Source organism: Kitasatospora sp. NPDC059327 (assembly GCF_042752535.1).
GTDB lineage: Bacteria > Actinomycetota > Actinomycetes > Streptomycetales > Streptomycetaceae > Kitasatospora.
Genome location: NZ_JBHYYB010000079.1, coordinates 1,184 through 42,479, shown reverse-complemented (window position 1 = coordinate 42,479; position 41,296 = coordinate 1,184). Strand labels below are relative to the sequence as shown.

Genomic DNA, 41,296 nt, shown 5'->3' with positions numbered 1-41,296 from the left:
GGGGGGGGGGGGGGGGGGGGGGGGGGGCCCCCCCCCGCCGGCCCGCCGAAGGACGACGGTCAGTCGCCGCAGCAGCCGCCCGCCGCGGGGGCGGCCACCGGCGCCGGCGCGCCCACGGTCGGCAGGCCGAGCATCACGCCGGCCGGCTTCGCGGCCGGGGCGGCCTCGCGCTTCTCCCAGGCGTCGCCGGCCCGGGTGCGGCGCACCGCGAGGGTCGGGCCCTCGGCCAGCAGGTGGTGCGGGGCGGCGTAGGTGATCTCGACGGTCACCATGTCGCCCGGGCGCACCGGCTCGGCGGGCCGGGTGAAGTGCACCAGCCGGTTGTCAGGGGCGCGGCCGGAGAGCCGGTCGGTCCGGTCGTCCTTCTTGCCCTCGCCCTTGGCGACCAGGATCTCCAGGGTGCGTCCGACCTGCTTCTTGTTCTCCTCCCAGGAGATCTCCTCCTGGAGCGCGATCAGCCGGTCGTAGCGGGCCTGCACGACGGCCTTCGGCACCTGGTCCGCCATCTCGGCGGCCGGGGTGCCGGGGCGCTTGGAGTACTGGAAGGTGAAGGCGTTGGTGAAACGGGCCTCGCGCACGGTGTGCATGGTCTGCTCGAAGTCCTCCTCGGTCTCGCCGGGGAAGCCCACGATGATGTCGGTGGAGATGGCCGCGTCGGGCATCGCCTCGCGCACCTTCCGGATGATCCCGAGGAAGCGCTCCTGCCGGTACGAGCGCCGCATCGCCTTGAGCACGGTGTCCGAGCCGGACTGCAGCGGCATGTGCAGCTGGTGCATCACGTTCGGGGTCTCGGCCATCGCGGCGATCACGTCGTCGGTGAAGTCGCGGGGGTGCGGCGAGGTGAACCGGATCCGCTCCAGGCCCTCGATCTGCCCGGCGGCGCGCAGCAGCTTCGAGAAGGCCTCCCGGTCGCCCAGGTCGGAGCCGTAGGCGTTGACGTTCTGGCCCAGCAGGGTGACCTCGATGACGCCCTCGTCGACCAGCGCCTCGATCTCGGCGAGGACGTCACCGGGGCGGCGGTCCTCCTCCTTGCCGCGCAGCGCGGGCACGATGCAGAAGGTGCAGGTGTTGTTGCAGCCGACCGAGATGGCCACCCACGCGGCGTACGCGGACTCGCGGCGGGTGGGCAGCGTGGACGGGAAGGTCTCCAGCGACTCCAGGATCTCGACCTGGGCCTTGCGCTCGACCGCGGCCCGCTCCAGCAGCGCGGGCAGGTGCCCGATGTTGTGGGTCCCGAACACCACGTCGACCCAGGGGGCCTTCCGGACGATGGTGTCGCGGTCCTTCTGCGCCAGGCAGCCGCCGACGGCGATCTGCATGCCCTGGTGGCGGCTCTTCACCGGCGCCAGCTGCCCGAGGTTGCCGTACAACTTGTTGTCGGCGTTCTCGCGCACCGCGCAGGTGTTGAACACGACCAGGTCCGGGTCGCCGTCCTGCCCTGCCTTCACGTACCCGGCGTCCTCCAGCAGCCCGGAAAGCCGCTCGGAGTCGTGGACGTTCATCTGGCAGCCGTACGTGACGACCTTGTAGCTCTTCAATCCGCTCTCACCGCTCACCCGACCAGGGTACGGGCACCCGCGAAAGGCTTTTCCCCGCCGGGTGACCGGTCCGCGGCCGCCGCCCCTCCCGTTCGCCGCCCGCGCCTGGCACTATCCCTGCATGGCCCCCTCCCCCGCTCCCCGCACCGGCACCGCCCTCCGCGCGGCCGCCCGCAGCCCGCTGTGGCGGACGCTGCTGGTCCTGGTGCTGGTGCTGGCCGGGTTCGGCGGCTGGTGGCTCTCGGCGGGCCGCACGTCCGGCTACCCGCGCGGCGAGACCGGCTTCGCGACCGGGGTCCAGCGCGGTGTGTACGACCGGTACGGGCAGCTGCTGCAGGCCCATGTGGCCAAGGCGATGCCGGGAGTGCGCCTGCGACTGGACAACTCGCAGGGCTCGATCGACAACCTGGCCCGGGTCACCAGCGGCCAGGACGACTTCGCGATCGCCACCGCCGACGCCGTCGCCGAGTACTCCGGCCCCGGCAAGGACCGGCTGCGGGCCATCGCCCGGCTCTACGACGACTACCTCCAGCTGATCGTCCCGGCCGGCTCGCCGGTACGCCGGACCGCCGACCTCAAGGGCAAGCGGGTCGGTGTCGGGCAGGCCCTGTCCGGGGTGAACCTGGTGACCAAGCGGCTGCTCTCCTCGGCCGGCCTCGACCCGGACCGCGACATCACGCCGGTCATGCTGGGCGTCGGCGACGCGGCGGACCAGCTGCGGGCCGGCAAGCTGGACGCCTTCTTCTGGTCCGGCGGGCTGCCGACCAACGCGCTGACGGACCTGTCGGACCACATCGCGATCAGGGTCGTGCCGCTCGGCGACCTCGCCGAGGCCGTGCACAAGATCGAGGGCGGCGGCACCGACGCCTACCGGGCCGCCACCATGCCGAAGGGCACCTACCCCAACGCCGAGCCCAAGGACGCCGTCGCCACCGTGGCCGTGCCCAACCTGCTGATCACCCGGGAGGACGTGGACACCGACCTGGTCCAGGGCATGACCCGGGCGGTGATAGACAGCCGCGACCAGATCGGCTCCCAGGTGCACGCCGCCCAGCTGGTGGACCTGCGCACCGCCGTCTACACCGACCCGCTCCCGCTGCACGAGGGTGCGATGCGCTACTACCGCTCGGTGAAGCCCTGACGCCGTGAAGCCCAGAAGCCCTGAAACCCTGGACCCTGAAACCCTGGGGCCGTAGAGCCCTGAGCCGGCCGAACGGCCTCAGTGCCTCTTCCCCGCCCGCGGCACCGCCAGGGTCACCGCGAGCCCGGTCGGCCGCACGGGGGCGAAGGTGAGCGAGCCGCCGGCGGCGAGCAGCAGCGTGCGGGCGATCGAGAGCCCGAGGCCCGAGCCGTCCACGTTCTGGTGCCGCGCACTGCGCCAGAACCGGTCCCCGGCCCGGGCCAGCTCCTCCTCGGTCAGCCCGGGCCCGGCGTCCGAGACGGTCACCGCGACCTCCTCGCGCCGCACCGCGACCAGCAGCCGCACCCGGCTGCCGGCCGGGCCGAACTTCAGCGCGTTGTCGATCACCGCGTCCAGGGCGCTGCCGAAGCCGATCGGGTCGGCCATGCCCAGCGCGAGGGCCGGACCCTCCCAGCCGAGCTCGATCCCGCGCTGGCGGGCCACCTGCCGCCAGGCGTCCGCCCGGCCCAGGGTGAGCGCGGCGAGGTCGGTCGGCTCCGGTTCGGGGCGGGCGTGCTCGGCGGTGGCCAGCCCCAGCAGGTCGTCCAGCACCCGGGCCAGCCGGACGCCCTCCTCCCGGACCGCGCCGAGCTCCTCGTCGTGCCCCTCGGGCAGTTCCAGGCCCAGCAGCTCGACCCGCAGCAGCAGCGCCGCCAACGGGTTGCGCAGCTGGTGCGAGGCGTCCGCGACGAAGGCCTTCTGCTGGTCCAGGGCGAGCACGACGTGGTCGGCCATGTCGTTGAACGAACGGGCCAGGCGCTGCAGCTCGGGCGGCCCGCCGCCGGGGGCCACCCGGGCGTTCATCCGCCCGGTGGCGATGTCGTGGGTGGCCCGGTCCAGGGTCCGGACGGGGCGCAGCACCCACTCGGTGAGCCGGACGGCCAGCAGCACCGCGACGATCATCGCGGCGGCCTCGCCGGCCCCGATCACCAGCCAGCGGTGCAGGACCCGGGTGCGCATCCCACCGGTCGGGGACTCGCTGAGCACCACCGCGACCACGTCGCCGTCGCGGACCACCGGGGTCGCGACGGTCAGGGTCCGGTCGGCGGTCCACGGCCAGACCTGCGGCGGGTTGTGGCTGCGCCGTCCGTCCAGCGCCTCCTGGAAGGCCTGCTCGCCCCAGCCTCCGACGGGTACCCGCCAGTTCTCGGGGGCGGTGGCGATCGGCAGGCCGTCGCGCTGGAAGATGCCCAGCCGCACGCCGTAGAGGTCGTGGTAGCGCGCCACCTCGGCGTCCAGCGCGTGCCGGCGGCTGAGGTCGCCGGGGGCGGGCTGCGGATCGCCCTTGACGGCCGACTCCATCCCGGAGACGCCGGCGGTGGGCAGGTCCTGGGCGAACCGGGCCGCGTCGTCGAGCCGGTCGACCACCACCCGGCTCTGCTCGGCGGCCGCGACCGCCGCGGCCAGCGGCAGCCCGAGGGCGGCCAGTACGCAGAGCATCAGGGCGAGCAGAATGCCGAGCAGGCGGGTACGCACGTGCGGTCAGTGCTCCGCGCGGGCCTGGGGAGCCTCCGCGGCGGCCGGAGCGACGGCCGGGGCCGCGACCGGTGCGGCAGCGGGATCGGCGGCCGGGCACTCGGGGATCAGCCGGTAGCCGACCCCCCGGACGGCCTCGACCAGTCCGGGCAGGGCGAGCTTGGTGCGCAGCGAGCCGATGTGTACCTCCAGGGTGCGGCCGTTGCCCTCCCAGCCGCTGCGCCAGACCTCGCTGAAGATCTGCTCGCGGCGGTAGACCACACCGGGGCTCTGCGCGAGCAGCGCCAGCAGGTCGAACTCCTTGCGGGTGAGCGGGACGTCCCGGCCGTCCACGCTGACCCGGCGGCGCTCGCGGTCGATCCGGATGCCGCGGGAGTCCAGCGGCCCGCGCTGCTGCGGCACGACGTCGGGCGCGGGGGCCGCGACGGCGGCGGGCGCCGCGCCGCGCCGGGCCACGGCGTGGATCCGGGCGAGCAGCTCACCCATGTCGTAGGGCTTGGTGACGTAGTCGTCGGCGCCGAGGTTGAGGCCGTGGATCCGGGAACGGATGTCGGCGCGCGCGGTCACCATGATCACGGGCACGCCGCTGCCGGCCCGGATGCGGCTGCAGACCTCGAAGCCGTCGCGGTCGGGCAGGCCGAGGTCGAGCAGGACCACCCGGTACGGGTCGTTGCCGTCCGGCACCAGCGCGTCGAGCGCCTCGTGCCCGCTGCGGGCGTGCCGGACCTGGAAGCCGTGCCGGCCCAGGACCGCGACCAGTGCGGCGGCCACACGTTCGTCGTCCTCGACGAGCAGCAGTCGCATCGTTCCTCCTCCCCCCGACGTTCCCCGGGGTGTCGCGTGATGTTCACGGGCCCCACCGGGCAGGTCCCGGTCCTGCGCAGTATGGGCCAGCGGAGCGCCGGACGCCAGGGTCGGCCACGCCGCGGGACCTCCGGGGACGGCGCGCGGCGGTCCGGGTGCCCGCTGTCACGGTGCCCCTGATTTCCCGGTGTGAACGGCGCTTGCGCCGCGTGTGGCCGGATCGTGATCCTCAAGTTCCGCTCAGATCGGCTGACGTGACATCGCCATGGCTCCTATGGTCACCCCACCGGGGGCCGAGGCTCCGCCGGCCGAGGCCCCCGGTTCCTACCATCACTGCCGCCCAAGGGAGTTCGACTCCCCCGGGCCGACACGAGGAGCAGGCGCGATGACCGAGAGCCTGATCAAGGACTCCAGCGCCGCGACCGCTCCGCTGGTGGCACTGCGCGGAGTGAACAAGCACTTCGGCGCACTGCACGTCCTCCAGGACATCGATCTGGAGATCGCCCAGGGCGAGGTGGTGGTGCTGATCGGCCCCTCCGGCTCGGGCAAGTCCACGCTCTGCCGGACGATCAACCGGCTGGAGACCATCGACTCCGGCACCATCACCATCGACGGCCGGCCGCTGCCCGCCGAGGGCCGCGAGCTGGCCCGGCTCCGCGCCGAGGTCGGCATGGTGTTCCAGAGCTTCAACCTCTTCGCGCACAAGACCGTGCTGGAGAACGTGGTGCTCGGCCAGGTCAAGGTGCGCGGGACCGCCCGCGAGCAGGCGGTGCGGACCGCCCGGGAACTACTGGACCGGGTGGGCGTCGGCGCACAGGCGGCGAAGTTCCCGGCCCAGCTCTCCGGCGGCCAGCAGCAGCGCGTCGCGATCGCCCGGGCACTGGCGATGAACCCGAAGGTGATGCTCTTCGACGAGCCCACCTCGGCGCTCGACCCGGAGATGATCAACGAGGTGCTGGAGGTCATGCGCCAACTGGCCGCCGACGGCATGACGATGGTCGTCGTCACCCACGAGATGGGCTTCGCCCGCTCCGCCGCCAACCGCGTGCTGTTCATGGCGGACGGCCGGATCGTCGAGCAGAACACCCCCGAGGCCTTCTTCACCGCGCCGCGCAGCGACCGCGCGAAGGACTTCCTCTCGAAGATCCTGCACCACTGACCGTCCCCCTCCCCGACCTTCCCGGGCGGACCACCGGTCGGCGACGGCGACACCGCCGCCGATCCCGTCCGCCCGGCCACCTTCCTGCCGCCAGAGCCCGGTTGAACCGTGGCCCAGCCCCGAGGAGAAGCACCCTCATGAGGACTCGTCGCACCTTCGCCGTCGCGCTCTGTGCCATCGCGCTCACCGCCACCGCCTGTGGCAAGGACGGCACGCCCGGCGCCGACACCGCCGCCAGCGGCAGCACCGCCCCCAAGCTCCCCACCTACACCGTCAAGACCGACGCCAAGGTGGACTCGGCGATCTTCACCGAGGCCAAGAAGCGCGGTCAGCTGATCATCGGCGCCAAGTCCGACCAGCCGTTCCTCGGCTTCGAGGACCTCGCCAGCGGCGACCGCAGCGGCTTCGACATCGAGATTGCCAAGATGATCGCCGCGGACCTCGGCTTCACCCCGCAGCAGATCAAGTGGCAGACCCTGGTCTCCTCGCAGCGCGAGCCCGCGATCTCCAAGGGTCAGATCGACTTCTACGTCGGCACGTACAGCATCAACGACGAGCGCAAGAAGACGGTCTCCTTCGCCGGCCCGTACTTCATCGCCGGCCAGGACTTCCTGGTCAAGAAGGACAACACCTCGATCACCGGCCCGGAGTCGGTGAACGGCAAGAACGTCTGCACCGCCACCGGCTCCACCTCGATCAAGAACATCCAGCAGTACTCGCCGAAGATCACCCAGTTCGACACCTACTCGGCCTGCGTCGAGAAGCTGATGTCGGGCGAGGTCGACGCCGTCACCACCGACGACGCGATCCTCAAGGGCTACGCCTCCAAGTACGCGGGCAAGCTCACGGTGGTCGGCAAGCCGTTCACCAAGGAGAACTACGGCGTCGGGCTGAACAAGGACGACGCCGCGCTGCGCGGCGCCATCAGCGACGCCCTCAAGGCCCACCAGGACAACGGCGACTGGAAGAAGGCGTACGACGCCACCCTCGGCCTCTCCGGCGCCCCGGCCCCGCAGCCGCCGGCCCTGGAGCGGTACTGATCTCCCGACCGAACCGCTGCTGACCAATTCTGAGAGGAGGGCCGCCGGATGGGTTTCCTGTTCGAGGACGGCAACTTCGCGCTGTTCCGCGACGGCTTCCTGCAGACGATCGAGCTGAGCGCGCTCAGCGCACTGCTCGCCCTGCTGCTGGGCACCCTGCTGGCGGCCTTCCGGGTCTCCCCCATACCGGCGCTGCGCGGCTTCGGCACCGGCTGGGTCACGATCTTCCGCAACACCCCGCTGACCGTGCTGTTCTTCGCCGTGACGTTCGGGCTCCCGCCGCTCGGCGTGCACTTCAGCCACCTCACCTTCGCGGTGCTGGCGCTCGGCAGCTACACGGCGTCGTTCGTCTGCGAGGTGCTGCGCTCGGGCATCAACACCGTGCCGCTCGGTCAGGCCGAGGCCGCCCGCAGCCTCGGCCTGACCTTCGGTCAGACCCTCACCACGATCGTCCTGCCGCAGGCGGCCAGGACGGTGCTGGCACCGATGAGCAGCGTCTTCATCGCCCTGCCGAGGAACTCGGCGATCGCCGGCGCGTTCAGCGTCAGCGAGCTGTACAGCGTCCAGCAGGGGTTCTCCGAGGACGGCTACTCGATCTTCGCGATCTTCTTCTGGGTGGCGTGCGCCTATCTGGTGATCAGCGCCGCCGTCGCCCTGCTGTTCCGCTTCCTGGAAGACCGACTGGCGGTGGCCCGATGAGAGAGCGAAGCGAACGAATCATGGACAGCCGCGCGCTGGCACAGGCCACCGCCGAGCGAAGCGAGGCGGGCGCATGAACTCCCTCTTCACCCGCTCCGCCACGGCCAGCGTCCTCTACGACGCCCCCGGCCCGCGCGCCCGCGCACGCTACCGCCTGTTCGGGGTGCTGTCGCTGCTCGCGATCGCCGGACTGCTCTGGTACGCGATCGCCAGTCTGGCCTCCAACGGCCAGTTCGACGCCGAGCTGTGGGATGCCTTCCAGTACACCAACATCCAGCAGCGGATCGTCGACGGCCTGCTGGCCACCCTGGAGGCCTTCGGGCTGGCCGCGGTCTTCTCGCTGGGCCTCGGCGCGCTGCTGGCGGCCGGGCAGCTCTCCGACCACAAGCCGGTGCGCTGGGCGGCCGTCTCCTTCGTCCAGTTCTTCCGGGCGATGCCGCTGCTCATCCTGATCGTCGCCCTCTACTACGCCTTCTTCGCCAAGCAACCGATGTGGGCCCTGGTGCTGGGGCTCTCCCTCTACAACGGGTCCGTCCAGGCGGAGATCATCCGCAGCGGCGTCAACGCGGTGCCGCGCGGACAGGGTGAGGCCGCGTTCGCGCTCGGCCTGCGCAAGACCCAGGTGATGACCACCATCCTGGTGCCGCAGGCGGTCCGCTCGATGCTGCCCTCGATGATCGGCCAGCTGGTCGTCACCCTCAAGGACACCTCGCTGGGCTTCATCATCACCTACCATGAGCTGCTGTTCGTCGGTAAGGCGATCGCCAGTCAGCCGATCAACGCCGCGGGCTTCCCCTACATCCCCGTGGTGCTGGTGATCGGGCCCATCTACATCGTGATGTGCCTGCTGCTCACCGCGCTCGCCCGGTGGATCGAGGCACGCGGCCGCCGCGGCGCGAACCGGCGCACATCGGCTGCTGCTTGACGGACACGCAGGCGAACTGTTGCATTGCTCTTCGTGACACCATCCGGGACCATCCTCGCGGCATATGACGCCCCCTCGTCGGCCTGCCCGGCCCCGGAGGTCCGCGGCTCCACCCGGCCGACCGGCCACGGCCCGGAGGGCCCGGCATGGACCCGGTGATCGTGGTCGGGGCCGGACCGGTCGGTCTGGCCCTGGCCCTCGCGCTCGCCCGGCACGAGGTGCCGACCGTCGTCCTGGACGAGGGCTCCGGGCTCTGCCCCGAGGGCCCGCGCAGCGTCGTCCTCGGCGCCGACACCGCCGCCTTCCTGACCCGGATCGGCTACCCGCGGGCCGTCTCGGACGCCGCCCGGTGGGAGGCCTTCACCATCTGGCGCCGCCGCCAGGAGGTGCTGCGGATCGACCTGGCCGACGCCCCCGTCCTCCACCTGCCCCAGCACCGCCTCCAGCGCGGCCTGCGCGACGCCCTGACCGGGACCCCGCTGGTGCGGCTCGTCCCGCTGAGCCGCGTCACCGAACTCACCCAGGACCGCGACGGCGTCAGCGTCCGCACCCGCAACCCGCAGAACGGCACCGAGACCTGGTGGCGCGGCAGCCACCTGGTCGGCTGCGACGGCGCCCGCTCCGCCGTCCGGAAGCTGCTGAAGATCCGCTTCCCCGGGCGGCCGGCCGTCGACCGCAACGCCATCGCCACCGTCCGGGTCGACCTCCCCTTCACCGAGGCCCGGCTGCACCGCGAGCCGCCGTGGCGCGGCGACCGCGAGGCCTCCGCCCGCCCGCTGCCGGACGGCGTCTGGCGCCTCGACTGGCGGCTGCCCCCCGGCCGGCCGGCCCCCACCGAACCGGTCGACCCGCACGCCACCTGGCCCGGCATCGTCACCGGCGACACCCTGCTCACCCGGGTCACCTCGACCCTCACCGGCTGGTGCGGCGAACTCCCCCGGTACGAGCTGCTCGCCGCCGCCGACCACACCGCCCAGCAGCGCCTCGCCGCCCGCTTCCGCAGCGGCCGCTGCTTCCTCGCCGGCGACGCCGCCCACCTGCACGGCGCCCTCGGCATGCAGAACCTCGCCGACGGTCTGCGGGACGCCGACAACCTCGCCTGGCGGCTCGCCCTCGCCTGGCACCTGCACACCGGCGGCCCCCAGCCCGGTGGCTCGCTGCTCGACGGGTACGAGGCCGAGCGGCGCGGCGCGGTCGGCGCCCGGCTGCGCGCCGTCGACCAGGCCATGCCGCTGCTGCGCCCGCTGCGCGGGTGGCAGGCCACCCGGCGCTCCCTGCTCTCCGGTTCGTTCCGCAAGCACGCGCCGCTGCTCTCCGACGGCCAGCTCGGCACCGGCCGCTTCGGCGGGGCTCCCGCCTATCCGGCGGCCCCCAGCGGTGTCCCCGGCCGGGTCCCGGCGCAGCGCGGCCAGCGCGGCACCACCTCGCTCAGCGAACTGCTGCCCGCGACCGCGCCCGGCGTACTCGTCCCGGACCTCGCGGTCCTCACCACCGACGGCACCCCCGACCGGTTGCGCGCCCGGCTCGGCGCCGGCTTCCTGCTGGTGCTGGTCGCCCCCGGTACCGCCGTCTGGTCCGCCGAACACTGGCTCGGCGCCGGACTGATGCCCCGGCTGGCCGAGGTCGCCGCCGCGCTGCCGGTACCGGCCGAGGTCCTGGTCACCGAGGAGTACCCGGGGGCCGGGCCGCACACCGTGCTGCTGATCCGGCCGGACGGCCACCTGGTCGGCGTCACCCAGGGTGCCGCGGCCGAGGACCTCCAGGCGCTGGCCGACCGCGCCCGGGGCGGGCCGCCACCGCTGACCGGCACCGCCGAGCCCGACCCGGAACCCGGTCGTCCCGGCCCCGACCCCGGCCCTGGGGCCGACCCCGGGGCCGACGCCGGCACCGCTCGCGGCGCGGCCACCCGGCCGGCCGCCGGGAGCGCGCCCAGGCCGGTCTCCGGCACGGCCGCGCACCCGGCTGACTCGCCTAGCGGGCCACCTCGGTGACCCGGCTCTCCCGCACCACCGTGACCCGGATCTGACCCGGATAGGTCAGCTCCTCCGCCACCTGCTTGGCGACCTCGCGGGCGATCACCTGCGCCCCGAGGTCGTCCACCACCTCCGGCCGCACCATCACCCGCACCTCCCGGCCGGCCTGCATCGCGTACACCTTGGCCACCCCGTCGTGCGCCCGGGCGATCTCCTCCAGCCGCTCCAGCCGGCGGACGTAGACCTCCAACGACTCCTTGCGCGCCCCCGGCCGGCCGCCCGAACAGGCGTCGGCCGCCTGGGTCAGCACCGCCTCGACCGTCCTCGGCTCCACCTCGCCGTGGTGCGCCGCGATCGCGTGCACGACCTCGGCCGACTCGCCGTGACGGCGGGCGAAGTCCGCCCCGATCGCCGCGTGACTCCCCTCGACCTCGTGCGTCATCGCCTTGCCGATGTCGTGCAGCAGGGCCGAACGGCGCACCGGCTCCGGGTCCACCCCGAGCTCGGCGGCCATCATCCCGGCCAGATGGGCCGACTCCACCAGGTGTCCGAGCACGTTCTGCCCGTACGAGGCCCGGTAGCGCAAGGTGCCCAGGGTGCGCACCAGCTCCGGATGCATCCCGCCGACCCTGGCCGACAGCAGCGCGTCCTCACCCGCCCGGACGCAGCGCCGCTCGACCTCCGCCCGGCTGCGCTCGTGAACGTCCTCGATCCGCACCGGATGGATCCGGCCGTCCTCGACCAGGTGCTCCAGCGTGAGCCGGGCGGTCTCCCGGCGGACCGGATCGAAGCAGGACAGCTGGACCGAGGCCGGCGTGTCGTCGATGATCAGATTGACGCCGGTGACCGCCTCGAAGGTCCGGATGTTGCGGCCCTCCCGGCCGATGATCCGCCCCTTCATCTCCTCGTTCGGCAGCCGGAACACCGACACCGCCGTCTCGGCCGTCTGCTCGCTCGCCAGTCGCTGGATCGCCCCGGAGACGATCTCCCGGGCCCGCTGTTCGCCCTCCTCCCGGGCCGCCCGCTCGATCTCCCGGACGACCACGGCCGACTCCCGCCGTGCCTCGGCCTCGGCCTCCCGGACGAGTTGGGCCCGGGCCTCGGAGGCCGAGAGCCCCGCGGCCCGCTCCAGCTCCGCCGCCCGGCGCCGCACCAGCTCGTCCACCTCGACCCGGGACCGCGCCAACGCGGTCGACCGGTCGTCGAGTTCCCCCTCGCGGGCCCGGAGTCGGCGCAGCTCCTCGGTCAACCGTTCCTCACGCCGGTCGAGTTCGGCCCGCACCCGGGCGGACTGCTCCTCGGCCCGGCGCCGGGCCCGCTCGGTCTCGGCGGCGGCCCGCCGCTGTGCCCGCCGCAGTCGTCCGACCGTCAGCCAGGCCGCCGCCACCACGACCAACACCACCACCGACAGCAGGGGGACGACCGGTCCGGCGCTCAGCGCGATCCTCATCCTGCCCACTCCCCGTCCTGCGCGGCACGCGGCGCGCGGCCCGGGACCAACCGCGACCGGGCCCGGGCATGCCTGCCCGAGGCGGGCCGGGGAGTGATCGACGCGCTCCCGCACTGAGTGCGAGGCTAAGCGCAGGTTACGAAACGGTCAAGACTGGCCAGGCAGTTGGCCAACACCCACACCGGAGGGCCGTCATTCCCACCCGGAAGCGGATCCTCCGTCCACGTCCTCTCCATCCGGACCGTCGTCGGCCGCTTCCGCGTCCAAGGCCTCCCGGACCACCCGGAAGGCCAGCCCCTCGGAGTAGCCGCGCCGGGCCAGCACCCCGACCAACCGGCGCGTCCGGGCCTGCCGGTCCACCCCCCTGGTCGCCCGCAGCTTGCGCTCGACCAGGGCCCGGGCCGCCTCCGACTCGTCGTCGTGGTCCAGCTGCGCGACGGCCTGCTCGACCAGCTCGCCGGCCACTCCCTTGGTCCGCAACTCCTGGGCCAGCGCCCGCCGGGAGAGGCCGCGCACGGCGTGCCGGGATTCCACCCAGGCCAGGGCGAAGGCCGCGTCGTCGATCAGCCCGACCTCCTCCAGGCGGGTCAGCACCTCGTCGGCGACCTCGTCGGGAATCTCCCGTTTGCGCAGCGCGTCGGCCAGTTGCTTGCGGGTCTTGGCGGCCCCGGTGAGCAGGCGCAGACAGATGTCCCGCGCCCGGGCCTCCGGATCGAGCGACTCCTCGGCCTTCACCGCGCGGGCGCCCGTACGCCCTTCGCCCCCGGCGCGCTCCCGGGCGCGCGTGCGGGTCTGCCGGGCGCCCGCGCCCCGGCCGGCGCGCGGCTCGGTGCGCCGGTCGTCCGCGCCCGGGTCGGTGAAGGAGCTGGGGGCGGCCGCACCCCCGTGACCGGCCGCCCCTCCCCCGGCCCGGTCGCCGGAGGTCGCCTCTTCCACCAGCGCCGAACGCCGTCGGCGCCGCCCTGTGGGCAGCTCGGAGGCCGGCACCAGCTCGACCGCGCCGTCACCCAGGGGATCCCGGCCGCCCGCGCCGCCGGACCGACCCCGCGCCCTGCCCGGCTTCGGGCCCGGCTCGCGCACCGGATCCGGCACCGCGTCCAGGTCGGACGCCGACACCGGCTCCGCCACCGCGGCGAACCAGTCCGGCGGGCCGTAGTCCTCATCCTCGGGCTCCGGCTCCGCCACCGCGGCGAACCAGTCCGGCGGGCCGTAGTCCTCATCCTCGGGCTCCGGCTCCGCCGCCGCGAACCAGTCCGGCGGGCCGTAGTCGTCGTCATCCGGGCCCGTCGGGCCGCCGCCCACCACGCTGTTGTGCCGCATCAACGGTTCAGGCCTTGGCGGCCGCCGCCGTCTTCTTCGCCGCGGCCGCCTTGGTGGCGGTCGCGGTGATCGGCTTGACCCCGCCCTCCGGCACGGCAGCGGCAGCGGCGGCGGCCGGCGCCTCGCCCTCGGCCTGCTCCGCCGACTTCGGGCCGATGCCGAGCTTGGTCTTGATCTTCACCTCGATCTCGTCGGCGAGCTGCGGGTTGTCCCGCAGGAAGTTACGGGCGTTCTCCTTGCCCTGGCCGAGCTGGTCGCCCTCGTAGGTGTACCAGGCACCCGACTTGCGGATGAACCCGTGCTCGACGCCCATGTCGATCAGGCCGCCCTCGCGGCTGATGCCCACGCCGTAGAGGATGTCGAACTCGGCCTGCTTGAACGGCGCGGCCACCTTGTTCTTGACGACCTTCACACGGGTGCGGTTACCGACCGCCTCGGTGCCGTCCTTCAGGGTCTCGATCCGGCGGATGTCGAGTCGGACGGAGGCGTAGAACTTCAGCGCGCGGCCACCGGTCGTGGTCTCCGGCGAGCCGAACATCACGCCGATCTTCTCGCGGAGCTGGTTGATGAACACCGCGGTGGTGTTCGACTGGTTCAGCGCACCGGCGATCTTGCGCAGCGCCTGGCTCATCAGGCGGGCCTGCAGACCGACGTGCGAGTCACCCATCTCACCCTCGATCTCCGCACGCGGGACGAGCGCCGCGACGGAGTCGATGATCACCAGGTCGATCGCGCCGGAGCGGATCAGCATGTCGGTGATCTCCAGGGCCTGCTCACCCGTGTCCGGCTGGCTGACCAGCAGGGCGTCGGTGTCCACCCCGAGCTTCTTCGCGTATTCGGGGTCGAGCGCGTGCTCCGCGTCGACGAACGCGACCGTGCCGCCGGCCCGCTGGGCGTTGGCCGCCAGGTGCAGGGTCAGCGTGGTCTTTCCGGACGACTCGGGGCCGTAGATCTCGACCACGCGGCCGCGCGGGATACCGCCGACCCCGAGGGCGACGTCCAGGGCGGTGGACCCGGTGGAGATCACCTCGATCGGCTCGTTGGCCTTCTCGCCGAGGCGCATCACCGAGCCCTTGCCGAACTGCCGCTCGATCTGGGCGAGTGCGGTCTCAAGAGCCTTCTCGCGGTCCGTACCTGCCATGGCTTCCACCCTCGGGTTCTGTGCTGTGCGCTTCATCGTTCTCGACGCTAGCGCGTCCCACCGACAATCGGCCCCGACCGGGCTCGGCCTGTGGAAAACTCTTCGCCGGAGAGTACAAAGAACATCTGTTCGATTCAAGCCCCGGACGTTCGCACCACCCGACCGACGCCGTTCGACCGGCCCGGCGACGACCGTCCCGGGCTACCGCTCGCCGCCCCCGCCCCGCCCCCGGTCCCGCCCCCGGTCCGCGCCGCCGCCCTGGCCGGACCCCGCGCCGACCATCCGCCGCAGCCGGCGCGCCGCCTCCCGGCGCAGCTCCCGCCGGGCCCGCCGCTGGGCGCCCCGGTCGATCCGCGGGTCGGTGGCCACCTCGTACCGGCGCACGTAGGTGCCGACGAAGCCCTGCAGGGTGGCGGCCGCCGGGATCGCGATCAGCGCACCGACCGCACCGAGCAGCGCCGCGCCCGCGATCACCGAGCCGAAGGCCACCGCCGGGTGCACGTCCACCGTCCTCGCGGTGATCCGCGGGTGCAGCAGGTAGTTCTCGATCTGCTGGTAGACGACCACGAAGACCAGGACCCACACCGCGTCCACCGGCTCCACGGTGAGCGCGACCAGCACCGGCAGCGCGCCGGCCAGATACGTCCCGATGGTGGGCACGAACTGCGACATGACGCCGACCCAGACGGCCAGCGCCGCCGCGTACGGCAGGTCCAGCAGCGCGAACATCACCCAGTGCGCGAGCGCGGAGGCGACGGCGAGCAGCGCCCGGGAGTACAGGTAGCCGCCGGTCTTGGCCAGCGCGATCTCCCAGGCCCGCAGCACCTCGCCCTGCTTGGCGGGCGGCAGCAGCGAGCAGACGGTGCGCCGCACCCGGGGACCGTCCGCGGTGAAGTAGAAGGTGAACAGACCGACCGTGAAGGCCTGGAAGAGGCCGCCGATCAGGGTCGAGGAGACTCCCCAGACATTGTCGGCCGCCTGCTGGGCGTAGGTCTCGATCGCCCCGGAGTCCTTGAGCAGCTTCTTCTGGAGCTCGTCCAGCGAGAGGTCCTGGTGGAAGGTCCGGTTGATCCAGTTGATCAGGTTGTCGAGCAGGTGCGGCAGGTCCCCCGCGATCTTCGCCACCTGGTCGACCAGCAGGGTGCCGAGCGCGGCGAGGAATCCGGCCACCGCGACCGCCACCGCTACGAAGACCAGGAAGGTGCCGACACCCCGGCGCACCCCGCGCGCCGCCATCCGGTCGACGGCCGGCTCCAGCGCGAGCGAGAGGAAGAAGGAGACCAGCAGCATCACGAAGAGGTCGATGAGCTGGTGGAAGGCCCAGTCGGCGAGCTGGAACAGCCCGACCATGACCAGCGCCAGCACCATGGCCCGGGGCAGCCAGCGCGGCATGCCGGCCCCCCAGGGCCCCTCGGCCGAGGCCGGGGCGGCCTCGGCGGCGGGAGCCCGGTCGGATGCCTTCCGGTGTTCGGGCCGCGAGCCCGCGGCCTCGTCGGCGGCCTGCGCCGACCTGTCCGAATTCTGCGGTTCTGCGCTGCTTGTCACTCGGACAGTCTGTCCCATGCCCGACGCCCCCCTGAGCACCGGGCACGGCTTCAGCGCAGCAGCGCGGACACGCCCTGGCTCTCGCAGACCACCCGCCAGACGTCCTTGGCCTCCCAGCCCGCGTCCAGTGCCTGCCGCACCGTCCGCCCGCCCAGCTCGCTCATCACGTGATCGGTCGCGAACGACTCCGCGTACGCCTCTCCGAAGTGCGCGTGCATCCGTCGCCAGAACTCGGTCAGCCTCATGCCCTTCAGTATCCCGGACCGGCCCCGACGGGGCTCCGGGGCTCCCGGCCGCCCGCCTCCGGCGCGTACCCGGCGGCCTCCAGGGCGTACTCGACCTCCCCGGACTCGGTGCCGGGGATCGGCTCCGGGTAGTCCTCGTGGAAGGTCCGGACATAGCGGAGGCCGGCCTTCTCCATCACCCGCCGCGAGCCGGCGTTGACCGCCATCGTGTACGCCACCACGCGGCGCACACCGAGCTCGGTGAAGCCCCGGTGGATCAGTGCCCGCGCGCCCTCGGTGGCGTAGCCGTGCCCCCAGGCCGGCCGGCGCAGCCGGTAGCCGAGCTCGACCTCGCCGCCGTCCGGCCGGTCCGTCGGGCGGAACTCGAACCAGCCCAGGAAGTCACCGCCGGCCCGGTCCTCGGCGGCCCACCAGCCGAGCTCGCGGTACCGCTCGTAGTGGTCGAAGTAGAGCGGCAGCAGTTCGCGCTCGACCACCTCGCGCGGGGTGGCCCGGCCGCCGGTGAGGTAGCGCGTCACCTCGGGATCGGCGTCCAGCTCCACCAGCAGGTCCACATCGGCGGCGGTGAAACGGCGCAGGACGAGTCGCTCGGTGGTGAGGTGGACGGTCATCCTCCGATCCTGGCCGACCGCACGCCGCCCGTCACCCGGTTTTCCGCCGATCCGGCGGTGCCCGCTCAGTGCGGCAGCGTCAGCGTCCCCGCGCCGTAGTACTGGCGGTCGCCGCAGGCGTACGGGCCGGGCGGGCAGGCGGCGGCCGCGGTCGTGGCCAGCAGGGTGGCGAGCCGGTCCGAGCCCCAGTCCGGGTGGATCGCGGCGGCCACCGCGACCGCGCCGGTGACGTGCGCCGCCGCCATCGAGGTGCCGGCCAGCGCGGCGTACTGGCCGCCGGGCCAGTCGGAGACGACCGCGCCCTGCGGGCCGCCGTCCGGGTCCCCGCCGGGCGCGGCCAGCGAGACCCTTCCGCGCCCGTAGTTGGAGTACGCGGAGGGGTGGCCGTCCCGGTTGACGGCGGTCACCGTGACCACGCCGGGCAGTTCACCGGGCAGCCGGACGCACTCGGTGCCGAGGTAGCGGGTCCGGGCCGGGCCGGAGGTGCGGTCGTTGGGACTGCGGTCGTCGGTGCGGGCGGCCCCGAGGTCCTGCCCGTCGTTGCCGGCCGAGGCCACCACCACCGCGCCCTTGCGCCGGGCGTAGTCGACGGCCCGGGCGACGGCGGCGGTCAGGGCCGCCTGGTCGGCGTCCTCGGGGCAGTTGTACTTCCACGGGTCGGCGAAGTAGCTGTTGTTGACCGCCTTGGCGCCGTGGTCGGCCGCCCAGAGCATGCCGCAGACGATGTTCTCCGCGTAGTACTGCCCCAGCGGGCCGAGCAGCCGCACGGCGGCGATCCGGGCCCCCGGGGCGACCCCGCTGACGCCGTGGCCGTCCCGGGCGGCGCCGACGATCCCGGCGACGTGCGTACCGTGGCCGCTCTCGCCGACCCCGGGGTCGGGCCGCCAGGCGCCGGTCCGGGCGTCCGGGCGTCCGTCCGCGCAGGAGGCGGAACTCTTCGGATCGACGGCGGCGCGCAGGTCCGGATGGGTGTCGTCGACGCCGGAGTCGAGCACCGCGACCAGCACCCGGCGCATCGCGTCGGCGGAGGGCGTGCCGGGGGCCGCGACGGGGCCGCGGAGCAGGTCGGCCGTGGCGTCGCCGGGGGGGCCGCCGCCCGCGCCGAGCATCGCGAGGTTCCAGGCGTCGCGCTCGCCCGGGTCGGCCACGGTGGCGGTGGCGTCGTCCGCGCCGTCGCCGACCGCCCGGTCACCGCCGGCCCCCGCGCCGAAGTTCCCCGCGCCGTCCAGCGGGCGGGGCGGGCTCGGTACCGGGGTGGTCCTGGTGGCACCCACCGCGGCCACCCCGGGCCGGCCCCGGACCTTGTCCGCGAAGCCGCCGGCCGCGTAGGCCAGGACGGCGCCGATCTGCGGGTACTCCTGGACGACCGCGCCGCCGGCGGCGCGCGCCTCGGCGCCGGCGCCGGCGGCGCCGGCCGCGTCCTCCCGCTCGGCCAGCACCAGGTAGCTCAGGTACGCCCGGCCCGGCCCGGCCACGTAGGGGACGGCGCCGCCGACCACCAGCGCGGTGAGCAGCATCGCGAGCAGCGCCCGGACCGGACCGCGGGTGCGGCGCGCGGGGTCGTGCGCGGGACCGCTGCCGGCCGGGTGCGCCTGCGCCATCGCACGGTCTCCGCTCGTCGGTCCCGGTGGCCGCGGGAGGTCCGGCGATCACCGGGGGTCCGGCGGCCACGGGAGGATCTGATGTCCGGATTATCACCATATGAGCGGATTATCCTTTCTGCCTTCTCAGCGGCGCCCCGCCCGACCGGCCGGCAGCCCGGGCCCCGACCGCGTGCGCCGGCCCGGCGTCGCCCACCCGCCCGTTGTCAGTGGCACCCGGCACCATGGGGGCATGGCGCCGCAGACCCAGCCCCAGCCGCCCGCCGACCCGCTGGCCGGATTCGCCCCGGCCACCCGGGCCTGGTTCACGGGCGCCTTCCGCGCGCCCACCACCGCCCAGGCCGAGGCCTGGCACGCCATCGCGCGGGGGACGGACGTCCTGGTGGTGGCCCCCACCGGCTCCGGCAAGACGCTCGCCGCCTTCCTCTCCGCGCTGGACCACCTCAGCAGCACCCCGCCCCCCGCCGAGCCGAAGCGCCGTTGCCGGGTGCTCTACATCTCGCCGCTCAAGGCCCTCGCGGTCGACGTCGAGCGGAACCTGCGCGCCCCGCTGGCCGGCCTGCGCCAGGCCGCCGTCCGGCTCGGCCTGCCCGAGCCCGAGGTGCAGGTCGGCATCCGCTCCGGCGACACCCCCGCCGCCGACCGGCGCCGCTTCACCACCCACCCGCCGGACATCCTGATCACCACCCCCGAATCGCTCTTCCTGCTGCTCACCTCCGCCGCCCGGGAGTCGCTGCGCGGCATCGACACGGTGATCCTGGACGAGGTGCACGCCGTGGCCGGCACCAAGCGCGGCGCGCACCTCGCGCTGTCCCTGGAGCGGCTGGACGAGCTGCTGGAGCGCCCGGCCCGCCGGATCGGCCTGTCCGCCACCGTCCGGCCGGTCGAGGAGGTGGCCCGGTACCTCAGCCCGCAGCGCGGCGCCGTCGTCGTCCAGCCCGCCACCGACAAACGGTTCGACCTCACGGTGGTCGTCCCCGTCCCCGATCTGGACGACCTTCCGCCCGCTCCCGCCACCGGCGGCGCGGACACCGACCGCCCGGCCGGCGGCGCCTCGATCTGGCCGCACGTCGAGGAGCGGATCGTCGACCTCGTCCAGGCCCACCGCTCGACCATCGTCTTCGCCAACTCCCGCCGGCTCGCCGAGCGCCTCTGCAACCGGCTGAACGAGATCGCCTACGAACGCGCCGCCGGTGAGCCGCTGCCCGAGGCGCACTCACCCGCCCAGCTGATGGCCGAGTCCGGCGTCGCCAAGGGCGCCCCGCCGGTCATCGCCCGCGCCCACCACGGCTCGGTCTCCAAGGAGCAGCGCGCCCTGGTGGAGGAGGAGCTGAAGGCCGGCCGGCTGCCCGCCGTGGTCGCCACCTCCAGTCTGGAGCTCGGCATCGACATGGGCGCCGTCGAGCTGGTGGTCCAGGTCGAGTCACCGCCCTCGGTCGCCTCCGGCCTCCAGCGGGTCGGCCGGGCCGGCCACCAGGTCGGCGCCGTCTCCACCGGTGTCTTCTTCCCCAAGTACCGGGGGGACTTGGTGCAGTCCGCCGTGGTCACCGAGCGGATGCGGGCCGGCCGGATCGAGGCACTGCGCATCCCGCGCAACCCGCTGGACGTGCTCGCCCAGCAGCTCGTCGCCATGACGGCGCTGGACGACTGGCCGGTGGACGACCTGCTCGCCCTGGTCCGCCGGACCGCCCCGTTCGCGACCCTGCCGCAGTCCGCCTTCGACGCCGTCCTCGACATGCTGGCCGGCCGCTACCCCTCGGACGCCTTCGCCGAGCTCCGCCCCCGCCTGGTCTGGGACCGGGTGGCCGGCACCGTCACCGGCCGCCCCGGCGCCCAGCGGCTCGCCGTCACCTCCGGCGGCACGATCCCCGACCGGGGCCTGTTCGGCGTCTTCATCGCCGGCTCCGAGGCGGCCGACTCCAAGGCCGACTCCAAGGCCGGCCGGAAGGGCTCCGGCGGGAGACGGGTGGGAGAGCTGGACGAGGAGATGGTCTACGAGTCCCGCGTCGGCGACGTCTTCACCCTCGGCACCACCTCCTGGCGGATCGAGGAGATCACCCACGACAAGGTGCTGGTCACCCCGGCGCCCGGGGTCCCCGGCCGGCTCCCGTTCTGGAAGGGCGACACCCTCGGCCGCCCGCTCGAACTCGGCCGCGCGCTCGGCGCGTTCACCCGCGAACTCGGCGCCCTGGAGCCCGCGGCCGCCACCGCCCGGCTCCGGCAGGCCGGCCTCGACGACTGGGCCGCGGGGAACCTGCTCGACTACCTCGCGGAGCAGCGCACCGCCTGCGGCCACCTCCCCGACGACCGCACCATCGTGGTCGAGCGCTTCCGCGACGAGCTCGGCGACTGGCGGATCGTCATCCACTCCCCCTTCGGTGCCCAGGTGCACGCGCCCTGGGCCCTCGCGATCGGCGCCCGGCTGCGGGAGAAGCACGGCCTGGACCCGCAGGTCATGCACGCCGACGACGGCATCGTGCTCCGCCTGCCCGACGCCGACCTGCTCGACTTCCCCCCGGAGCGGACCACCGCACCGGACGACGCCCCGGTCGGCGCCGACGCCGCCCTGTTCGACTCCGGCGAGATCGAGCAGCTGGTCACCGACCAGGTCGGCGGCTCCGCCCTGTTCGCCTCCCGGTTCCGCGAGTGCGCCGGCCGCGCCCTGCTGCTCCCCCGGCGCAGCCCCGGCCGGCGGACCCCGCTCTGGCAGCAGCGCCAGCGCTCCGCGCAACTCCTGGAGGTCGCCGCCGAGTACGGCTCGTTCCCGATCGTCCTGGAAGCCGTCCGGGAGTGCCTCCAGGACGTCTTCGACGTCCCCGGCCTGGTCGAGCTGATGCGCGATCTGGAGTCCCGGGCCGTCCGTCTGGTCGAGGTCACCACACCCGAGCCCTCCCCGTTCGCCCGTTCGCTGCTCTTCGGCTACGTCGCCCAGTTCCTCTACGAGGGCGACTCCCCGCTCGCCGAGCGGCGGGCCGCCGCCCTCTCGCTCGACTCCCGGCTGCTCTCCGAGCTCCTCGGCCAGGCCGAGTTGCGCGAGCTGCTCGATCCGCGGGTCCTCACCGAGCTGGAGGCGGAGCTCCAGCGTCTGACCCCCGAGCGCCGGATCAAGGACGCGGAGGGTGTCGCCGACGCCCTGCGGCTGCTCGGTCCGCTCACCGAGGCCGAGCTGACCGCCCGCGGCGCCGAACCGCTCTGGGCGCTGGAGCTGGAGGCCGCCCGCCGGGTGATCGCGGTCCGGATCGCCGGTGAGCAGCACTGGGCCGCCGTCGAGGACGCCGGCCGGCTGCGCGACGCGCTGGGCACCCCGCTGCCGGTCGGTGTCCCCGAGGCCTTCACCGAGCCCGTCAAGGACCCGCTGGGCGATCTCCTCTCCCGGTACGCCCGCACCCACGGCCCGTTCACCGCCGTCGAGGCCGCCGCCCGCTTCGGCCTGGGCAGCGCGGTGGTCGCCGGCACGCTCCAGCGGCACACCGCCGCCGGCCGCCTGGTCCAGGGCGAGTTCCGGCCGCCCGACGCCCGCCACCCGGCCTCCGAGGGGCCGCGCACCGGCCCCGTCGACGCTCACCTCGCCGCCGTCGAGTGGTGCGACGCCGAGGTCCTGCGCCGGCTGCGCCGCCGCTCGCTGGCCGCCCTGCGCCAGGAGGTCGAGGCCGTCCCGCCGCGCGCGCTGGCCGCCTTCCTCCCGCAGTGGCAGCACCTGGCGGGCCACCGGCTGCGCGGCCCGGACGGCCTGCTCCGCGTGGTCGAGCAGCTGCAGGGGACGGCCCTGCCCGCCTCCGCCCTGGAGAAGCTGATCCTCCCGGCCCGGCTCGCGGACTACGCCCCGGGGCTGCTGGACGAGCTGATGGCAGCCGGCGAGATCGGCTGGGCCGGCGCCGGCGCCCTGCCCGGCAAGGACGGCTGGATCGGCCTGCACCTCGCCGAGAACGCCCATCTGCTGCGCCCGGAGCCCGTCCCGCCCGCCGTCACGCCCGTGCACACCGCGCTCCTGGAGGCACTGGCCGGCGGCTACGGGCTCTTCTTCCGCCAACTCGTCGCGCGGCTCCCCGACACCCCCGAGGCCGAGCTCGTCGAGGCCCTCTGGGACTTGGTCTGGGCCGGGTACGTCAGCAACGACACGCTCGCCCCGCTGCGCGCTCTGCTCGGCTCCGGCCGGACGGCCGGAGCCACCGCCCACCGGGCCCCCCGGGCCGCCCCGCGCGGGCGCTACGGCGGGGCGGGCCGCGCCTTCGGCCGGTCCGGCGGCGCCCTGCGCGGCGGGCCGCCGACGGTGGCCGGCCGCTGGTCGCTGCTGCCCGCCTTCGACGCCGATCCGACGGTCCGGGCCACCACCCGGGCACAGAGCCTGCTGGACCGGCACGGCCTGCTCACCCGCGGCGCGGTGGCGGCCGAACGGGTCCCGGGCGGCTTCGCCGGGGTGTACCGGGTGCTCGCCGCGATGGAGGAGCGCGGCCGGGCCCGCCGGGGGTACTTCGTGGAGGGGCTGGGCGGCGCCCAGTTCGCCATGGACGGCGCCGCGGACCGGCTGCGGTCCGTCAACGGGCGGCTGGAGCGGGCCCGGGCCGCCGAGTGGCCGGCCGGGCCGGCGGCCGAGCCGCCGCAGGTGCTGGTGCTGGCCGCCGCCGACCCGGCGAACGCCTACGGCGCGGCACTGCCCTGGCCCGACCCGCCGGGCGCCCCCGAGGCCGAGGCGGGCCGGGGAGCCGAGGCGGGCCGAGGGGCCGAAACGGGCAAGGCGTCCAAGGAGACGAGGGAGGCCAGGGAGGCCAGGGCGCACCGGCCCGGACGCAAGGCCGGCTCGCTGGTGGTCCTGGTCGACGGAGCGCTGGGCCTCTACATCGAGCGGGGCGGCAAGTCCCTGCTGGCCTGGCCCGAGGACGAGGCCACCCTCGCCGCGGCGACGGCCGCGCTGGCCTCGGCGATCCGCGCGGGGGCCCTCGGCAGCGTGACCGTCGAACGGGCCAACGGCCTGCCGGCCCTCGGCTCCGCGCTCGGGGACGCCCTGGAGGAGGCCGGCTTCCACGCCACCCCGCGGGGCCTGCGGCTGCGGCCCTGACCCGCGCCCGGCGACGACCGCCGACCGGGCCCGAGGGCCACCCACCGCCGGACACGGCGAAGGCCGCGAGCCGGGAGTCCCGTCTCGCGGCCTTCGCACCGCTTCACTCGTGTCACCCGATCGGAGGCTCCGCCTCCACCCGGGCCGTCGCCTCACCCGTTCGACGGCGAACCGGTCCGGTGGACCGCCAGTCCGCGTGCACCGGGATCAGACCGAGCCCCCACCCGCCGGCCGCGAGGAGCCCCAGCGCGACCCCGTCGGTGGGCTGTCCCCGGAGTACCAGCCAGCCGCCGAGACCACCCGCCAGGAGCGGCAGAAGCCGACGCACGGGCCGGGGCACCAGCCGCGCCGACCGTATTCGGGCCTCGGTGAACGCCGTTGCTGCTTTCCGCACGACCGGCCTCCTTCGCTCGCCCCGGGCACCAGGCGCCCGGGCGTCGAGGCCGGGTCAGGCGGCGACCACGTCCATCGCGGCGGTCTTGGGCGAGAGGTTCGCCCGGTCGGCGCCGGGGGCGGGCAGCGACACCGGTTCGAGCACCGGCCTCAGCAGTTCACCTTCGGAGAGGCTGGACATCGCCGCAAGTTCGGCGAGCGACAGTTCGTCGCTGACCTCGCGCATGACCTCGGACATCCGGACGTCGAGGGCGTCGCAGATCGCGGAGAGCAGCTCCGAGGAGGCCTCCTTCTGTCCCCGCTCGACCTCGGAGAGGTAACCGAGCGAAACCCTGGCAGCTGCCGACACCTCGCGAAGTGTGCGGCCCTGGCGCTGGCGCTGCCGACGCAGTACATCGCCCAGTAGGCGACGGAGCAGGATCATCGGTGCCTCCCTCCTCGGACTGCGGATCGAGATGTCACGCCCCCACCGTACCGCCTTGCCCGCTTCGCGTGCGGGGACCATGGTCGTGTTCACTCTGGGCTGCAAGGCTGTCCCCTCCCCTGTTTCGGTGCCGCACCAGGGCCCGCGGGCGCCTCGTCGCACCCTCCGTGCGGCACCCGGCCATCGCCACGCCACTCGTTCGCCACCTGGTTTCTGCCCAACCAGGACCACCGATCTAACACGATCCTCCAGCCACCTCATCCCCGTACGCGGGTTCGGCAGATCTCGGTTCGGTGGAGATCTGTCCGGACGAGCCCGCCCGGACACCGGGACGGAGCCGGACCGCGCCGTCGACGGGAGCGTCGCACGGCGGGTGGGCGGCGGGTCAGTGCGAGGCCGCCCCGGCCGCGAGCCGCCCGACGAGCAGCTCCAGAGCGGCGGTCACCGCCCCGTGACGGATTGTGGCACGGTCCCCCGACAGCCGCGGCGAACTGACCAGACTTCCCCCCGGACCGGCCACCGCGAGGTGTACGGTGCCCACCGGCTGCCCGTCCTGGGGCTCCGGCCCGGCCACCCCCGTGGTCGCGAGTCCGTACGTGGCCCCCAGCAGCCGCCGCACGCCCTCCGCCATCTGCCGGGCCACCAGCGGGTGAACCGGTCCGTGTACGGCCAGCAGGCCCTCGTCGACGCCGAGCACGGAGGCCTTCAGCTCGGTCGCGTACGCGGTGACCGATCCGCGGAAGGTCGCGGACGCCCCGGGGACGTCGACCAGCGCGGCGGCCAGCAGCCCGCCGGTGAGCGACTCCGCGACCGCCACCGTGCTGCCCTCCCCGCGCAGCGCGGCGTGCGCCTTCGACGCCGACTCGTGCTCCACCCCGGACCCCACCCCGTTCGCCTCCCTCACCGGCCCGCGTGCTCCGCGGCCAGCCCCTCACGGCGCAGGCGCAGCGCCTGCCCCACGTAGTCCAGCGCGGTCCCGACGGTCAGCAGCACCGCCAGCGCCATCAGCACGGCCCGGGCGGTGGCCAGCCAGCCGGTCAGCTCCAGCACGTACATGCCGACCGCGATGCCCTGGGTGAGCGTCTTCAGCTTGCCGCCCCGGCTGGCCGGGATGACCCCGTAGCGGATCACCCAGAACCGCATCAGGGTGATGCCCAGCTCGCGGGCCAGGATGACGATCGTGACCCACCACGGCAGGTCGCCCAGCACCGAGAGGCCGATCAGCGCGGCCCCCATGATCGCCTTGTCGGCGATCGGGTCGGCGATCTTCCCGAAGTCGGTGACCAGGCCCTTGCGGCGGGCCAGCTCGCCGTCGAACAGGTCGGTGATCATCGCGACCGCGAACGAGGCCCAGGCCACCGCGCGCCACTTGGGGTCGTGGCCGCCGTCCGCGAAGAGCAGCGCCACGAAGACCGGCACCAGCAGCAGCCGGAGCATCGTGAGCATGTTCGCGATGTTCCAGATCCCCGGCGCCGGCGGCGCCGCGGCCGCCGGTCTGCCCGGGTGAGCCGCGGCGGGGGCGCCGGGGCCCTTGGTCATTCCCCGGCTCCCGGGGCCTGCCGGACCCGGACCTGCTCCAGCGCCTCGGCGACCAGGTCGACACCCTCGCTGGCGACCACCCGGGCCCGGTAGAACCGGCCGACCTCCGGGTCCGTCACGCCGGTGAGCGTGGTGAGGCCGTCCGTCTCGGGCGCCTGGTGGGCGGCACGGCCCTCGACCAGGTCGCCGTCGACCGACTCGATCAGCACCTCGACCTCGGTGCCGATCCGCTGCTCGGCCCGCTGGGCGGTCATCTCCTCGGCCAGCCGGGAGAGCCGGTTCAGCCGGTCCGCCACCACGTCCTCGGGCAGCTTGCCGTCGAAGGTCGCCGCCTCGGTGCCGTCCTCGTCGGAGTAGCCGAAGACGCCGATCGCGTCCAGGCCGGCGTGCGTCACGAACCGCTCCAGCTCGGCGAAGTCCTCCTCGGTCTCGCCGGGGAAGCCGACGATGAAGTTGGAGCGGGCGCCGGCCAGCGGGGCCTTGCCGCGGATGGTCCCGAGCAGTTCGAGGAACTGGTCGGTGGAGCCGAAGCGCCGCATCCGGCGCAGCACCGCGGGCGCCGAGTGCTGGAAGGAGAGGTCGAAGTAGGGCACCACGTCGGCGGTGCCGGTCATCGCGTCGATCAGCCCCGGCCGCATCTCCGCCGGCTGCAGGTAGGAGACCCGGACCCGCTCGACGCCCTCGATCGCGGCGATCTCGGTGAGCAGCGTCTCCAGCAGCCGGATGTCACCGAGGTCCTTGCCGTAGGAGGTGTTGTTCTCGCTGACCAGCACCACCTCGCGGACGCCCTGCGCGGCCAGCCACTGGGCCTCCTGCAGCACGTCCGAGGGGCGGCGCGAGATGAACGAGCCGCGGAAGGCCGGGATGGCGCAGAAGGAGCACCGGCGGTCGCAGCCCGAGGCGAGCTTCACGGAGGCGACCGGGTTGTCGTCCAGCCGCTTGCGCAGGGTGCGCGGCCCGGAGGCCGGGGCGAGGCCCTCGGGCAGGTCCTCGGGGGCTCCGTGGCCCGGGAGGGCGACCTCGGCGGCGGCGGCCTGGCGCTCGACCGGGCTCAGCGGCAGCAGCTTGCGGCGGTCGCGCGGGAGGTGCGGGGCGTGGTGACCGCCGGAGAGGATGGTCTGCAGGCGGTCGGAGATGTCGGAGTAATCGTCGAAGCCGAGCACGCCGTCCGCCTCGGGCAGCGCGTCGGCGAGCTCCTTGCCGTAGCGCTCGGCCATACAGCCGACCGCGACGACGGCCTGGGTGCGGCCGTGCCCCTTGAGGTCGTTGGCCTCCAGCAGGGCGTCGACGGAGTCCTTCTTGGCGGCCTCGACGAAGCCACAGGTGTTGACGACGGCGACATCGGCGTCGGCGGCGTCGTCGACCAGCAACCAGCCATCGGCCTCCAGTCGCCCGGCGAGTTCCTCGGAGTCCACCTCGTTGCGGGCGCATCCGAGCGTGACAAGGGCGACAGTACGGCGTTCAGGCATAGGGCCAAGATTAACGCGCGGCCTCCGGTGCCGTTCGCCCCGGAGGCCACGCGCCTCGGATTACCAGATCTTCACCGGGGCGCACGGCCCCTGCGATCAGCCCGCCTGCGGGTCGCCGGGGGTGTACGTGACGTGCACCACCTGGCCGTTCTTCCCCGCCGGACCGAGGTCCTTGCCGTTGACGTACACGTGCACGGCCCCCGCGTTGCCGATCACCAACTTGATCTGCTTGGGGTCGGTGAAGGTCTGGTCCTGGCCTTCCTCGATGTTGTTCTGGAACAGCGACTTGCCGGTGCCGTCCAGTGCCGAGACCCAGCTGGTGTCCTTCTCGGCGACCAGCTTCACCGTGACCTTGTCGGCCGGTGCGGCCGCGATCGCCGCGGCGCTGGGCGCCGGGGCGGGCGGCTGGACACTGGGCGAGGCGGCGGGGGCGACCGAGCCGGTGCCGGAGCCGCTGGGCAGCGGCGCGCTGGCCGAGCCCGTGCTCGACCCGCCCGTCTTGCCGCTCACCAGGTTGAAGCCGATCAGGGCGACCACCGCGAAGATCGCGGCGACCATCGCGGCCGTCCAGTTCGGCCGGCCGCGGCCGGGCACCTTGATCGGTCCGCTGTCGATCAGCTGAGTGGGTCGCTTGCCGGCGGGGGCGCCGCCGTGCGCGGCGTCGTACCGCGCCACCAGTGCCTCACCGTCCACACCGACCGCACGGGCGATGGCGCGGATGTGGCCACGGGCGTAGAAATCGCCACCGCAGCGGGCGAAGTCGTCCTCCTCGATGGCATGCACGATCGGCACCCGGACCCGGGTGGCGGTACTCACCTGATCGACCGTGAGTCCGGCGTCGATCCGGGCGACGGACAGCACGCGGCCGATGCTCGGGGCATCTGCCGCGAGCTCCGCGGCGCCGGACAGCTCGGCGGACGACGGGGCGTTCTCGCGGTCGGGGGACTTGCCGATGGTCACGGGGCACGCCTTTCGAGCGGATGGCCACCTGCTGGAGAACAGTCTAGGGGCGGGGGTGGATCGTTTCTCAAGCGGAACAGGACCGAATGCGCACGCCCGCCCGAGTGGGGTTCCGATCGCCCGCTGAACGGCCGTCAGGGCGGGGCCGCCGTCGCCGGAGGCTGTTCCTTCCGCCCTGTGACGCGGTGCGCGCCCGATCGGTTCCGTACACCGCGCCTACCCTCCTCCGAACGAGTGAACACCCGGGGAGGGCGTGCTTCGTCAGGTGCGGCCGGTCAGCCGCGGATGCCGACGATGACCCCGTCCAGCTCGTCCGGCTTCACCAGCACGTCGCGGGCCTTGGAGCCCTCGCTCGGGCCGACGATGCCGCGCGACTCCATCAGGTCCATCAGCCGGCCCGCCTTGGCGAAACCGACCCGAAGCTTGCGCTGGAGCATGGAGGTGGAGCCGAACTGGGTGGAGACGACCAGCTCGGCGGCCTGGATCAACAGGTCCAGATCGTCGCCGATCTCCTCGTCGATCTCCTTCTTCGGCCCGCCGCCGACCGTCACGTCGTCCCGGTAGACCGCCGTCAGCTGGTCCTTGCAGTGCTGGACGATCGCGGCGATCTCCGCCTCGGTGACGAACGCGCCCTGCATCCGGACCGGCTTGCTGGCGCCCATCGGGAGGAAGAGCGCGTCGCCCTTGCCGATCAGCTTCTCGGCACCCGGCTGGTCCAGGATGACCCGGGAGTCGGCCATCGCCGAGGTGGCGAACGCCAGCCGGGACGGCACGTTGGCCTTGATCAGTCCGGTCACCACGTCCACCGAGGGCCGCTGGGTGGCCAGCACCAGGTGGATGCCGGCCGCCCGGGCCAGCTGGGTGATCCGGACCACCGAGTCCTCGACGTCGCGCGGGGCGACCATCATCAGGTCGGCCAGCTCGTCGACGATCACCAGCAGGTACGGGTACGGGGTCAGCTCGCGCTCGCTGCCGAGCGGCGCGGTCACCTTGCCGGCCTTCACGGCCGCGTTGAAGTCGTCCACGTGGCGGAAGCCGAAGGCGGCGAGGTCGTCGTAGCGCAGGTCCATCTCGCGCACCACCCACTGGAGGGCCTCGGCGGCCTTCTTGGGGTTGGTGATGATCGGCGTGATCAGGTGCGGGATGCCCTCGTACGCCGTCAGCTCGACCCGCTTGGGGTCCACCAGCACCATCCGCACCTCGTCCGGGGTGGCCCGGGCCAGCACCGAGGTGATCAGGCAGTTGATGCAGGACGACTTGCCCGCGCCGGTCGCGCCGGCCACCAGGATGTGCGGCATCTTGGCGAGGTTGGCCATCACGGTGTGGCCCTCGACGTCCTTGCCCATGCCGACCACCATCGGATGGGTGTCCTCGGCGGCCGTGCGCGAGCGCAGCAGGTCCCCGAGGTTGACCATCTCGCGGTCCCGGTTGGGGATCTCGATGCCGACCGCCGACTTCCCCGGGATCGGGCTGATGATCCGCACGTCCGGGCTGGCCACCGCGTACGCGATGTTCTTGCCGAGCGCGGTGATCCGCTCCACCTTGACGGCCGGGCCCAGCTCGACCTCGTACCGGGTGACCGTCGGCCCCCGGGTGAAGCCGGTGACCTTGGCATCCACCTTGAACTCGGCGAAGGTGCCCGTGAGCTGGGCCACCACCTCGTCGTTGAGGGCGCTGCGGGCCTTCGCGGGGCCGCCGCGCTCCAGCAGGTCGAGCGGGGGGAGCGAGTAGGTGATGTCGCCGGAGAGCTGGAGCTGCTCCATCCGCACCGGCGCCGGACCGTGCTCCTCGGGGGCGGCCGGCCCGCCGCCGCTGCGGGCCGGCGGGACGGCGGCCTCCTCCGGCACGGCGGTGCGGTCCTGCACCTGGTGCATCATGTCCGCGACCGCCGAGGAGGCGGGCACGCCGTAGACCAGCGCGCCGTCCAGGTCGGCGGCGGCACCGGCGGCGAGGTCCCGGGTGGCGTACGGGTCCTCCGGCTCGGTGCCGAACGGGTCCTTGGTGAGCATGTCGGGCACGCCGGAGGACAGCTCGGGGTCGTCCAGTTGCTTGCGCCGGCGGCGGCGCCGGCGGGCCGCGACCTCGTCCGACGGGGAGTCGCCGTCGGCCTCCACGGTGAACGGCAGGGCCGCGGGGTCCGCGTCCTCCGGCGGCTCGGTGGAGAACTCGCGCTCCGGCGCACGCCCCTCGGCGAACGCGTCCTGCGGGCCGGGCTCGACCACGCCGAGCCGCACCCCGGCGGCGCGCAGCCGCTCGGGGATCCGGTTGACCGGGGTCGCGGTGGTCACCAGCAGGCCGAAGAAGGCCAGCAGCAGGAGCAGCGGCACCGCGAGCGGCGGTCCGGCCGCGGCCATCATCGGGGTGGAGACGGCCCAGCCGACGATGCCGCCGGCCGCCCTTATCCGGGTCGCGCCGCTGCCCATCATGGGCGCGCCGCACCCGATGTGGACCAGTCCGAGCACACCGACCACCAGCGCGCTCAGACCGATCATGATCCGCCCGTTGGCCTCCGGCAGCTCCGGGTGGCGCATCAACCGGATCGCGACCGCCGCCAGCAGGAACGGCACCAGCACGTCCAGGCGACCGAAGAGTCCGGAGACCACGTTGGTGGCCGCCTCGCCGAGCCAGCCCTGCGGGCTGAACCAGGTACCGGCGGCGGTGACCAGCGCGAGCGCCAACAGCAGCAGCCCGATGCCGTCCTTGCGGTGCGCCGGGTCCAGGTTCTTGGCGCCGTCGCCGAAGCCCCGGAAGACCGCGCCGACCGCGTGCGCCAGACCGAGCCAGACGGCCCGGACGGCCCGGAAGAGTATCGGCCTCGGCGCCGGCGGGGCGGGCGGCGCGGGCTTGGCCGCCGCCTTCTTCGCCGGGGCGGCCTTCTTGGCGGCCGCCTTCTTCGCGGCCGGCTTGGCCGGAGCCTTCGCCGCGGCCTTCTTGGACGGGCCCGGACTCGAGTTGCGTGCCGCGCTTCCGGGCGTACGTGTGGCCATGGCTCAGCAGCCTACCGGGGCCGACCACCTGTGCACATGCGCCGAGCCGGGGTGCCCCGACGTGTCGCAGACACACCGTCACACCGGTCCGGTTTCACCCGGACGGGTGATCGCGGGCCGCCGCTACTCCACTCCGGGGCGCAGCGCGTCCAGCGCCCGCCGCAGACCCGCCAGCTTGCGCTCCAGGTGCACCGCGGTGGCGGCCACCCCGCCGTCCTCGGTGCCGTCCAGCTGCTTGACGAGCGCCTCGGCCTGCTCCTCCACCGATGCCAGCCGCGCCGACAGCTCACCGAGCAGCGCACCGCCGATGGCCGGCTGCTCGCCGCCTGCCTCCAGTTGCAGCCGCAGCAGCGCGGCCTGCTCCTTGAGCTGGCAGTTCTTCATGTAGAGGTCGACGAAGACGGAGACCTTGGCGCGCAGCACCCACGGGTCGAAGGGCTTGGAGATGTAGTCCACCGCGCCCGCCGCGTAGCCGCGGAAGGTGTGGTGCGGCCCGTGGTTGAGCGCGGTCAGGAAGATGATCGGGATGTCCCTGGTGCGCTCGCGCCGCTTGATGTGGGCGGCCGTCTCGAAGCCGTCCATCCCGGGCATCTGGACATCCAGCAGGATCACCGCGAAATCGTCGGTGAGCAGCGCCTTGAGCGCCTCCTCGCCGGAGGCCGCGCGCACCAGCGTCTGGTCCAGCGCCGAGAGGATCGCCTCCAGCGCCAGCAGGTTCTCCGGCCGGTCGTCGACCAGGAGGATCTTCGCCTTCTGCATTAGGGCCCGCCCTCCTGTCGCCTGCCTGCCTGGGGAAGGCACTCGCACACTGCCCACCACTACCCCGGTCATGCTAGCCGCACCCCCTCGCCCGGCACATCGCCCCGTCGCAACCTGATCCGGGGCAACGCGCACCCAGTGCCCCGGCGCACGCTCACCAGCGAGTTGCCATCCGGTCACTGTTCGCAACGATCGGTGACCCTACCCGGTTCCCGCCCCTCCCCGCCAGCAAACCGCGCCCCGAAAGGCGCGAACCCCGGAGCGGGCTCCGGGGTTCGCGCCCCCGGCCTCGGTGGAACACCGTGCCCGGGGCATCGCGGCTCGTCGACGAAGGACCTAGTCCTTCCGCGCCGTCAGCCACTCCTGCATCACGGTCAGCAGGTGGTCGGTCTCGACCGGCTTGGTGATGTGGTCGGTGGCACCGGCCTCCAGGGACTTCTCCCGGTCGCCCTTCATCGCCTTGGCCGTCAGCGCGATGATCGGCAGCCCGGCGAACTGGGGCATCCGGCGGATCGCCTCGGTCGTCGCGTACCCGTCCATCTCCGGCATCATGATGTCCATCAGGACCAGCGCGACGTTCTCGTGCTGCTCCAGCATCTCGATGCCCTCACGGCCGTTCTCGGCGTACAGGACGGTCAGGCCGTGCTGTTCCAGGACGCTGGTGAGCGCGAACACGTTGCGGACGTCGTCGTCGACGATCAGCACCTGCTGGCCGTCGAAGCGGATGTCCGTCCGGGAGGGTTGGCGGGCCGCCTGGCCGCCGACCGGCAGCCGGCCCTCGACGGGGGCCTCCAAGGCGGCGCGGCGGCGCTCGACGGCACCGCGGCGGCGCTCCTCGGCCAGTTCGCGGACCTCCTGGGCCCAGTGGTCGGCCGGGTTCTCGCCGACCGGGACGGGCGTGCCGGCCGGGGTCACCCCGACCGAGGCGCGGACCGTCGGGGCGTTCGGCCCGGACGGCGGGGCGATCTCCCCGGCCTCGGTGCGCAGCGGCAGGTACAGGGTGAACGTGGAGCCCCTGCCCAGCTCGCTCTCGGCGTGGATCTCGCCGCCGAGCAGGCGCGCGATCTCCCGGCTGATCGAGAGCCCGAGGCCGGTGCCGCCGTACTTGCGGCTGGTGGTGCCGTCGGCCTGCTTGAAGGCCTCGAAGATCTCCCGGAGCTTGTTCTCGGGGATGCCGATGCCCGTGTCGGAGACCGAGAAGGCGATCAGCGGGTCGTCCGGCCCCTTGATCGCGCCGGCCTCCAGCAGTCGCTCCCGGACGTGCTGCGGGACGTCGGGGCCGGCCGGGCTGATCGAGAAGTCCACCGCACCGGAGTCCGTGAACTTGACCGCGTTGGAGATCAGGTTCCGCAGCACCTGCTGGAGCCGTTGCTCGTCGGTGTGCAGGGTGACCGGCAGCGCCGACGAGACCCGGACGGCGAAGTCCAGGTTCTTGTCCAGCGCGACCGGCTGGAAGGTGGCCTCCACGTAGTCGACCAGCTGGACCAGGGCGATCCGGGCCGGGCGGACGTCCATCTTGCCCGCCTCGACCTTGGAGAGGTCCAGGATGTCGTTGATCAGCTGGAGCAGGTCGGACCCGGCACCGTGGATGGTGTCGGCGAACTCGACCTGCTTGGGCGAGAGGTTGCCCTCGTTGTTGTCGGAGAGCAGCTTGGCAAGGATCAGCAGCGAGTTGAGCGGGGTGCGCAGCTCGTGCGACATGTTGGCGAGGAACTCGCTCTTGTAGCGGGAGGCCAGCGCCAGCTGCTCGGCGCGCTCCTCCAGGACCTGCCGGGCCTCCTCGATCTCGCTGTTCTTGATCTCGATGTCGCGGTTCTGCTGGGCGAGCTGCTCGGCCTTCTCCTGCAACTCCTCGTTGGTCCGCTCCAGTTCCTCCTGGCGCGCCTCCAACTCGGCCGACCGCATCGAGAGTTCGGCGGTCAGCCGCTGGGACTCCAGCAGCAGCCCCTCGGTCTTGGTGTTGACGCTGATGGTGTTGACCGTGACGCCGATCAGGTCGGCGATCTGGTTGAGGAAGTCCAGCGCGACGGTGGTGAAGGAGCTGAACGTGGCCAGCTCGATCACGCCCAGCAGCCGGCCCTCGAACAGCACCGGCAGCACCACGATGTGGGCCGGAGAGGCCTCGCCCAGCCCGGACGCGATCTTGAGGTACCCGGGCGGGGCCTCCTTGAGGATGATCGAGCGCTTCTCCACCGCCGCCTGGCCGATCAGCGACTCGCCGGGGCGGAAGGTGGTCGGCATCGCCCGCCGCTGGTAGCCGTAGCTGCCGATCAGCCGCAGCACGGTGTCGTTCTCGTCGTCGTCCTCGGTGATCAGCTCGGCGGTGCGGCCGGCCGGCTGGGCCAGGAAGAACGCGCCGTGCTGGGCCGAGACCACCGGGGTCAGCTCGGTCATGATCAGCGAGGCGACCGCCTCCAGGTCGCGGCGGCCCTGCAGCAGACCGGAGATCCGGGCCAGGTTGGTCTTCAGCCAGTCCTGTTCCTGGTTGGTCCGGGTGGTCTCGCGCAGGTTGGCGATCATCTGGTTGATGTTGTCCTTGAGCTCGTCGAGCTCACCGGACGCGTCCACGTCGATCCGCAGCGAGAGGTCACCCCTGGTCACCGCGGTGGCGACCTGCGCGATCGCGCGCACCTGCCGGGTCAGGTTGTTGGCCAGCTCGTTCACCGACTCGGTGAGGTCCTGCCAGGTGCCGTCCACCCCGGGCACCCGGGCCTGCCCGCCGAGCCGCCCGTCGGTGCCCACCTCACGGGCCACCCGGGTCACCTCGTCGGCGAACGACCCCAGCTGGTCGACCATGATGTTGATGCTGGTCTTGAGCTCCAGGATCTCGCCGCGCGCGTCCACGTCGATCTTCTGCGACAGGTCGCCGCGCGCCACCGCCGTGATCACCAGCGCGATGTTGCGGACCTGACCGGTCAGGTTGTTCGCCATCAGGTTGACGTTGTCGGTCAGGTCCTTCCAGATGCCGGCCACGCCCGGTACCCCGGCCTGGCCGCCCAGGATGCCGTCGGTGCCCACCTCGCGGGCCACCCGGGTGACCTCCACCGCGAAGGCGGAGAGCTGGTCGACCATCGTGTTCAGGGTGCCGGCCAGCGCCGCCACCTCGCCCTGCGCCTCGATGGTGATCTTCTTGGAGAGGTCGCCGCTGGCCACCGCGGTGGCGACCTCGGCGATGTTGCGCACCTGACTGGTCAGGTTGGAGGCCATGAAGTTGACGTTGTCGGTCAGGTCCTTCCAGATGCCCGACACCCCGCGCACCCGGGCCTGGCCGCCCAGGATCCCCTCGGTGCCCACCTCGCGCGCCACCCGGGTCACCTCGTCGGCGAACGCCGAGAGCTGGTCGACCATGGTGTTGACGGTGGTGACCAGCTCCAGGATCTCGCCGCGGGCGTCCACGGTGATCTTCTTGGAGACGTCCCCGCGCGCGACCGCCGTGGTCACCTCCGCGATGTTGCGGACCTGGCTGGTCAGGTTGTTGGCCATCAGGTTGACGCTGTTGGTCAGGTCCTTCCAGGTGCCGGAGACCCCCGGCACGCTCGCCTGACCGCCGAGGATGCCCTCGGTGCCGACGTCCCGGGCGACTCTGGTCACCTCGTCCGCGAAGGCCCCCAGCTGGTCCACCATCGTGTTGATGGTGTTCTTCAGTTCGAGGATCTCGCCCCGCGCGTCGACCTGGATCTTCTGCGACAGGTCGCCCTTGGCCACCGCGGTCGTCACCTGCGCGATGTTGCGCACCTGATCGGTGAGGTTGTTCGCCATGAAGTTGACGTTGTCGGTGAGGTCCCGCCAGACCCCGGCCGCGCCGGGCACCTGCGCCTGACCGCCGAGGCGGCCCTCGGTACCGACCTGGCGGGCCACCCGGGTCACCTGCTCGGCGAAACCGGAGAGCTGGTCCACCATCGTGTTGATGGTGTTCTTCAGCTCCAGGATCTCGCCCCGCGCGTCGACCTCGATCTTCTGCGACAGGTCTCCGCGCGCCACCGCCGTGGTCACCTGCGCGATGTTGCGCACCTGGCCGGTGAGGTTGTCGGCCATGAAGTTCACCGAGTCGGTGAGGTCCCGCCAGACCCCCGCGACGCCCGGCACCTGCGCCTGACCGCCGAGGCGGCCCTCCGTCCCCACGTCCCGGGCGACGGTGGTGACCTGCGCGGCGAAGCCGTTGAGCTGGTCCACCATGGTGTTCACGGTGTTCTTCAGTTCGAGCATCTCGCCGGCCACCTCGACCGTGACCTTGCGCGACAGGTCGCCCTTGGCCACCGCCGTGGTCACCTGCGCGATGTTGCGCACCTGCGCGGTCAGCCGGCCGGCCATCGTGTTGACCGAGTCCGCCAGGTCCTTCCAACTGCCCGAGACGCTGCGCACCTTGGCCTGGCCGCCCAGCTTGCCCTCGGTACCGACCTCGCGGGCCACCCGGGTCACCTCGTCGGTGAACTCCGACAGCTGGTCCACCAGCCCGTTGACCGTCCGGCCGATCTTCAGGTACTCGCCGCGCAGCGGGTGGCTCACCCCGTTGCTGTGCAGCGAGCGCAGTTCCATCTTCTGGTCCAGGTCGCCCTCGGCGATCGACGCCAGCACCCGGCCGACCTCGGCCATCGGCCGGGCCAGATCGTCGATCAGCGCGTTGCAGTTGTCGACGGCGGCCATCCAGGCGCCCTCGCCGGCGCCGGTCTCCAGCCGCTCGTTCAGCCGGCCCTCACGCCCCACCGCACGCCGGACCCTGGCCAGTTCGCCGGTCAGGTGCTGGTTGCGCTCGGCGACCTCGTTGAACACCGCGGCGATCTCGGCCAGCGGGCCGTCACCCGGCACCGTCAGCCGGCGCCGGAAGTTGCCGTCGCGCATCGCGGTCAGCGCGGCCAGCAGCTTGCGCAGTTCGGCCGGCTCCGCCCCCCGACCGTGGTTCGCTCGCCGGCCGGCCGCGCTCCGCGGCGCGGCCCCGGACCGCACACCACGCTGGGCGGGCGGCGTCGTACCGGTTGCGTCCTTGGTGGCCGAACTCAACGGGCCCCTCCCAGATCGTGAACTGTCCGGTGCCCTCCGTGCCCCGTTTTCGGGGCGCGAAGCAGCACCGGCCCGGCGCATCAGCGTCCCGGTGACCTGGCGGCCCGCCGGAACCCGCATCGACCGTACTGCTCCCACGGGCGTCACGGACCCCCCAGTCTGGCAGCACAGGCGCCGGGTATACGGCCGGTTGCGCTCGGTTGGTACCGCCCCAGCCGAAACAGGTGGGCAGAATCACCCTCAGGTGCCTGTTTCGACGCCCCGCCCCCACGGGGAACCAACCGGAAAGTAGGGTGGAGCGCTGCACCGGGCCACGACCCGACCCAGCGCCGCCGCTCACCCCGCCGGCGCACACGGGGAAGTCGGCGCCGCACCCGGACAGCCAGGGCCAGAGCAGAGGAGAAGTGGCAACGTGGTCACCGCGCGCGCAGCCGCCACCTTCGAACCCGTCGGCCGGTCGGCCTCGGCCGCCCGTTCCTTCGTCCGGGACGCGTTGCTGGGCTGGGGCCTGCCCGAAATCGTCGACGACGCGGTGGTGCTGGTCAGCGAACTCGTCACCAACGCCGTCGTGCACGCCGGTACCGCCGCCGAGGTCTGTTGCCTGCGCGAGGAGGAGACCGTCCGGATCGAGGTCACCGACCACCACCCCGAACGCGGCCTGCCGTCCTTCGCCGACGTCCCCGTCACCGCCTCCGAGCGCTACGCCGACCCCGACGGTGAAGGCGGCCGCGGCCTGCTGATGTGCTCCGCCCTCGCCGAGCGCTGGGGCGTCGAGTACTCGGCCGGCCGCAAGACCGTCTGGTTCCGGCTCGCGCTGCCCGCCCACACCACCGGGACCCGCTACGCCGTCCCCGCCACCCCCGGCAGCGAGCTGCCCAGCAGCGCCGGCCCGGTCCACGTCGCGGTGGTCCAGCTCGACGACGACGGCCGGGTGCTCGCCTGGAACCCGGACGCCGAGGCGCTCTTCCAGCACCCCGCCGACAGCGTGCTCGGCCGCCCCTGGGCCGACCTGGCCGTCTGGCCGCAGGGCCCCGGTACCGGCCTCGGCCTCGGCCTGGCCGCGACCCTCCGGCTGGCCCGCTGGGAGGGCAGCTACGGCCTGCGCCACGCCGACGGCCGGACCGTCGAGGTCTACGGCCTGCAGGTCCGCATCCGCGACACCGAGGGCATCCCCTCCACGCTCTGCCTGCTCGTGCTCGAACCCGACCGCGCGGTGCTCCGCTCCCCCGCCCGGGCCCTGCCCGGCGACAAGCCCGACCCGACCGGGTCCCGGCTCGACCTGCTCGCCGGCCCCACCGCCACCGACGACCTGGACACCCTGCTCCAGCGCACCGTCGAACGCGCCCGGGACCTGCTCGACGGCGACGCCGCCTACCTGCTGCTCACCACCGACGACGAGACCGAGTTCGAGGTCCGCGCCGCCACCGGCCTCTCCTCCGGCCACCGCCACCACAGCCGCTTCCCCGTCGACACCGGCAACCGCTACGACTCGGCCCGTCTGCCGTCGGTCCACGAGGACCTCGCCACCCGGCCCACCGGCCTGCCGGTGCTGAGCGACAGCGGCATGCGCTCGCTGCTCACCGTCCCGCTCAAGGTCGAGGGCCGGCTGATCGGCTCGCTGGGCATCGCCACCGCCGTGCCGGGCCGCTACGACAACGAGGACGCGCTGCGCCTGCAGTTCGCCGCCGACCGGGTCGCCCTGGCCATCGAGAGCACCCGGCTCACCGAGCTGGAACGGCTGCGCCGGGGCTCGCTCTCCTTCCTGGTCGAGGCCTCCGACCTGCTGGCCGGCACCCTGGAACACGAGCAGACGCTCGCCCTGATGGCCCAGATGGCCGTGCCCACCCTCGCCTCCTGGTGCGCCGTCTACACCAACGGCGACCACGGCGCCCCCGCCTCGCTCGCCTTCGTGCTGCACGAGGACGAGGACCGCATCGACCCGCTGCGCGACCTGCTCGACAAGACCGCCGCCCCGGACTCCGGGCCCACCCACGGCGCCCGGTTCTGGGCCGCGCCGGCCGAGGCCGCGCGAGCCGGCGGACTGACCGAGAACCCCGAACTCTCCGGTCTGCTCGGCGAGACGGTGGTCCTGCCGCTGGCCGCCCGGAACCGGGTCATCGGCCTGCTCGCGCTCGGCGTCCCGGCCGGAGTGAGGTTCCGCCAGGAGATCCTGGAACTCGCCGAGGACCTCTCCCGCCGCGCCGCCCTCGCGCTCGACAACTCCCGCCTCTACTCCGAGCGCACCGCCACCAGCCAGGCACTGCAACGCAGCCTGCTCCCGCCGGACCTGCCCGAGATCCCGGGCGTCGAGGTGGACGTCTACTACCAGGCCGCCGGCGAGGGCAACGAGGTCGGCGGCGACTTCTACGACCTCTTCACCATCCGCGAGGGCACCTACGGCTTCGCCATCGGCGACGTCTGCGGGACCGGCCCCGAGGCCGCCTCCGTCACCGGCCTGGCCCGGCACTCGCTGCGACTGCTCGCCCGCGAGGGCCTGGACGCCCCACAGGTCCTCAGCCGGCTCAACGCGGCCATCCTGGACGAGGGTTCGCGCAGCCGCTTCCTCACCCTGCTCTACGGTGAGCTCACGCCCCGGGCGGACGGCAGCACCGAGCTGTCGATGGTCTGCGCCGGCCACCCGCTGCCGCTGCGCCTGCGCACCGACGGCCAGGTCGACCGGGCCGCCACCCCACAGCCGCTGCTCGGTGTGATGGAGGAACTCGACCTGACCGCCGAGCACTTGGTGCTCGCCCCCGGCGAGGTCCTGCTGTGCGTCACCGACGGCGTGACCGAGCGCCGCGAGGGCCGGCGGATGCTGGGCGACGACGGCCTGGCCGAAGTCCTCACCGGCTGTACCGGGCTGACCGCCGGCGCGGTGGCGCTGCGGGTCCAGCGGGCGGTCGAGCGCTTCGCCCCGGAGCCGCCGTCGGACGACATGGCGATCCTCACCCTGCGGGTGCCCACCCAGCGCCAGGGCTGATCCGGTCCGCCCACCGGGCGGGCGCGCTTCGAGCGACCGGAATCTCCCGGGACCGCCGGGACCCGGCCGCGGTTGAACGGCTCTGCCCGACTACGGCCCCTCGGCCGGCCGACCGTGAGCGTTCCACAGCTGACGGCGCCACAAATTGTGTGATTCACAAGGGTACAAGCTGGTTCGGCCGGGTAGACCGATCTCACCGGGGAATCCCCCGGCGGGGACACGACCAGCAGGTCTCACGCTGGCCCGTCATTCTGACCGCAGCCGTCGCACGCTCCTGCCGTGCGCCCTCGGCGCGGTCGCGCGCATCCACCTCATCGAACATCCTCCTGCGGTTCACAGCGCCCTGCGCGCGCCCAGAGTGAAAGGAGCCTCCGGTGAGCAACGACGCTACCGGGGCACAGAACGCCCGCTCCACCGGAGCCGACGCGGGGAACCTCGGTTACCTCGCCCTCGGCCTGACTCTCCTCGCCTACGGCCTCCTCTCCACTGGCATCTTCAGTGGCACCGGAGCCGGCGACTCGGCCCATCTCGCCCACCTCCTCGGCGGCCTCACCCTGTTCATCGCCGGCCTCTGGCAGCTCCGCAACGGCGAGGGCTTCACCGGCACCGCCTTCACCAGCCTCGGTGCCTTCTGGGCCACCTGGTCCGCCGCCGGCGGCGCCGGCAAGAACGCGGCGGGCCTGTTCCTGCTCCTGTGGGCCCTGCTCGCCCTCACCCTCACGGCGGCAAGCTGGAACGCCGGCCTGTTCAGCCGTGCGGTGTACGGCCTGCTGACGGTCTCCCTGGTGCTCTCCGCCATCGCGACCTTCAGCACCACCGGCGGCCTCGCCAAGTTCGCCGGCTGGGTCGCGGCGGCCTCCGGGCTGGTCGCCTGGTACTGGGCCACCGCGGCGCTGACCAACAGCGCGTGGGGCCGGGCCGCACTGCCGGTCAAGTAGGCAGCACCCGACGCCGGAACGCCGGTGGGCCGGACCACCCCCCGCGGGGGGGGGCGGGCCCCCCGCCCGCGGGCGGCGCCCCGGGC

27 protein-coding genes are annotated in these 41,296 nt (G+C 73.5%); 9 read left to right on the top strand and 18 right to left on the bottom strand.

What is annotated here, in order from left to right; all coding sequences use genetic code 11:
* Positions 1-59: 59 nt before the first annotated feature.
* Complete coding sequence (gene miaB / locus ACFXHB_RS33725) at positions 60-1,556, bottom strand: tRNA (N6-isopentenyl adenosine(37)-C2)-methylthiotransferase MiaB (protein WP_380578843.1); 1,497 nt, start codon at positions 1,554-1,556, stop codon at positions 60-62.
* A gap of 103 nt (positions 1,557-1,659) precedes the next feature.
* On the opposite strand from miaB, the gene ACFXHB_RS33720 reads away from it, so the two are divergent.
* Complete coding sequence (locus ACFXHB_RS33720) at positions 1,660-2,679, top strand: TAXI family TRAP transporter solute-binding subunit (RefSeq protein ID WP_380578841.1); 1,020 nt, start codon at positions 1,660-1,662, stop codon at positions 2,677-2,679.
* A gap of 78 nt (positions 2,680-2,757) precedes the next feature.
* On the opposite strand, the gene ACFXHB_RS33715 is transcribed toward ACFXHB_RS33720, so the two are convergent.
* Together ACFXHB_RS33715 and ACFXHB_RS33710 are read right to left on the bottom strand one after the other, a co-directional pair.
* Positions 2,758-4,194, bottom strand: a complete 1,437-nt coding sequence (locus ACFXHB_RS33715; protein WP_380578839.1) for a sensor histidine kinase — start codon at positions 4,192-4,194, stop codon at positions 2,758-2,760.
* A gap of 6 nt (positions 4,195-4,200) precedes the next feature.
* Positions 4,201-4,998, bottom strand: a complete 798-nt coding sequence (locus tag ACFXHB_RS33710; protein WP_380578837.1) for a response regulator transcription factor — start codon at positions 4,996-4,998, stop codon at positions 4,201-4,203.
* 385 nt (positions 4,999-5,383) lie between these two features.
* On the opposite strand from ACFXHB_RS33710, the gene ACFXHB_RS33705 reads away from it, so the two are divergent.
* The 5 genes from ACFXHB_RS33705 to ACFXHB_RS33685 all read left to right on the top strand — a co-directional run bounded on the left by ACFXHB_RS33705 (position 5,384) and on the right by ACFXHB_RS33685 (position 10,812).
* Entirely contained in the window at positions 5,384-6,157 is a 774-nt protein-coding gene (locus tag ACFXHB_RS33705) for an amino acid ABC transporter ATP-binding protein (protein WP_380578835.1), read from the top strand.
* Between the two features lie 137 nt (positions 6,158-6,294).
* Positions 6,295-7,197: a glutamate ABC transporter substrate-binding protein gene (locus ACFXHB_RS33700; protein ID WP_380578833.1), complete on the top strand. Its 903-nt coding sequence runs from the start codon at positions 6,295-6,297 to the stop codon at positions 7,195-7,197.
* Positions 7,198-7,245: 48 nt separating this feature from the next.
* Positions 7,246-7,896, top strand: coding sequence for an amino acid ABC transporter permease (locus tag ACFXHB_RS33695; protein WP_380578831.1), 651 nt, complete (start codon positions 7,246-7,248; stop codon positions 7,894-7,896).
* Between the two features lie 73 nt (positions 7,897-7,969).
* A complete protein-coding gene (locus ACFXHB_RS33690) occupies positions 7,970-8,821 on the top strand; it encodes an amino acid ABC transporter permease (RefSeq protein WP_380578829.1) in 852 nt (283 codons plus the stop codon).
* A gap of 146 nt (positions 8,822-8,967) precedes the next feature.
* Complete coding sequence (locus tag ACFXHB_RS33685; RefSeq protein ID WP_380578827.1) at positions 8,968-10,812, top strand: FAD-dependent monooxygenase; 1,845 nt, start codon at positions 8,968-8,970, stop codon at positions 10,810-10,812.
* Here the strand turns inward: ACFXHB_RS33685 and rny are convergent.
* From rny to ACFXHB_RS33650, 7 genes are all read right to left on the bottom strand, one after another.
* On the bottom strand, positions 10,793-12,244 hold the full coding sequence (gene rny, locus ACFXHB_RS33680; protein ID WP_380578825.1) for a ribonuclease Y: 1,452 nt from the start codon (positions 12,242-12,244) through the stop codon (positions 10,793-10,795). The genes ACFXHB_RS33685 and rny overlap by 20 nt on opposite strands.
* A 192-nt stretch (positions 12,245-12,436) precedes the next feature.
* Positions 12,437-13,564 (bottom strand): regulatory protein RecX, encoded by a 1,128-nt coding sequence (locus ACFXHB_RS33675; RefSeq protein WP_380578823.1) that lies wholly within the window; start codon positions 13,562-13,564, stop codon positions 12,437-12,439.
* A 7-nt stretch (positions 13,565-13,571) separates the two neighbouring features.
* Positions 13,572-14,705 (bottom strand): recombinase RecA, encoded by a 1,134-nt coding sequence (recA, locus tag ACFXHB_RS33670; RefSeq protein ID WP_380578820.1) that lies wholly within the window; start codon positions 14,703-14,705, stop codon positions 13,572-13,574.
* A 201-nt stretch (positions 14,706-14,906) separates the two neighbouring features.
* Positions 14,907-16,250: an AI-2E family transporter gene (locus tag ACFXHB_RS33665; protein ID WP_380578818.1), complete on the bottom strand. Its 1,344-nt coding sequence runs from the start codon at positions 16,248-16,250 to the stop codon at positions 14,907-14,909.
* A 50-nt stretch (positions 16,251-16,300) separates the two neighbouring features.
* Positions 16,301-16,495, bottom strand: coding sequence for a DUF3046 domain-containing protein (locus ACFXHB_RS33660; protein WP_380578816.1), 195 nt, complete (start codon positions 16,493-16,495; stop codon positions 16,301-16,303).
* 5 nt (positions 16,496-16,500) lie between these two features.
* Positions 16,501-17,106 carry a GNAT family N-acetyltransferase gene (locus ACFXHB_RS33655; RefSeq protein ID WP_380578814.1) on the bottom strand — a complete coding sequence of 202 codons (606 nt, stop codon included), beginning with the start codon at positions 17,104-17,106 and terminating at the stop codon, positions 16,501-16,503.
* A gap of 65 nt (positions 17,107-17,171) precedes the next feature.
* Complete coding sequence (locus ACFXHB_RS33650; protein ID WP_380578812.1) at positions 17,172-18,707, bottom strand: S8 family serine peptidase; 1,536 nt, start codon at positions 18,705-18,707, stop codon at positions 17,172-17,174.
* Between the two features lie 232 nt (positions 18,708-18,939).
* Between ACFXHB_RS33650 and ACFXHB_RS33645 the strand changes: the two genes are divergently transcribed.
* A complete protein-coding gene (locus ACFXHB_RS33645) occupies positions 18,940-23,763 on the top strand; it encodes an ATP-dependent helicase (protein ID WP_380578810.1) in 4,824 nt (1,607 codons plus the stop codon).
* Positions 23,764-24,211: 448 nt separating this feature from the next.
* On the opposite strand, the gene ACFXHB_RS33640 is transcribed toward ACFXHB_RS33645, so the two are convergent.
* The 8 genes from ACFXHB_RS33640 to ACFXHB_RS33605 form a co-directional block, all read right to left on the bottom strand.
* Entirely contained in the window at positions 24,212-24,580 is a 369-nt protein-coding gene (locus tag ACFXHB_RS33640) for a helix-turn-helix domain-containing protein (protein WP_380578808.1), read from the bottom strand.
* Positions 24,581-24,965: 385 nt separating this feature from the next.
* Positions 24,966-25,484, bottom strand: coding sequence for a CinA family protein (locus ACFXHB_RS33635; protein ID WP_380578806.1), 519 nt, complete (start codon positions 25,482-25,484; stop codon positions 24,966-24,968).
* Entirely contained in the window at positions 25,481-26,119 is a 639-nt protein-coding gene (pgsA, locus tag ACFXHB_RS33630) for a CDP-diacylglycerol--glycerol-3-phosphate 3-phosphatidyltransferase (RefSeq protein ID WP_380578804.1), read from the bottom strand. The genes ACFXHB_RS33635 and pgsA overlap by 4 nt, the downstream gene beginning before the upstream one ends.
* The gene (gene rimO, locus ACFXHB_RS33625; protein ID WP_380578802.1) at positions 26,116-27,588 is read right to left on the bottom strand and encodes a 30S ribosomal protein S12 methylthiotransferase RimO; all 1,473 of its coding nucleotides are present in this window, start codon (positions 27,586-27,588) and stop codon (positions 26,116-26,118) included. The genes pgsA and rimO overlap by 4 nt, the downstream gene beginning before the upstream one ends.
* A 96-nt stretch (positions 27,589-27,684) precedes the next feature.
* A complete protein-coding gene (locus ACFXHB_RS33620; protein ID WP_380578800.1) occupies positions 27,685-28,548 on the bottom strand; it encodes a helix-turn-helix domain-containing protein in 864 nt (287 codons plus the stop codon).
* Between the two features lie 275 nt (positions 28,549-28,823).
* Positions 28,824-31,535: a DNA translocase FtsK gene (locus tag ACFXHB_RS33615; protein WP_380578798.1), complete on the bottom strand. Its 2,712-nt coding sequence runs from the start codon at positions 31,533-31,535 to the stop codon at positions 28,824-28,826.
* Between the two features lie 123 nt (positions 31,536-31,658).
* The gene (locus tag ACFXHB_RS33610; protein ID WP_380578796.1) at positions 31,659-32,294 is read right to left on the bottom strand and encodes a two-component system response regulator; all 636 of its coding nucleotides are present in this window, start codon (positions 32,292-32,294) and stop codon (positions 31,659-31,661) included.
* Positions 32,295-32,630: 336 nt separating this feature from the next.
* Positions 32,631-37,238 (bottom strand): HAMP domain-containing protein, encoded by a 4,608-nt coding sequence (locus ACFXHB_RS33605; RefSeq protein ID WP_380578845.1) that lies wholly within the window; start codon positions 37,236-37,238, stop codon positions 32,631-32,633.
* Positions 37,239-37,704: 466 nt separating this feature from the next.
* On the opposite strand from ACFXHB_RS33605, the gene ACFXHB_RS33600 reads away from it, so the two are divergent.
* Positions 37,705-40,272 carry a SpoIIE family protein phosphatase gene (locus ACFXHB_RS33600; protein WP_380578794.1) on the top strand — a complete coding sequence of 856 codons (2,568 nt, stop codon included), beginning with the start codon at positions 37,705-37,707 and terminating at the stop codon, positions 40,270-40,272.
* Between the two features lie 374 nt (positions 40,273-40,646).
* Positions 40,647-41,210 (top strand): acetate uptake transporter, encoded by a 564-nt coding sequence (locus ACFXHB_RS33595; protein ID WP_380578792.1) that lies wholly within the window; start codon positions 40,647-40,649, stop codon positions 41,208-41,210.
* The last annotated feature ends 86 nt before the right edge of the window (positions 41,211-41,296 follow it).

Excerpts from the sequence above, each read along its gene's own strand:
- ACFXHB_RS33720 (WP_380578841.1), top strand. The coding sequence starts at position 1,660 with ATGGCCCCCTCCCCCGCTCCCCGCACCGGCACCGCCCTCCGCGCGGCC.
- ACFXHB_RS33705 (WP_380578835.1), top strand. The coding sequence starts at position 5,384 with ATGACCGAGAGCCTGATCAAGGACTCCAGCGCCGCGACCGCTCCGCTG.
- ACFXHB_RS33645 (WP_380578810.1), top strand. The coding sequence starts at position 18,940 with ATGGCGCCGCAGACCCAGCCCCAGCCGCCCGCCGACCCGCTGGCCGGA.
- pgsA (WP_380578804.1), bottom strand. The coding sequence starts at position 26,119 with ATGACCAAGGGCCCCGGCGCCCCCGCCGCGGCTCACCCGGGCAGACCG.
- ACFXHB_RS33655 (WP_380578814.1), bottom strand. The coding sequence starts at position 17,106 with ATGACCGTCCACCTCACCACCGAGCGACTCGTCCTGCGCCGTTTCACC.
- ACFXHB_RS33700 (WP_380578833.1), top strand. The coding sequence starts at position 6,295 with ATGAGGACTCGTCGCACCTTCGCCGTCGCGCTCTGTGCCATCGCGCTC.
- ACFXHB_RS33695 (WP_380578831.1), top strand. The coding sequence starts at position 7,246 with ATGGGTTTCCTGTTCGAGGACGGCAACTTCGCGCTGTTCCGCGACGGC.
- ACFXHB_RS33710 (WP_380578837.1), bottom strand. The coding sequence starts at position 4,998 with ATGCGACTGCTGCTCGTCGAGGACGACGAACGTGTGGCCGCCGCACTG.
- ACFXHB_RS33640 (WP_380578808.1), bottom strand. The coding sequence starts at position 24,580 with ATGATCCTGCTCCGTCGCCTACTGGGCGATGTACTGCGTCGGCAGCGC.
- rny (WP_380578825.1), bottom strand. The coding sequence starts at position 12,244 with ATGAGGATCGCGCTGAGCGCCGGACCGGTCGTCCCCCTGCTGTCGGTG.
- ACFXHB_RS33675 (WP_380578823.1), bottom strand. The coding sequence starts at position 13,564 with ATGCGGCACAACAGCGTGGTGGGCGGCGGCCCGACGGGCCCGGATGAC.
- ACFXHB_RS33650 (WP_380578812.1), bottom strand. The coding sequence starts at position 18,707 with ATGGCGCAGGCGCACCCGGCCGGCAGCGGTCCCGCGCACGACCCCGCG.
- ACFXHB_RS33615 (WP_380578798.1), bottom strand. The coding sequence starts at position 31,535 with ATGGCCACACGTACGCCCGGAAGCGCGGCACGCAACTCGAGTCCGGGC.
- ACFXHB_RS33610 (WP_380578796.1), bottom strand. The coding sequence starts at position 32,294 with ATGCAGAAGGCGAAGATCCTCCTGGTCGACGACCGGCCGGAGAACCTG.
- ACFXHB_RS33685 (WP_380578827.1), top strand. The coding sequence starts at position 8,968 with ATGGACCCGGTGATCGTGGTCGGGGCCGGACCGGTCGGTCTGGCCCTG.
- recA (WP_380578820.1), bottom strand. The coding sequence starts at position 14,705 with ATGGCAGGTACGGACCGCGAGAAGGCTCTTGAGACCGCACTCGCCCAG.
- rimO (WP_380578802.1), bottom strand. The coding sequence starts at position 27,588 with ATGCCTGAACGCCGTACTGTCGCCCTTGTCACGCTCGGATGCGCCCGC.
- ACFXHB_RS33690 (WP_380578829.1), top strand. The coding sequence starts at position 7,970 with ATGAACTCCCTCTTCACCCGCTCCGCCACGGCCAGCGTCCTCTACGAC.
- ACFXHB_RS33660 (WP_380578816.1), bottom strand. The coding sequence starts at position 16,495 with ATGAGGCTGACCGAGTTCTGGCGACGGATGCACGCGCACTTCGGAGAG.